Source organism: Salinimicrobium tongyeongense (genome assembly GCF_026109735.1).
Taxonomy (GTDB): Bacteria; Bacteroidota; Bacteroidia; order Flavobacteriales; family Flavobacteriaceae; genus Salinimicrobium; species Salinimicrobium tongyeongense.
The window spans coordinates 2,246,666-2,304,336 of the sequence record NZ_CP069620.1 but is presented as its reverse complement, the minus strand read 5'-3'; the positions used below and the strand labels follow the sequence as shown (position 1 = coordinate 2,304,336).

61 protein-coding genes (2 of these 61 running past the window's edge) are annotated in these 57,671 nt (G+C 41.6%); 14 read left to right on the top strand and 47 right to left on the bottom strand.

Annotated features, from left to right (window positions below; translation table 11 throughout):
• The 36 genes from JRG66_RS10250 to rpsL form a co-directional block, all read right to left on the bottom strand.
• Positions 1-692: the 5' portion of a dimethylarginine dimethylaminohydrolase family protein gene (locus tag JRG66_RS10250; protein WP_265162672.1), read on the bottom strand. The gene continues 223 nt to the left of window position 1, outside the view; the window shows 692 of its 915 coding nt (coding positions 1-692); the start codon lies at positions 690-692; its stop codon lies off the left edge, out of view.
• Positions 693-883: 191 nt separating this feature from the next.
• Positions 884-2,173 carry a citrate synthase gene (locus tag JRG66_RS10245; RefSeq protein WP_265162671.1) on the bottom strand — a complete coding sequence of 430 codons (1,290 nt, stop codon included), beginning with the start codon at positions 2,171-2,173 and terminating at the stop codon, positions 884-886.
• Between the two features lie 277 nt (positions 2,174-2,450).
• Positions 2,451-3,743 carry a phosphopyruvate hydratase gene (gene eno / locus JRG66_RS10240; protein ID WP_265162670.1) on the bottom strand — a complete coding sequence of 431 codons (1,293 nt, stop codon included), beginning with the start codon at positions 3,741-3,743 and terminating at the stop codon, positions 2,451-2,453.
• Between the two features lie 397 nt (positions 3,744-4,140).
• Positions 4,141-5,262: a glutamine-hydrolyzing carbamoyl-phosphate synthase small subunit gene (gene carA, locus JRG66_RS10235; protein WP_265162669.1), complete on the bottom strand. Its 1,122-nt coding sequence runs from the start codon at positions 5,260-5,262 to the stop codon at positions 4,141-4,143.
• A gap of 167 nt (positions 5,263-5,429) precedes the next feature.
• On the bottom strand, positions 5,430-5,924 hold the full coding sequence (rplQ, locus tag JRG66_RS10230; RefSeq protein ID WP_265162668.1) for a 50S ribosomal protein L17: 495 nt from the start codon (positions 5,922-5,924) through the stop codon (positions 5,430-5,432).
• A 95-nt stretch (positions 5,925-6,019) separates the two neighbouring features.
• Positions 6,020-7,012: a DNA-directed RNA polymerase subunit alpha gene (locus JRG66_RS10225; protein WP_265162667.1), complete on the bottom strand. Its 993-nt coding sequence runs from the start codon at positions 7,010-7,012 to the stop codon at positions 6,020-6,022.
• 20 nt (positions 7,013-7,032) lie between these two features.
• A complete protein-coding gene (gene rpsD / locus JRG66_RS10220) occupies positions 7,033-7,638 on the bottom strand; it encodes a 30S ribosomal protein S4 (protein ID WP_265162666.1) in 606 nt (201 codons plus the stop codon).
• Positions 7,639-7,726: 88 nt separating this feature from the next.
• Entirely contained in the window at positions 7,727-8,116 is a 390-nt protein-coding gene (gene rpsK, locus JRG66_RS10215; protein ID WP_265162665.1) for a 30S ribosomal protein S11, read from the bottom strand.
• A gap of 8 nt (positions 8,117-8,124) precedes the next feature.
• Positions 8,125-8,499 carry a 30S ribosomal protein S13 gene (gene rpsM, locus JRG66_RS10210; RefSeq protein ID WP_265162664.1) on the bottom strand — a complete coding sequence of 125 codons (375 nt, stop codon included), beginning with the start codon at positions 8,497-8,499 and terminating at the stop codon, positions 8,125-8,127.
• Between the two features lie 2 nt (positions 8,500-8,501).
• The gene (gene ykgO, locus JRG66_RS10205) at positions 8,502-8,618 is read right to left on the bottom strand and encodes a type B 50S ribosomal protein L36 (protein ID WP_037325435.1); all 117 of its coding nucleotides are present in this window, start codon (positions 8,616-8,618) and stop codon (positions 8,502-8,504) included.
• Between the two features lie 5 nt (positions 8,619-8,623).
• A complete protein-coding gene (gene infA, locus JRG66_RS10200; RefSeq protein ID WP_006988529.1) occupies positions 8,624-8,839 on the bottom strand; it encodes a translation initiation factor IF-1 in 216 nt (71 codons plus the stop codon).
• Positions 8,839-10,176 (bottom strand): preprotein translocase subunit SecY, encoded by a 1,338-nt coding sequence (gene secY / locus JRG66_RS10195; protein WP_265162663.1) that lies wholly within the window; start codon positions 10,174-10,176, stop codon positions 8,839-8,841. The genes infA and secY overlap by 1 nt, the downstream gene beginning before the upstream one ends.
• 9 nt (positions 10,177-10,185) lie before the next feature.
• Positions 10,186-10,638, bottom strand: coding sequence for a 50S ribosomal protein L15 (gene rplO / locus JRG66_RS10190; RefSeq protein ID WP_265162662.1), 453 nt, complete (start codon positions 10,636-10,638; stop codon positions 10,186-10,188).
• A 9-nt stretch (positions 10,639-10,647) separates the two neighbouring features.
• Positions 10,648-10,830, bottom strand: a complete 183-nt coding sequence (gene rpmD, locus JRG66_RS10185) for a 50S ribosomal protein L30 (protein ID WP_029037145.1) — start codon at positions 10,828-10,830, stop codon at positions 10,648-10,650.
• Between the two features lie 12 nt (positions 10,831-10,842).
• Entirely contained in the window at positions 10,843-11,367 is a 525-nt protein-coding gene (rpsE, locus tag JRG66_RS10180; RefSeq protein ID WP_265162661.1) for a 30S ribosomal protein S5, read from the bottom strand.
• A gap of 4 nt (positions 11,368-11,371) precedes the next feature.
• Entirely contained in the window at positions 11,372-11,731 is a 360-nt protein-coding gene (rplR, locus tag JRG66_RS10175; protein ID WP_265162660.1) for a 50S ribosomal protein L18, read from the bottom strand.
• Between the two features lie 11 nt (positions 11,732-11,742).
• Positions 11,743-12,285 carry a 50S ribosomal protein L6 gene (gene rplF / locus JRG66_RS10170; protein ID WP_265162659.1) on the bottom strand — a complete coding sequence of 181 codons (543 nt, stop codon included), beginning with the start codon at positions 12,283-12,285 and terminating at the stop codon, positions 11,743-11,745.
• A 19-nt stretch (positions 12,286-12,304) separates the two neighbouring features.
• On the bottom strand, positions 12,305-12,703 hold the full coding sequence (rpsH, locus tag JRG66_RS10165; RefSeq protein ID WP_265162658.1) for a 30S ribosomal protein S8: 399 nt from the start codon (positions 12,701-12,703) through the stop codon (positions 12,305-12,307).
• Positions 12,704-12,768: 65 nt separating this feature from the next.
• Complete coding sequence (gene rpsN, locus JRG66_RS10160) at positions 12,769-13,038, bottom strand: 30S ribosomal protein S14 (RefSeq protein WP_265162657.1); 270 nt, start codon at positions 13,036-13,038, stop codon at positions 12,769-12,771.
• 2 nt (positions 13,039-13,040) lie between these two features.
• Positions 13,041-13,592 carry a 50S ribosomal protein L5 gene (gene rplE, locus JRG66_RS10155; protein ID WP_265162656.1) on the bottom strand — a complete coding sequence of 184 codons (552 nt, stop codon included), beginning with the start codon at positions 13,590-13,592 and terminating at the stop codon, positions 13,041-13,043.
• Positions 13,593-13,594: 2 nt separating this feature from the next.
• Positions 13,595-13,906 (bottom strand): 50S ribosomal protein L24, encoded by a 312-nt coding sequence (gene rplX / locus JRG66_RS10150; protein WP_265162655.1) that lies wholly within the window; start codon positions 13,904-13,906, stop codon positions 13,595-13,597.
• 12 nt (positions 13,907-13,918) lie between these two features.
• Positions 13,919-14,287 (bottom strand): 50S ribosomal protein L14, encoded by a 369-nt coding sequence (gene rplN / locus JRG66_RS10145; protein ID WP_265162654.1) that lies wholly within the window; start codon positions 14,285-14,287, stop codon positions 13,919-13,921.
• Positions 14,288-14,289: 2 nt separating this feature from the next.
• Complete coding sequence (rpsQ, locus tag JRG66_RS10140; RefSeq protein WP_093113468.1) at positions 14,290-14,547, bottom strand: 30S ribosomal protein S17; 258 nt, start codon at positions 14,545-14,547, stop codon at positions 14,290-14,292.
• Positions 14,548-14,564: 17 nt separating this feature from the next.
• Positions 14,565-14,756, bottom strand: coding sequence for a 50S ribosomal protein L29 (rpmC, locus tag JRG66_RS10135; RefSeq protein ID WP_097056535.1), 192 nt, complete (start codon positions 14,754-14,756; stop codon positions 14,565-14,567).
• 11 nt (positions 14,757-14,767) lie between these two features.
• Positions 14,768-15,187, bottom strand: coding sequence for a 50S ribosomal protein L16 (gene rplP, locus JRG66_RS10130; protein ID WP_029035471.1), 420 nt, complete (start codon positions 15,185-15,187; stop codon positions 14,768-14,770).
• Between the two features lie 19 nt (positions 15,188-15,206).
• Complete coding sequence (gene rpsC, locus JRG66_RS10125; RefSeq protein WP_265162653.1) at positions 15,207-15,929, bottom strand: 30S ribosomal protein S3; 723 nt, start codon at positions 15,927-15,929, stop codon at positions 15,207-15,209.
• Between the two features lie 8 nt (positions 15,930-15,937).
• On the bottom strand, positions 15,938-16,345 hold the full coding sequence (rplV, locus tag JRG66_RS10120) for a 50S ribosomal protein L22 (RefSeq protein WP_265162652.1): 408 nt from the start codon (positions 16,343-16,345) through the stop codon (positions 15,938-15,940).
• An 8-nt stretch (positions 16,346-16,353) separates the two neighbouring features.
• A complete protein-coding gene (gene rpsS / locus JRG66_RS10115; protein WP_029035468.1) occupies positions 16,354-16,632 on the bottom strand; it encodes a 30S ribosomal protein S19 in 279 nt (92 codons plus the stop codon).
• Between the two features lie 6 nt (positions 16,633-16,638).
• Positions 16,639-17,466: a 50S ribosomal protein L2 gene (gene rplB, locus JRG66_RS10110; RefSeq protein WP_265162651.1), complete on the bottom strand. Its 828-nt coding sequence runs from the start codon at positions 17,464-17,466 to the stop codon at positions 16,639-16,641.
• A gap of 9 nt (positions 17,467-17,475) precedes the next feature.
• Entirely contained in the window at positions 17,476-17,766 is a 291-nt protein-coding gene (rplW, locus tag JRG66_RS10105; RefSeq protein ID WP_265162650.1) for a 50S ribosomal protein L23, read from the bottom strand.
• A gap of 5 nt (positions 17,767-17,771) precedes the next feature.
• Entirely contained in the window at positions 17,772-18,401 is a 630-nt protein-coding gene (gene rplD, locus JRG66_RS10100; protein WP_265162649.1) for a 50S ribosomal protein L4, read from the bottom strand.
• On the bottom strand, positions 18,401-19,012 hold the full coding sequence (rplC, locus tag JRG66_RS10095; RefSeq protein WP_265162648.1) for a 50S ribosomal protein L3: 612 nt from the start codon (positions 19,010-19,012) through the stop codon (positions 18,401-18,403). The genes rplD and rplC overlap by 1 nt, the downstream gene beginning before the upstream one ends.
• Positions 19,013-19,169: 157 nt before the next feature.
• The gene (gene rpsJ, locus JRG66_RS10090; protein ID WP_010181931.1) at positions 19,170-19,475 is read right to left on the bottom strand and encodes a 30S ribosomal protein S10; all 306 of its coding nucleotides are present in this window, start codon (positions 19,473-19,475) and stop codon (positions 19,170-19,172) included.
• Between the two features lie 12 nt (positions 19,476-19,487).
• A complete protein-coding gene (fusA, locus tag JRG66_RS10085; RefSeq protein WP_265162644.1) occupies positions 19,488-21,599 on the bottom strand; it encodes an elongation factor G in 2,112 nt (703 codons plus the stop codon).
• Between the two features lie 3 nt (positions 21,600-21,602).
• Positions 21,603-22,079, bottom strand: a complete 477-nt coding sequence (rpsG, locus tag JRG66_RS10080; protein ID WP_265162643.1) for a 30S ribosomal protein S7 — start codon at positions 22,077-22,079, stop codon at positions 21,603-21,605.
• A 45-nt stretch (positions 22,080-22,124) separates the two neighbouring features.
• On the bottom strand, positions 22,125-22,499 hold the full coding sequence (rpsL, locus tag JRG66_RS10075) for a 30S ribosomal protein S12 (protein WP_029037125.1): 375 nt from the start codon (positions 22,497-22,499) through the stop codon (positions 22,125-22,127).
• Positions 22,500-22,960: 461 nt separating this feature from the next.
• On the opposite strand from rpsL, the gene JRG66_RS10070 reads away from it, so the two are divergent.
• The 7 genes from JRG66_RS10070 (at position 22,961) to rlmB (ending at position 35,173) form a co-directional block, all read left to right on the top strand.
• Entirely contained in the window at positions 22,961-26,188 is a 3,228-nt protein-coding gene (locus tag JRG66_RS10070; protein WP_265162642.1) for a SusC/RagA family TonB-linked outer membrane protein, read from the top strand.
• A 10-nt stretch (positions 26,189-26,198) separates the two neighbouring features.
• Positions 26,199-27,629, top strand: coding sequence for a SusD/RagB family nutrient-binding outer membrane lipoprotein (locus JRG66_RS10065; protein WP_265162641.1), 1,431 nt, complete (start codon positions 26,199-26,201; stop codon positions 27,627-27,629).
• Between the two features lie 305 nt (positions 27,630-27,934).
• Positions 27,935-28,660 carry a hypothetical protein gene (locus JRG66_RS10060; protein ID WP_265162640.1) on the top strand — a complete coding sequence of 242 codons (726 nt, stop codon included), beginning with the start codon at positions 27,935-27,937 and terminating at the stop codon, positions 28,658-28,660.
• A 1-nt stretch (position 28,661) separates the two neighbouring features.
• Positions 28,662-31,424: a TonB-dependent receptor gene (locus tag JRG66_RS10055; RefSeq protein ID WP_265162639.1), complete on the top strand. Its 2,763-nt coding sequence runs from the start codon at positions 28,662-28,664 to the stop codon at positions 31,422-31,424.
• Positions 31,425-31,436: 12 nt separating this feature from the next.
• Positions 31,437-32,633 carry a DUF4249 domain-containing protein gene (locus JRG66_RS10050; RefSeq protein WP_265162638.1) on the top strand — a complete coding sequence of 399 codons (1,197 nt, stop codon included), beginning with the start codon at positions 31,437-31,439 and terminating at the stop codon, positions 32,631-32,633.
• A gap of 7 nt (positions 32,634-32,640) precedes the next feature.
• Complete coding sequence (locus tag JRG66_RS10045; protein WP_265162637.1) at positions 32,641-34,383, top strand: hypothetical protein; 1,743 nt, start codon at positions 32,641-32,643, stop codon at positions 34,381-34,383.
• Positions 34,384-34,435: 52 nt separating this feature from the next.
• The gene (gene rlmB / locus JRG66_RS10040; RefSeq protein ID WP_265162636.1) at positions 34,436-35,173 is read left to right on the top strand and encodes a 23S rRNA (guanosine(2251)-2'-O)-methyltransferase RlmB; all 738 of its coding nucleotides are present in this window, start codon (positions 34,436-34,438) and stop codon (positions 35,171-35,173) included.
• A 6-nt stretch (positions 35,174-35,179) separates the two neighbouring features.
• On the opposite strand, the gene JRG66_RS10035 is transcribed toward rlmB, so the two are convergent.
• A complete protein-coding gene (locus JRG66_RS10035) occupies positions 35,180-35,929 on the bottom strand; it encodes a rhomboid family intramembrane serine protease (RefSeq protein WP_265162635.1) in 750 nt (249 codons plus the stop codon).
• A gap of 175 nt (positions 35,930-36,104) precedes the next feature.
• Between JRG66_RS10035 and JRG66_RS10030 the strand changes: the two genes are divergently transcribed.
• A complete protein-coding gene (locus JRG66_RS10030; protein ID WP_265162634.1) occupies positions 36,105-37,382 on the top strand; it encodes a replication-associated recombination protein A in 1,278 nt (425 codons plus the stop codon).
• Here JRG66_RS10030 and JRG66_RS10025 read toward each other — a convergent pair.
• The 7 genes from JRG66_RS10025 to JRG66_RS09995 form a co-directional block, all read right to left on the bottom strand.
• On the bottom strand, positions 37,376-38,251 hold the full coding sequence (locus JRG66_RS10025; protein WP_265162633.1) for a hypothetical protein: 876 nt from the start codon (positions 38,249-38,251) through the stop codon (positions 37,376-37,378). The two genes, JRG66_RS10030 and JRG66_RS10025, sit on opposite strands and share 7 nt — an antisense overlap.
• Positions 38,248-39,642 (bottom strand): DUF5723 family protein, encoded by a 1,395-nt coding sequence (locus JRG66_RS10020; protein ID WP_265162632.1) that lies wholly within the window; start codon positions 39,640-39,642, stop codon positions 38,248-38,250. Before JRG66_RS10020 ends, JRG66_RS10025 begins: the two co-directional genes overlap by 4 nt.
• Positions 39,639-40,154 (bottom strand): hypothetical protein, encoded by a 516-nt coding sequence (locus tag JRG66_RS10015; RefSeq protein WP_265162631.1) that lies wholly within the window; start codon positions 40,152-40,154, stop codon positions 39,639-39,641. Before JRG66_RS10015 ends, JRG66_RS10020 begins: the two co-directional genes overlap by 4 nt.
• A gap of 68 nt (positions 40,155-40,222) precedes the next feature.
• On the bottom strand, positions 40,223-40,912 hold the full coding sequence (locus tag JRG66_RS10010; protein WP_265162630.1) for a YjjG family noncanonical pyrimidine nucleotidase: 690 nt from the start codon (positions 40,910-40,912) through the stop codon (positions 40,223-40,225).
• A complete protein-coding gene (locus JRG66_RS10005) occupies positions 40,899-42,188 on the bottom strand; it encodes a polysaccharide deacetylase family protein (protein ID WP_265162629.1) in 1,290 nt (429 codons plus the stop codon). The genes JRG66_RS10010 and JRG66_RS10005 overlap by 14 nt, the downstream gene beginning before the upstream one ends.
• 9 nt (positions 42,189-42,197) lie before the next feature.
• The gene (gene radC, locus JRG66_RS10000) at positions 42,198-42,899 is read right to left on the bottom strand and encodes a RadC family protein (protein WP_265162628.1); all 702 of its coding nucleotides are present in this window, start codon (positions 42,897-42,899) and stop codon (positions 42,198-42,200) included.
• Positions 42,900-42,951: 52 nt separating this feature from the next.
• Entirely contained in the window at positions 42,952-44,307 is a 1,356-nt protein-coding gene (locus tag JRG66_RS09995) for a UDP-N-acetylmuramate--L-alanine ligase (RefSeq protein ID WP_265162627.1), read from the bottom strand.
• Positions 44,308-44,662: 355 nt separating this feature from the next.
• Here JRG66_RS09995 and JRG66_RS09990 point away from each other — a divergent pair, with 355 nt between their 5' ends.
• The 3 genes from JRG66_RS09990 to JRG66_RS09980 are packed head-to-tail and all read left to right on the top strand — an operon-like array spanning position 44,663 to position 52,011.
• Positions 44,663-49,348 (top strand): T9SS type B sorting domain-containing protein, encoded by a 4,686-nt coding sequence (locus JRG66_RS09990; RefSeq protein WP_265162626.1) that lies wholly within the window; start codon positions 44,663-44,665, stop codon positions 49,346-49,348.
• A gap of 20 nt (positions 49,349-49,368) precedes the next feature.
• Positions 49,369-50,310 carry a PorP/SprF family type IX secretion system membrane protein gene (locus JRG66_RS09985; protein ID WP_265162625.1) on the top strand — a complete coding sequence of 314 codons (942 nt, stop codon included), beginning with the start codon at positions 49,369-49,371 and terminating at the stop codon, positions 50,308-50,310.
• A gap of 12 nt (positions 50,311-50,322) precedes the next feature.
• Positions 50,323-52,011, top strand: a complete 1,689-nt coding sequence (locus tag JRG66_RS09980) for an OmpA family protein (protein ID WP_265162624.1) — start codon at positions 50,323-50,325, stop codon at positions 52,009-52,011.
• Positions 52,012-52,092: 81 nt separating this feature from the next.
• Here JRG66_RS09980 and JRG66_RS09975 read toward each other — a convergent pair whose 3' ends face one another.
• From JRG66_RS09975 to JRG66_RS09965, 3 genes are read right to left on the bottom strand one after another with little or no spacing between them, the layout of a single operon-like run.
• Positions 52,093-52,614 carry a DUF4136 domain-containing protein gene (locus JRG66_RS09975; protein ID WP_265162623.1) on the bottom strand — a complete coding sequence of 174 codons (522 nt, stop codon included), beginning with the start codon at positions 52,612-52,614 and terminating at the stop codon, positions 52,093-52,095.
• 59 nt (positions 52,615-52,673) lie between these two features.
• Positions 52,674-53,684, bottom strand: a complete 1,011-nt coding sequence (gene obgE, locus JRG66_RS09970) for a GTPase ObgE (RefSeq protein WP_265162622.1) — start codon at positions 53,682-53,684, stop codon at positions 52,674-52,676.
• A gap of 29 nt (positions 53,685-53,713) precedes the next feature.
• On the bottom strand, positions 53,714-54,823 hold the full coding sequence (locus tag JRG66_RS09965) for an adenylate kinase (RefSeq protein WP_265162621.1): 1,110 nt from the start codon (positions 54,821-54,823) through the stop codon (positions 53,714-53,716).
• Positions 54,824-54,952: 129 nt separating this feature from the next.
• Here JRG66_RS09965 and JRG66_RS09960 point away from each other — a divergent pair, with 129 nt between their 5' ends.
• The 3 genes from JRG66_RS09960 to JRG66_RS09950 all read left to right on the top strand — a co-directional run.
• Positions 54,953-56,110, top strand: a complete 1,158-nt coding sequence (locus tag JRG66_RS09960) for a 5-(carboxyamino)imidazole ribonucleotide synthase (protein WP_265162620.1) — start codon at positions 54,953-54,955, stop codon at positions 56,108-56,110.
• 57 nt (positions 56,111-56,167) lie between these two features.
• Positions 56,168-56,653, top strand: a complete 486-nt coding sequence (gene purE, locus JRG66_RS09955) for a 5-(carboxyamino)imidazole ribonucleotide mutase (protein WP_265162618.1) — start codon at positions 56,168-56,170, stop codon at positions 56,651-56,653.
• 222 nt (positions 56,654-56,875) lie between these two features.
• Positions 56,876-57,671 carry the start of a M3 family metallopeptidase gene (locus JRG66_RS09950; protein ID WP_265162617.1) on the top strand. The gene runs 1,241 nt beyond the window's last position, so 796 of the gene's 2,037 nt are visible here — the first part of the coding sequence; its start codon is at positions 56,876-56,878; its stop codon lies off the right edge, out of view.

The following is a 57,671-nucleotide window of genomic DNA, read 5'->3' as shown; positions in this document are numbered from 1 at the left end:
AAGAAATTTACCAGCCATTGATATTCATCCTGATTTAAAAATCCGGCGGGATATAATATTGCTTTGCCCCTTCCTACCGGCTGAAAACAGCAATCAAGGTGCAGCGCATTATCCCTTGCCTCGGTATTGGATTTTCTCAGGTTAAAAGACCGCACCTTTTTATTAGGGAACATATTTTTGAGGTGCTCCACCCCCTTGAGATTGGTTCGCGCAGTGATGTACTGGGAATAATCTTCGCCGTAGTAAGCGCCCACAAACAGGTAATCTTCATAGAGCATCACATCGCCACCTTCCACGTGCACATCTTCGGGCAGCTCTATGACCTTTTTGGGATCCATTTGATCGATAACATACTGAATGGCTTCAATCTCTTCTTCCCGGTCGGGCAATATATTGGCCTTTATGAATTTATCATCGATCACAAAAGCTATGTCGCGGGTAAAGATCTGGTTCAGGTCTTTTACCAGGTTGGGCCTGTAAACCTTTACCTCGTATTTCTCAAGTACCTCCCGCACGGCTTCCATTTCCTTCACCATGTCTTCCTCAACGGGGTAGGTCCCGGCCTTGATATGCTCGGCCGACTTCGGGTCGTAGGCATGTTCATACTCAGGTGTTGGACCGGGGCTTTCGGCCGTTCCAAGGATTACAGCTCTAAGACGGGAAGTCTCATTTTTTATATTCAGTTTCATCATAAACCCCCAATTTTGCTGCAAATATAAGAAAAGGAATAATCCTCATAAATACATAAAACCTTTAATTACAGCTCATTTTTTAAATGTTTTTTCCTGCGGAAAATTTAAAGCTCCGCATTAAATAGTCATTTCCTGAAACAAAAAAACTCCACGAAATGTGGAGTTTTTAAGACAATAACTAATTAAGCATACTATCTTTTACTGATATCTTTAAAAGAACGTTTAGTCTCCCCAATATATACCTGTCTTGGACGACCAATTGGTTCTTTTCTAAGTCTCATTTCCCTCCATTGGGCGATCCATCCCGGAAGACGACCAACTGCAAACATTACGGTGAACATTTCGGTTGGGATGCCCATAGCACGATAAATGATACCCGAATAGAAATCTACGTTTGGATAAAGTTTTCTTTCAACAAAGTACGGATCTTCCAAAGCTGCTTTTTCAAGACCTTTGGCGATTTCTAAGATTGGATCTTCTACCCCAAGCTGGCCCAGTACTTCATCGGCTGCTTTTTTGATGATCCTGGCTCTTGGATCAAAGTTCTTATAAACCCTGTGACCAAAGCCCATTAGCCTGAAGGGGTCATCTTTATCTTTGGCTTTTGCGATGAATTTTGAAGTATCTCCACCGTCGGCTTTGATCTCTTCAAGCATTTCGATCACCGCCTGGTTGGCCCCACCGTGAAGTGGCCCCCATAGCGCAGAAACTCCTGCTGAAATTGAAGCAAATAACCCGGCATGGGAAGAACCCACAATTCTCACAGTTGATGTAGAACAGTTTTGCTCGTGATCTGCATGAAGGATAAGCAACTTATCAAGTGCGTTTACCACTACTTTGTTCTGCTTGTAGTTTTTCTTGGGATTATCATCCTGGAACATCATTTTCAGGAAGCTCTCAACATACCCAATGTTGGTATCCTTATTGTAAAGCAACTGGTCTTTCTTCTTGCGAAGGGTCCATGCAGCAAGCACAGGGAATTTTGCAAGGATCTTCACAATGGCCCGGTACATATCTTCTTCAGACTCCACGTTAACCGACTTTGGGTTGAAAGCGGTAAGGGCACTGGTAAGCGAAGCCAGCACTCCCATTGGGTGTGCCGATTGAGGAAAACCTTTAAGCACAGTTTTCATATCCTCATTCACAATGCTTTGATCGAGAATATCGGTATTGAACTTCTGCAACTGACTTTCGGTTGGTAATTCCCCAAAAATTAAAAGATAAGCTACTTCTAGAAAATCGGCTTTTTCAGCCAGTTCTTCTATGGAATATCCCCGGTACCTTAAGATCCCCTCTTCGCCATCAAGAAAAGTAATTGCACTCTCGCAGGCCCCGGTATTCTTGTACCCGGGATCTAAGGTTATTGCTCCACTCTGCCCTCGCAACTGCGTAATATCCAGGGCAACTTCTTTCTCTGTGCCTACAACCATTGGCAGGTCATAGGTCTTTCCATCTATTTTTAAAGTAGCTACTTTTGACATATTTGTTATGGATTTTCTTATGATTTATTTTCAGGATTGCTAATTTACAAAATTCTACCTTAATTTATGGCTGAGCGCGGCTTTTCCTCAATCTATTAAACGCTGAAAACAAGCCTGAAAGAAACTACAAACAGGGGAAAGAGCAGTTATCTCTCTAATTTTGAACTCTCTTAAAAATAGGAAGACCAAAATTTAAAAGGCATGACGAATGTCATGTTATAAAAGAAAAAGCCTTTCCGAGATCCGGAAAGGCTTATAAAAACAGCTTTAGCAGCTATTATTTCTTAACCTTGAAAGCTTTTTCCTGCGGAAAATAAGCTACACTTCCAAGTTCTTCTTCAATACGCAGAAGCTGATTGTATTTTGCCATACGATCACTACGCGAAGCAGAACCGGTTTTGATCTGACCCGTGTTAAGCGCCACAGCCAGGTCGGCTATCGTATTGTCTTCAGTCTCTCCAGAGCGGTGCGACATTACAGAAGTATAACCTGCATTGTGAGCCATGTTCACAGCCGAAATCGTTTCGGTTAAAGTACCAATCTGGTTCACTTTAATAAGAATAGAATTCGCAATTTTGTTTTCAATTCCTTTAGAAAGGCGCTCCACGTTAGTCACGAACAGGTCGTCTCCTACCAGCTGAACTTTGTCACCTACTTTTTCTGTAAGTGCTTTCCAGCCATCCCAGTCATTTTCGTCCATTCCGTCTTCGATGGAAATGATAGGATATTTTGAAGCAAGTTCAGCAAGGTACTCTGCCTGCTCTTCACTTGTTCTTACTTTTCCGCTTTCTCCTTCGAATTTGGTGTAGTCATATTTTCCGTTTTCGTAGAATTCAGCCGAAGCACAGTCCAGTGCGATCATAACTTCTTCTCCCGGCTTATAACCGGCATTTTTGATAGACTGTAAAATAGTGTCTAAAGCATCTTCTGTACCGTCTAAAGTTGGCGCAAAACCACCTTCATCCCCCACAGCAGTGCTAAGACCTCTTTTGTGAAGCACTTTTTTTAGGTTGTGGAAAATTTCGGTGCCCATTTTTAGAGCTTCTGAAAAATTCTTGGCCTTTACCGGCATTACCATAAATTCCTGAAAAGCAATAGGTGCATCACTGTGAGAACCACCGTTAATGATGTTCATCATGGGAACCGGAAGCGTATTTGCGCTAACGCCACCCACGTAACGGTACAATGGCATGTTAAGCTCGTTTGCCGCAGCTTTGGCTACCGCGAGGGAAACCCCCAAAATGGCGTTTGCACCAAGCTTTGATTTATTTTTTGTGCCGTCAAGCTCGATCATGGCCTGATCGATCACATTTTGATCAAAAACAGAATATCCAAGCAGCTCTTCAGCAATAACTTCGTTAACGTTTTTTATAGCCTGAAGCACCCCTTTTCCCATGTAATCGCTGCCACCGTCGCGCAGCTCAACGGCTTCATGTTCTCCGGTAGAAGCTCCAGAAGGAACTGCAGCTCTTCCAACAATACCGTTTTCAGTTTCAACATCAACTTCAACAGTTGGATTTCCGCGGGAATCAAAAATCTGGCGGGCATGTATATTTATTATAACGCTCATATTAATAAATTTTAATTAATTATCTTTTTTTGCCCCTGCAAGATACGAATACTTCAAAAGAATAGTAAAAATCAAAGCCTTTACTTCAAAGGAATTAAGAGAAATTTATTAACGAGAACGATGTAGATAACTCCCTAACAAATCAAATGGCCGCCAGGAATTCTTCGGAATTGAAAACTCCTGAATTTCTTCGGAAATTACCCGAAAAAAACTAAGATAGTTATCCTTACCTGCTTCCGGAAAAAGTTGGGGAATAAAGCTCAAAATTTATTCGGGATCTGCTTTCGAAGGAAATTTTTATCGACTGAAAACTACTTCAGAAATAAAGAGACAAAAAAATTACCCTTCAAAAATGGCATTTTTAAAGGGTAATTTTTATACATAGATCTACTGAAAATTATTCAGCTGTGATTTCTTCGCCTATCAGGTTGTGAATAAACTCATCGAACAGATAATGAGCATCGTTTGGCCCTGGACTGGCCTCGGGGTGGTATTGAACCGAGAAGCAATTCTTATTTTTCATCCTTATTCCCGCCACGGTCTGGTCATTGAGGTGAGTGTGGGTAATAACTACATCGGGATGACTTTCAGTTTCTTCTTTACTTACCGAAAAACCATGATTTTGAGAGGTAATTTCCCCTTTCCCGGTCTCCAGGTTAAGAATTGGATGGTTTATCCCCCTGTGGCCATGGTGCATTTTATAGGTAGAAATGCCGTTTGCCAGGGCGATGATCTGGTGACCAAGGCAAATCCCGAAAAGCGGTTTATCTTCAGCAATAATATCTTTAGCGACCTGAATGGCATTTTTGAGAGGCTGGGGATCACCGGGGCCGTTGGAAAGCAGGTAGCCGTGAGGTTCCCAAGCCTTCATTTCGGCATAAGTGGTATCGTAAGGAAAGACCTTGCAGTATACATCTCGCGAGGCAAGGTGCTTTAAAATGCTCTTTTTGACCCCCACATCGAGTACGGCGACTTTAAAACGAGCAGATTCACTTCCGAAGAAATAAGGTTCTTTGGTCGACACTTTTGAAGCCAGTTCGAGACCATTCATATCGGGCACATTGGCAAGTTCCTGTTTCAGGGCGTCTAAGTCTTCAAACTGAGTGGTCAAGACGGCGTTCATGGCGCCATTTTCCCTAATGTAAGTTACCAGCGCACGGGTATCGATATCGGAAATGGCAAAAAGCTCACTTCGGTCAAGGAATTGCTTGAGGGTTTCATCGGCTGCGGGACGGGATTGGTGATAACTGAAATTTTTGCACACCAAACCTGAGATTTGTGCCTTTTCGGCTTCCTTTTCATCTTCGTTAGCACCGTAATTCCCAATATGGGCATTGGTGGTGACCATAATTTGTCCGAAGTAAGACGGATCGGTAAAAATTTCCTGGTACCCGGTCATTCCCGTATTGAAACAGACCTCGCCAAAGGCTTTTCCGTCTTTATCCCCCACTGCTTTGCCGTGAAAGATGGTACCGTCTTCGAGTAGTAAAATGGCTTTTTTTCTAGTTTGGTATTTCATGATTGCTCGTCTTTATCCTCTACAAAAATATTGTTTTTTGAGAGGATTTGTTGATTTTAAAATTCGGTTTCAAAGTAACTTTTTTGGCACCCTGGGGTTTGGGTATAAAAAAAGGATAAGCTTTAACGGCTTATCCTTTTTAAGAATTTAAGAATCAAGAATCATATTTATTCCTTGTTTCCTTCGTCTTTTTTATCTTCAGCAGAAGCCTCGGGTTTTGCCTGTGCAGCATCAGAAGATTTTTTACTTCTACCAGCTCTACGGGTAGATTTCTTCTTCTCTGGCTTGTTGACGTTGTAGGTTTCGTTGTAATCTACAAGTTCAATAAGTGCCATATCTGCATTATCACCTAACCTGTTTCCAAGTTTAATGATCCTGGTGTATCCTCCCGGACGATCACCTACTTTAGGAGCTACTTCACGGAACAATTCTGAAATTGCATTCTTATCGCGAAGTTTGCTGAATACCAGTCTCCTGTTGTGGGTAGTATCTTCTTTAGACTTGGTTACCAAAGGCTCAACAAATTGCTTCAAAGCTTTTGCTTTTGCCACAGTAGTGTTAATACGTTTGTGCTCGATTAGAGAACAAGCCATATTTGCAAGCATCGCCTTACGATGGGCAGTTTGTCTTCCGAGGTGATTTGTCTTTTTTCCGTGTCTCATGACGTTTTTTGTTTCATCATCTTGCTGCGACCCATTTTGAGGAGCAAATTATGATGGTTATTGTTATTGTTTTGACCGTTGCGCAGTATACGCTACTAGTCTTTATCTAATTTGTATTTTGATAGATCCATCCCAAAGTTCAAACCTTTGTTGTTTACCAACTCTTCAAGTTCGGTAAGCGATTTTTTACCAAAGTTTCTGAACTTCATAAGATCGTTCTTGTTGTAAGATACTAGGTCTCCAAGGGTGTCAACTTCTGCAGCTTTAAGACAGTTCAATGCCCTAACTGAAAGGTCCATATCTACCAACTTGGTTTTTAGTAACTGACGCATATGAAGTGACTCTTCATCGTAAGTTTCAGTCTGTGCAATCTCATCGGCCTCCAAAGTAATGCGCTCATCAGAGAACAGCATAAAGTGGTGGATCAAGGTTTTGGCAGCTTCGGTAAGTGCCTCTTTAGGATGAATAGAACCATCTGTAGAGATTTCAAAAACCAATTTTTCATAATCGGTTTTTTGCTCAACCCTATAGTTTTCGATGCTGTATTTTACATTCTTTACAGGAGTGTAAATAGAATCTGTATAGATGGTACCGATGGGTGCGTTTGGCTTTTTATTCTCTTCAGCAGGAACGTATCCTCTACCCTTTTCTACAGTAACCTCCATGTTAAGGTTAACTTTCTTATCCATATTGCAGATCACCAGCTCCGGGTTAAGGATTTGGAAACCTGAGATGAATTTTTGGAAGTGTCCTGCAGTTAATTGCTCCTGACCGGATACAGAAATGGTAACGGCTTCATTGTCTATTTCATCAATTTGCCTTTTAAACCTGATCTGTTTAAGATTCAAGATTATTTCGGTTACGTCTTCCACTACCCCGGGGATAGTTGAGAATTCGTGCTCTACTCCTTCGATGCGAACCGAAGTAATAGCGAACCCTTCAAGTGAAGATAAGAGAACTCTTCTTAGAGCGTTACCAACAGTCAATCCATAACCTGGTTCCAAAGGGCGAAATTCAAATTTCCCTTCGAAATCGGTTGAATCAATCATTATAACTTTATCGGGCTTCTGAAAATTTAATATTGCCATATTACGACTTCTGTGAATTATTATTTCGAATATAATTCGACGATGAATTGTTCATTTATATTTTCGGGAATTTGTACTCTTCCCGGAACAGAAACATAAGTTCCCTGTTTGGTCTGATTATTAAATGTGATCCATTCGTAAACACTGCTGGAATTAGCTAATGAATCCTGGATGGCAGTTAAGGATTTGGATTTCTCTCTTACTCCTACAACATCTCCTGCTTTTAACTGGTAAGATGGAATGTTTACTAACTCTCCATTTACAGTGATATGCCTGTGAGAAACCAATTGTCTTGCAGCACGTCTTGATGGGGCAATACCCATTCTATAAACCACGTTATCTAAACGAGACTCACATAATTGCAAAAGCACCTCCCCGGTAATTCCCTGGGCGCGGGTAGCTTTTTCAAACATGTTCCTGAATTGACGCTCAAGAATACCATAGGTATACTTTGCTTTTTGCTTCTCCATTAACTGGACAGCATATTCAGATTTTTTACCGCGACGACGGTTGTTACCGTGTTGTCCCGGAGGATAATTCCTTTTTTCGAATGATTTGTCATCTCCGAAAATAGCTTCCCCGAATTTACGGGCGATTTTAGTCTTTGGACCAGTATATCTTGCCATTGAAAATTTGATTATAAAGCAAGCGATCGTGGAATTAAGGTCACTGTCCTTCGCAGATCTCTTTGCTTACTTTTGTTATACTTGTTAATTAAACTCTACGTCTTTTTGGAGGACGACATCCGTTGTGTGGAAGTGGAGTAACATCAATGATCTCGGTTACTTCAATCCCTGCATTGTGAAGGGAACGAATCGCAGATTCTCTACCGTTACCCGGTCCTTTCACAAATACTTTCACTTTACGAAGACCTGCCTCGTGAGCTACTTTTGATGCGTCTTCTGCTGCCAATTGTGCAGCATAAGGAGTGTTTTTCTTAGATCCTCTAAAGCCCATTTTACCGGCAGACGACCAGGAAATCACATCTCCTTTTTTATTAGTCAAAGAAATGATAATGTTGTTAAAAGAAGCAGTAACATGCGCCTCTCCAATAGACTCAACATTTACTTTACGTTTCTTTTGAGTTGCTTTTGCTTTTGCCATCCTACTTATTATTTAGTTGCTTTCTTTTTGTTGGCAACTGTTTTTCTTCTTCCTTTTCTGGTTCTGGAGTTATTCTTGGTTCTTTGTCCTCTTAACGGAAGTCCCGCTCTGTGACGAATTCCTCTATAACTTCCAATATCCATTAAGCGTTTGATGCTCAACTGGATTTCTGAACGCAATTCACCTTCAATTTTAAAAGATCCAACGGCCTCACGAATTCTTCCGATTTCGTCATCATTCCAATCGGAAACTTTTTTACTTTCATCTACGTTGGCCTCTTTGAGAATTTCCTGAGCTCTGCTCTTTCCAATTCCGAAGATATAGGTCAATGCTATAACGCCTCGCTTTTGTTTTGGTATATCAACACCTGCAATTCTAGCCATAACTACCCTTGTCTTTGTTTAAATTTTGGATTCTTTTTGTTAATCACGTATAGTCTGCCTTTTCTTCGCACAATCTTGCACTCGGCACTTCTTTTTTTAATTGATGCTCTAACTTTCATAGTTATTAGTATCTGTAAGTTATTCGAGCCTTAGATAAATCGTACGGGCTCATTTCTAATTTCACTTTGTCACCAGGCAATAATTTGATGTAATGCATTCGCATTTTACCTGAAATATGCGCGGTCACAACATGACCGTTCTCTAACTCCACCCGGAACATTGCATTTGACAATGCTTCAATGATCGTTCCGTCTTGTTCTATCGCCGATTGTTTTGCCATTATGCTACTGCTTTTCTGTTTTTACCGGTTTTCATAAGACCATCATAGTGCCTGTTCAACAAGTATGAATTTACCTGCTGCATGGTATCAATTGCAACTCCTACCATAATTAACAATGATGTTCCTCCAAAGAACAATGCCCATCCGGCCTGAACTCCCAAAAGGGAAACGATAATTGCAGGGAACACTGCGATAAGCGCTAAGAAAACAGAACCCGGCAGGGTGATTTGCGACATGATGCGATCTAAAAATTCTGCAGTTTCTGTTCCAGGTCTTATCCCCGGTATGAAACCACCACTTCTTTTAAGATCGTCTGCCATTTTATTGGTAGGTACCGTAATCGCGGTGTAAAAGTACGTAAAAATTATAATTAACAACGCGAACACAAGATTGTACCAAAAGCCAAAGATATCGCTAAATGCGGCTGTCACTCCCTGGGCGGTTTCAGACTGTGAAAGTCCGGCAACAGCTGCAGGAATGAACATAATTGCCTGAGCGAAGATAATTGGCATAACCCCAGAAGCATTAAGCTTCAATGGAATGTATTGTCTAGAACCAAAAACATTTTTCTCGTATCCTCCGGTAGCAGTTCTTCTTGCATACTGCACGGGGATTTGTCTAACAGCCATCACCAACATTACACTGGCAAGAATAATCACGAACCATATTACAAGTTCAATAAGGATCATAACCATTCCTCCATTGGATTCGAATACTCTGGAAGCGAATTCCTGGATAAAAGCCTGTGGCAATGTAGCGATAATACCCACCATAATAAGAAGGGAGATACCGTTACCAATACCTTTATCTGTGATCTTCTCTCCAAGCCACATTGCAAAAATAGTTCCTGTAGTAAGGATAATTACCGAAGAAGCAACAAAGGTCACTGTACTTCCAAGCAAAAAGGCACCTGAAGGCAAGGTGGCAAAAAGGTTATAAATATAACCTGGTCCCTGAACAAGGGTAATAGCAATGGTTAACCATCTTGTGATCTGGTTGATCCTTCTACGACCACTTTCTCCTTCCTTCTGAAGTTTTTGAAGATAAGGAACAGCAATTCCCATCAATTGCACTACAATAGATGCCGATATATAGGGCATAATACCTAAAGCAAATACAGAAGCATTAGAAAATGCACCACCTGTAAAGGCGTTAAGCAGCCCTAATAGACCACCATCAGTTTGAGTAGCGAGGTTCGCTAATTGAGACGCATCAATTCCAGGAAGCACCACCTGTGCTCCAAAGCGATACACCAGCAACAAACCGAGGGTCACTAAAATTCTGTTTTTTAGCTCCTCGATTTTCCAGATATTCTTTAATGTATTGATGAATTTCATTGTTATCTATTATAAAGTAACAGCTTCACCACCAGCAGCTTCAATAGCCTGCTTTGCTGAGGCAGTAAATTTATGAACAGATATTTTCAACTTAGCTTTTAATTCACCTCTTCCTAATATCTTAACCAACTCGTTTTTTCCAGCCAATCCGTTCTCAATAAGAACATTCATATCCACTGTATCGGTGATTCTTCCTTCGTCAACCAAAGTTTGAAGTGTATCAAGATTGATCCCCAGATAATCTTTACGGTTAATGTTGGTAAAACCGAATTTTGGAACACGTCTTTGAAGTGGCATCTGCCCTCCTTCAAATCCTATTTTCCTAGAGTAACCAGAACGAGATTTGGCACCTTTGTGACCACGGGTAGCAGTACCGCCTTTCCCTGATCCTTCACCACGCCCAACTCGCTTTGCGTTACTTTGAACTGAACCTTTCGCAGGTTTTAAGTTACTTAAATCCATGTGAGTTTCTTATTTGGTCTCCTCTACAGAGACTAAGTGATTTACTTTATTTACCATACCAAGGATGTTTGGCGTATTCTCGTGCTCCACAACCTGACCAAGTTTTCTTAGCCCAAGTGCTTCCAAAGTACGTTTTTGGTTTTGAGTGCGCTTAATAGCACTTTTTACCTGAGTAACTTTTATTTTTCCCATTATTCCTTGTTATTATCCTTTAAAAACTTTTTCAAGAGAAATACCGCGTTGACGGGCAACAGTCTCAGCACTTCTTAATTGAAGCAAAGCATCAAAAGTAGCTTTCACCACGTTGTGCGGGTTTGAAGACCCCTGGTTCTTAGAAAGCACGTCATGAACCCCAACAGATTCAAGTACCGCACGAATAGCACCACCAGCAATAACTCCGGTACCCGGTGCTGCAGGCAATAACATTACCCTGGCTCCACCATATTTACCTTTTTGCTCGTGAGGAAGCGTTCCTTTATTAAGAGGAATACGCACCAGGTTTTTCTTAGCGTCTTCAACCGCTTTAGCGATAGCATCGGCTACTTCTTTAGATTTACCTAAACCCTGGCCTACAACCCCATTCTCGTCACCTACAACCACAATAGCAGAAAAGCCAAAAGCCCTACCACCTTTTGTAACTTTGGTAACACGTTGTACACCAACCAAGCGGTCTTTTAATTCAAGTCCACCCGGTTTTACAAGTTCTACATTTTTATAATCCTGATACATACTTTTAGAATTTTAGTCCTCCTTCGCGAGCACCTTCTGCTAATGATTTTACTCTTCCGTGGTACAAATAACCTCCTCTATCAAAAGAGATGGTCTCAATCCCGGCTTTTAAAGCTTTTTCAGCAATAGCTTTTCCAACTAGAGCTGCCTGCTCAATTTTATTCTCTACAGTTGCTGATGCAACTTCTTTATCTCTTGAAGAAGCTGATACCAAAGTTTTTCCATCCACATCATTCACTATTTGAGCATAAATTTCTTTATTGCTCCTAAATACTGAAAGTCTTGGACGAGCCTGAGTACCGCTAATATCTCTTCTGATCCTTTTCTTGATCTTAGTTCTTCTATCTTGTTTTGAAACTGCCATAATCTTAGTTATTAAGCTGATTTACCTGCTTTTCTACGTAACTGTTCACCTTTGAACTTAATACCTTTACCTTTATAAGGTTCAGGCGCACGGAAAGATCTGATCTTTGCAGCTACCTGGCCAACTAATTGCTTGTCATGTGAAGTCAATTTCACAATAGGGTTCTTACCTTTATCTGAAATTGTTTCCACTTTTACTTCGGGGGCCAAATCTAAGACAATGTTATGAGAGTACCCAACTGCCAGGTCCAATTTTTGACCCTGGTTAGACGCACGGTACCCAACACCTACTAATTCAAGTTCATGAGTGAAACCCTTAGAAACACCTTCGATCATGTTATTGATCAAAGCACGGTAAAGACCGTGTTTTGCTTTGTGATCTTTCTTTTCTGAAGGACGTTCAAATGTGATTACTCCATCTTCAATAGTGATATCAATCTCAGAAAACTCCTGAGTTAGTTCACCTAATTTTCCTTTTACCGTAACAACTCCGTCCTTAATGTCTACTGTAACACCTTGTGGAATTGTGATTGGACTTTTACCTATTCTGGACATTTCTTTTCGTCTTTAAATATTAGTAAACGTAGCACAATACCTCACCACCAACTTTTTCCTGCTGAGCCTGCTTCCCGGTCATTACACCATGAGAAGTAGACACAATAGCAATTCCAAGTCCATTAAGGATACGAGGAAGTTCATTGGCACCGGCATACTTACGTAAACCAGGTTTACTTATGCGTTGAATTTTCTTGATAATAGGCTCTTTAGTTACCTTGTCATACTTAAGTGCAATTTTGATGCTGCCCTGGGCAGTAGAATCATCAAATTTGTAACTAAGGATATACCCCTGATCAAAAAGTATTTTGGTGATCTCCTTTTTAAGATTAGAAGCAGGGATCTCAACCACTCTGTGGTTTGCAGCTACTGCGTTTCTAATTCTTGTTAAATAATCTGCAATAGGATCTGTATTCATCTATTTTAATTTGCGGAAGTGGTTTTCTACACAATACTGCAAGAACCTTCTCCCAATTTATATTCTTACCAACTAGCCTTTTTAACTCCGGGAATTAATCCGTTGTTCGCCATCTCCCTGAAAGTTACTCGAGAAATACCGAACTGTCTCATATACCCTCTGGGTCTTCCTGTTAACTTACAACGGTTGTGTAAACGCACAGGAGAGGAGTTCTTTGGTAATTTCTGTAATGCCTCATAATCGCCCGCCTCTTTAAGAGCCTTGCGTTTTTCGGCATACTTTTCTACCAATTCCTGTCTCTTCACCTCACGGGCTTTCATTGATTCTTTAGCCATAATTAATTCTTTTTAAAAGGGAGTCCCAGTTCAGTTAACAATGATTTAGCTTCCTTATCGGTATTGGCACTGGTTACAAATGTAATATCCATACCATTGATCCTATTCACCTTGTCGATATCGATCTCAGGGAAAATGATCTGCTCGGTAACTCCAAGGTTATAATTTCCCCTTCCGTCGAAACCAGTTGCATTGATACCGTTAAAATCACGTACACGTGGAAGTGCAGAAGTGATCAAACGATCTAAAAATTCATACATTCTTTCCCCGCGCAAAGTAACTTTAGCACCAATTGGCATCCCTTTACGCAATTTAAATGAAGCAACGTCTTTTTTAGAAATGGTCGCAACAGCTTTTTGACCTGTGATAGCTGTTAATTCATCTACCGCATGATCAATAAGTTTCTTGTCTGCAACAGCAGCACCAACGCCACGGCTCACCACTATCTTCTGTAGTTTTGGAACCTCCATTACGTTGGAGTAGCTGAATTCTTCTGTAAGAGAGGAGATAACTCTCTCTTTATACTCTTGTTTAAGTCTTGGTACGTACGCCATAACTAAATTACTTCATTAGATTTTTTGGAAAACCTTACTTTCTTATCATTCTCCGTTCTATATCCAACCCTGGTAGTTTCACCATTTTTGTCTATCAAAGAAAGATTGGAAATATGAATAGGTGCTTCCTTCTTTTTAATTCCACCCTGAGGATTTGATGCACTTGGCTTCTCATGCTTAGAAACCATATTCACACCTTCCACAATGGCTTTATTCTTATCCAGAAATACTTGTTGTACTTTACCTTCCTGACCTTTGTGGTCTCCGGCAGTTACACGAACATTATCTCCGGTTTTTATTTTAAGCTTTTTCATCTTATATATGTATTAAAGCACTTCTGGTGCTAATGATACAATCTTCATGAATTGCTTATCACGAAGTTCACGTGCTACAGGCCCAAAAACACGTGTACCCCTCATTTCCCCTGCAGGGTTGAGAAGAACACATGCGTTATCATCAAAACGGATATAAGATCCGTCTGGTCTGCGCACTTCTTTTTTGGTACGAACAACAACTGCTGTTGAAACTGCACCCTTTTTTACGTTTCCATTAGGTGTAGCTTCTTTAACACTGACAACGACCTTGTCCCCAACAGAAGCGTATCTTCTATTTGTACCGCCCAATACGCGAATAACTAAAACTTCTTTAGCTCCGGTATTGTCTGCAACTCTTAATCTAGACTCTTGTTGTACCATAATTACTTCGCTCTTTCAATTATTTCTACTAATCTCCAGCATTTAGACTTACTTAAAGGACGAGTTTCCATGATCCTTACAGTATCTCCAATGTTGCAGTCGTTTGTTTCGTCGTGCGCCACATATTTTTTCGTTTTTAAAACGAATTTTCCATACATGGGGTGCTTTACTTTTTTAGTTTCAGAAACCACAATAGATTTCATCATCTTATTACTGGTAACAACACCTATACGTTCTTTTCTTAAGTTTCTTTTTTCCATTTTCAGCAGAATAACACTTATTGTTGTTCTCTTTTAGTTAACTCTGTAGCAATACGCGCTATAGATCTTCTTACAGTTCTTAACTGTATTGGGTTCTCTAATGGCGATACTGCGTGAGCCATTTTAAGATCGGAATATGCTTTCCTTGACTTACCAAGTTCTTCCTGTAATTCTGCTACAGACAATTCTCTAACTTCTGATTGTTTCATAACGTGTCTTATTAAGCTTGATAATCTCTAGCTACAATGAACTTAGTTTTTACAGGAAGTTTTTGCGCTGCCAGGCGAAGAGCCTCTTTAGCAACATCAAAAGGCACACCTCCTACTTCAAAAAGTATTCTTCCGGGTTTCACAACTGCAGCCCAATATTCAACGGCTCCTTTACCTTTACCCATACGTACTTCAAGAGGTTTCTTGGTAATAGGCTTGTCTGGAAATATTTTGATCCAAAGCGAACCTTCCCTCTTCATATAACGGGTAGCAGCAATACGCGCAGCTTCTATTTGTCGTGCAGTCACAAAATTTGAGTCTAATGACTTGATTCCAAAAGTTCCGTTTGAAAGTCTATGCCCTCTTTGAGACACACCCTTCATACGGCCCTTCTGCATTTTGCGATATTTTGTTCTTTTAGGCTGTAACATTTTTCTTTACTTTAAAAAATTACTTTCTACGACGCGATTTTGGTGCACCGCTTCGTCCGGTTCCGGTTTTTCCTCCTTGTTTTTTGGCCATGCCAACAAGTGGAGAAAGTTCTCTTTTACCGTATACCTCACCTTTCATGATCCACACTTTTACACCCAATCTACCATAAGTAGTATGAGCTTCAACTAAAGCATAGTCAATATCGGCTCTAAATGTTGACAATGGAATTCTTCCATCCTTGTAGGATTCTGAACGAGCCATTTCTGCCCCGTTCAAACGCCCGGAGATCTCAACTTTGATCCCTTCAGCATTCATCCTCATTGCAGCCGCAATAGCCATTTTAATTGCACGACGATATGAGATACGATTCTCAATTTGTCTGGCAACACTAGAAGCCACTAAGTGAGCATCAAGTTCAGGCCTTTTAATCTCAAAGATGTTAATTTGAACTTCCTTGTCGGTAATCTTCTTAAGCTCTTCTTTAAGCTTGTCTACCTCCTGGCCGCCTTTACCAATAATGATACCAGGACGGGCTGTGGTGATAGTAACGGTTACAAGCTTAAGAGTACGCTCAATAATCACTCTTGATACACTCGCTTTTGAAAGACGAGCATGGATGTATTTTCTAATCTTATCGTCTTCGGCCAATTTATCGCCGTAGTCATTTCCTCCGTACCAGTTGGACTCCCATCCTCTAATGATACCAAGACGATTCCCGATTGGATTTGTTTTCTGTCCCATACTCTTAACTAGCTTTGTGTATTATTGTTTGCTCCAAGAACCAAAGTAACATGGTTGGAACGTTTTCTAATTCTATGTGCGCGACCCTGTGGTGCAGGACGAAGTCTCTTCAACATACTACCTCCGTCAACGCGAATCTCTTTTACAAACAATTCTGCATCTTCAATGCTTGCATCTTCATTCTTAGACTGCCAGTTGGCAATTGCAGATAAAAGCAATTTCTCAAGACTCTTAGACGCATCTTTAGAATTGAATTTCAAAATTTGAAGCGCTCTTTCTACTTTTTCACCACGAACAAGATCTGCTACCAGACGCATTTTCCTTGGCGAAGTAGGGCAGTTATTTAGTTTAGCAAAAGCTATTTGCTTCTTAGCTTCTTTAGTTTGCTCTGCTCTTTCTCTTTTACGAACTCCCATAGCTTCAATTATCTTTTACCTTTATTCTTAGCACCAGCATGACCCCTAAAAGATCTTGTTGGTGAAAATTCACCTAATTTATGACCTACCATGTTCTCGGTAATGTACACAGGAACAAATTGACGCCCGTTGTGCACAGCAATAGTTTGCCCTACAAAATCTGGAGTGATCATAGAAGCCCTAGACCAGGTCTTTATAACCGCCTTCTTGCCAGACTCAGTATTCTGAGCAACTTTTTGCTCCAATTTATAGTGAACGTAAGGTCCTTTTTTTAATGAACGTGCCATATCTTATTATTTCTTTCTACGTTCTACAATATATTTATTACTCGCTTTCGTTTTAGAACGGGTTCTGTAACCTTTTGCAGGTAATCCCTTTCTAGAACGTGGGTGACCTCCTGAAGCACGCCCTTCACCACCACCCATTGGGTGATCTACAGGGTTCATAACAACAGGTCTTGTTCTAGGTCTTCTACCCAACCATCTATGCCTACCAGCTTTACCTGAAATTAACAACTGATGATCACTGTTTGAAACAGCTCCAATAGTTGCAACACAGCTAGCCAATACCCTTCGGATCTCTCCTGAAGGCAATTTAATGGTTGCATATTTCCCTTCTCTTGCCATTAACTGAGCAAAAGCACCGGCACTACGAGCCATTACAGCTCCCTGACCCGGCCTAAGCTCAATACAAGAAATAATTGTACCCAAAGGAACAATAGATAATGGCATAGCATTACCAATTTCAGGCGCTACATCCTGCACACCAGAAACAATGTTCTGACCTACCTGAAGTCCATTTTGAGCAATAATATATCGTTTCTCACCATCCTGATAATTCAATAGGGCGATAAAGGCTGTTCTGTTTGGATCATACTCGATAGAAGCAACAGTTGCAGGAATCCCCTGCTTATCTCTTTTAAAATCGATGATCCTGTAACGCCTTTTGTGACCACCACCAATATAGCGCATGGTCATCTTTCCTTGACTGTTCCTACCACCTGATTTTTTGTTCGGAGCCAATAAACTTTTCTCCGGCTTATCAGTAGTGATCGCGTCAAATCCGTTCACTACTCTAAAACGCTGACCAGGGGTAACTGGTTTTAATTTTCTAACTGACATTCTTTAATCTTAAAGATTACTATACAAATCAATAGTTTCACCTTCCGCCACCTGTACTAATGCTTTCTTATAAGCACTGGTTTTACCAGTGACAACACCCGTCTTTGTGTAACGGGTTTTTCTGTCTGGACGGACATTAATAGTACGAACTTTAGTAACTGAAACACCATAAGCAGACTCAACTGCGTCTTTAATTTCAATCTTATTCGCCTTATTATCAACTACAAAAGCGTACTTATTGTTAAGCTCGCTATCTGATGTAGCTTTCTCTGTAATAATAGGTTTTATTAAGATACTCATAATGCTTATTTACTTAAATTCGACTCAATTCCTTCTAGAGACCCCTCTAAAAACACAAGATTATTTGCGTTTAATATTTTATAAGTGCTTAATTCTGAAGCACTTATAACTTCGGAGGCCTTTAAATTGCGTGACGACAAATATACGTTTTTATTCGAGTCACCCAACACTATCAAAGATTTTTTACCTTCCAACCCTAAAGCCTTTAAAACATCAATAAAGTTTTTAGTCTTTGGAGTATCAAAAGAAAAATCTTCTACTACTATAATGGAGTTATCATTTGCCTTCATAGACAAAGCAGATTTTCTCGCCAGTCTTTTCAAGCCTTTATTCAATTTAAAAGAATAGTTTCTTGGTCTTGGACCAAAAACTCTACCTCCACCTTTAAATACAGGAGATTTTATACTTCCTGCACGAGCAGTACCAGTTCCTTTTTGTTTCTTGATTTTACGGGTAGAACCTGCAATTTCCGCACGCTCTTTTGCCTTATGAGTACCCTGGCGTTGGTTGGCCAAATACTGCTTCACATCAAGATATACAGCATGGTTGTTAGGCTCTACTGCAAAAACAGCATCAGAAAGGTTTGCCTTTCTTCCTGTTTCTTTTCCTTTTATATCTAAAACTGCTACTTCCATTACTTCTCAATGATTACGTAAGAGTTCTTATGTCCAGGAACAGCTCCACTCACAACAAGCAAGTTTTTATCGGCTATAACTTTCAAAACTCTCAGGTTTTCTACTTTTACTTTTTCACCACCCATTCTTCCGGCCATTCTCATTCCTTTGAATACTCTCGCAGGGTATGATGCAGCACCAATAGAACCGGGAGCTCTTAGTCTGTTATGTTGACCGTGAGTAGATTGTCCAACCCCACCAAAACCGTGACGCTTTACAACCCCTTGAAAACCCTTTCCTTTAGAAACACCGGAAACGTCCACAAATTCTCCTTCAACAAATTGTTCTACAGTGATAGTATCACCTAATTTGTGCTCTCCTTCAAATCCCTTGAATTCAACGACTTTGCGCATTGCTGCGGTTCCGGCTTTTTTAGCGTGCCCTTCGGCAGCCTTATTAGCAGTCTTTTTGTCATCGAAACCAAGCTGAAGAGCCTCGTACCCGTCAACCTCTTTGGTTCTGACTTGGGTAATCACACATGGCCCAGCCTCAATAACGGTACATGGAATGTTTTTTCCATTCTCGTCAAAAATGCTGGTCATGCCAATCTTTTTTCCTATTAACCCAGACATAATTAATTATTAGTTATTAATATTTATTTATTTAAAAATATTCAGGATTGAAAAACACTTCCAATCCTGAATGTATTTTTCACCGTTTTTCCCTCGCCTACAGCTCGGGACATGTTGCGTCTAATTGTTGAGACAAAGCAGGCTTTGTCTCCTACCATCAAACTTTGATCTCTACCTCTACTCCACTTGGCAATTCAAGCTTCATCAAGGCGTCAATCGTTTTTGAAGAAGAGCTGTAAATATCCAGCAACCTCTTATAAGAACTCAATTGAAATTGCTCTCTCGACTTTTTATTTACGTGTGGAGATCGCAACACTGTAAAGATCTTTTTGTGAGTTGGCAACGGAATTGGCCCTGTTACCACAGCTCCCGTACTTTTTACGGTTTTCACGATCTTTTCGGCAGATTTGTCTACCAGGTTGTGATCGTAAGATTTTAATTTTATTCTGATTTTTTGACTCATTTTCCTGATAAATTAATCGTTAGCGGATCCCTTAGCTGCTTTAATTACCTCTTCTGAAACATTAGAAGGAGTTTCAGCATAATGAGAGAATTCCATTGTAGAAGTTGCACGACCCGAAGAAAGGGTACGAAGTGTGGTTACATATCCAAACATTTCAGAAAGCGGAACTTCTGCTTTGATAACTTTAGCTCCCGAACGATCTGACATATTATTAACCTGCCCTCTACGCCTGTTCAAATCTCCCACGATATCCCCCATATTCTCTTCAGGAGTCACCACTTCAACTTTCATAATTGGCTCAAGGATCACAGCACCTGCTTTCTTGGCAGCATCTTTATATCCCATTTTCGCAGCCAACTCAAACGAAAGCTGGTCAGAATCCACAGGGTGGAAAGAACCATCTACTAAGTTCACTTTTAGAGTATCCATATTGAATCCTGCTAAAGGACCATTTTTCATAGCCTCTCTAAATCCTTTTTCTACGGAAGGAATGAATTCTTTTGGAATACGTCCACCTTTGATCTCATCAACAAACTGAAGTCCGGGTCCTTTGAAATCTTCATCTGCAGGCCCAAGCTTAAAGACAATATCACCAAACTTACCACGTCCACCAGATTGTTTCTTATAAACCTCTCTGTGATCTGTAGATCTGGTTACAGCTTCTTTATACTCAACCTGAGGCTGTCCCTGGTTAACTTCAACTTTAAATTCTCTTTTTAGACGATCTACAAGAATTTCAAGGTGAAGTTCTCCCATTCCTGAAATAATTGTTTGACCTGAAGCCTCATCAGTCTTCACCTGGAAAGTTGGATCCTCTTCAGCAAGTTTAGCCAAAGCCATACCCATCTTATCAACATCAGCCTTTGTTTTAGGCTCAACAGAAATACCAATTACCGGCTCAGGGAAAGACATAGATTCAAGCACGATTGGGTGCTTCTCATCTGTCATGGTATCCCCTGTCTTAATATCTTTAAAACCAACCGCAGCTCCAATATCCCCAGCCTCGATCCTGTCAATTGGCTGTTGCTTGTTAGCATGCATTTGATAGATACGGGAAATACGTTCTTTCTTACCTGAACGTGTATTCAAAATATACGATCCGGCATCAAGTGTACCTGAATAAACTCTAAAGAATGCCAAACGACCAACAAATGGATCTGTAGCAATCTTAAATGCGAGCGCAGAGAAAGGAGAATCAACGTTAGGCTTACGGCTTTCTTCTTTTTCTGTATCAGGGTTAACACCAACAATAGCCTCAACATCTACAGGAGAAGGAAGGTAACGCATTACCGCGTCAAGCATAGCCTGAACTCCTTTGTTCTTAAATGAAGAACCACACATCATTGGGATGATAGACATATCTATTGTAGCAGCTCTAAGCGCAGCAATGATCTCGTCTTCAGTAATAGAATCTTCATCTTCAAAGAATTTCTCCATAAGAGCCTCATCATATTCAGCAACCGCCTCTACAAGTTGAGCTCTGTATTTATTTACGTCCTCCATCAATTCCTCCGGAATTTCGATGGTTTCGTATGTCATTCCGTAGTCTTCCTCATTCCAGATGATGGCTTTCTTAGCAATAAGATCTACCACACCTTTGAAATCTACTTCCTCTCCAATTGGCACCTGAAGCGGAACAGGATTCCCTCCAAGCATTTCCCTAACCTGGTTACAAACATTAAAGAAGTCTGCACCCTGACGGTCCATCTTGTTAACAAAACCAAGTCTTGGTACGCGATATTTATCGGCTTGTCTCCAAACAGTTTCAGATTGAGGCTCCACACCATCAACCGCACTGAAAAGAGCAACCATCCCATCAAGAACACGAAGTGAACGCTCTACCTCTACAGTAAAGTCAACGTGCCCGGGAGTATCAATAATATTAACAGTGTATTCCTGGTCGCGGTAGTTCCACTTACAGTGCGTGGCAGCTGAAGTAATTGTAATACCACGCTCCTGCTCCTGCTCCATCCAGTCCATAGTAGCAGCACCATCATGTACTTCTCCTATTTTGTGACTGATTCCGGTATAGAAAAGAATACGCTCTGTAGTTGTGGTCTTACCCGCATCAATGTGCGCAGCAATACCAATATTTCTTGTAAATTTTAAATCTCTTTGTGCCATTTTTTAGAATCTAAAGTGAGAGAATGCTTTGTTAGCTTCAGCCATTTTGTGAGTATCCACTCTTTTCTTAACAGCCGCACCTTCTTCTTTAGCTGCAGCAAGAATCTCAGCCGCTAGTCTTTGCGCCATAGATTTCTCGTTACGCTTTCTCGAATAAGAGATCAACCACTTCATAGCAGTTGAAACCTTACGATCTGGTCTAATTTGCATTGGGATTTGAAAAGTTGCACCACCCACTCTACGGCTACGCACCTCTACGTGGGGCATAACATTAGATAGAGCATCTTTCCAAAGTTCAAGTGCAGTTTTTTCTTCGTCCTGTTTTTTCTCCTCTACAATGGCGATGGCATCATAGAAAACTTTAAAGGCAACAGATTTTTTACCATCCCACATCATCATGTTAACAAAACGAGTTACTAACTGATCATTAAACTTTGGATCTGGTAAAAGTGGCCTTTTTTTCGCCTGTCTTTTTCTCATTTCTTCTTTGTAATAAGTTAATTGTTACTTGCCTTTGAAATAAAATTATTTCTTAGGCTTTTTAGCACCATATTTTGAACGCCTCTGGGTTCTTCCTGCAACACCGGCAGTATCCAGAGCACCACGTACAATATGATACCTAACTCCAGGCAAATCTTTAACTCTTCCGCCTCTAACCAATACTATCGAGTGCTCCTGGAGGTTGTGACCCTCACCAGGGATGTACGCATTCACCTCTTTACCATTCGTTAACCTTACCCTTGCCACTTTACGCATTGCAGAGTTTGGTTTTTTAGGTGTAGTGGTGTAAACACGAGTACATACTCCCCGTCTTTGAGGGCACGAATCCAAAGCAGCCGATTTACTCTTCTTGGTAATTGTGGCTCTTCCTTTTCGTACTAATTGTGAAATTGTTGGCATAATTTCTTTTACACTAATTATTTATTTGATATAAGCCCTTTTCTAAAAAGGTCTGCAAAGGTAGAAATAAAACCCAATAATTCAAATCTTAAGCAATTAATTTTCAGAGGCATTATAAGCAACAAAAAAACACGTTTGTTTTTTGCCATTTTTGACACCCCAGAAATACTTTCGGCTTTTATCTGAAAAAATTTATTATCCCAGATTTCTCTCCAGGATAAAAATTTTTTTATCAATTTATTTGACCCTTCAAATGATATTGATCATGCTTTTATATAGAGCACACACCAACCTGAAAATGAATCCACTACATTAAATGCATAAAACGACTTTAAAACGTTAACGAAAGCTTAAATAATGAGTAGTTTTTAAGATTAAACTAAAGTTTTAAAGAAAAAAAGTTGTCAGGATGACAATTTATCTTCAAATTTGGCACTGGCTAATTCAAACAAATCATTAAAATGAAAACAAAATTAAGTGGAATGCTAACGCTATTATTGGCGTTAGTTGTGCAAGTTACCTTTGCACAACAAGACCTCACAGTATCGGGTACTGTGACTGATGCTAATGGGATGCCTCTCCCGGGGGTGAACGTACTTGTTAAAGGTACTACCAAGGGAGTACAGACAGATTTTGACGGGAATTACTCCCTCGAAGTAAGTCAGGGCGAAGTACTGGTATTTTCCTATCTGGGAATGCAAACCGCAGAATATCCTGTTACGAACGTAGACACAATTGATGTGATCTTAAAACCAGATGCCGCTCAACTTGAAGAGGTTGTAGTGACCGCTCTCGGGATTTCGCGTGAAAAAAGATCTTTAGGTTATGCTACCGAAGAAGTTAGCGGTGCCGAAGTAAACACGGCAAAAGAAGGTAACTTCATTAACTCTTTATCTGGTAAAGTATCAGGTTTGGATATCAAAAAGAGTAGTACTCTTGGTGGTTCTTCAAACGTGATCATCCGTGGTTATACTTCATTGACTGGTAACAACCAGCCTTTATTCGTAGTAGACGGAGTGCCAATTAGCAATGAAAACACTAACACCTCTACTCAACAGCGAGGTGGAGGCGGGTACGATTACGGTAACGCAGCCATGGATATCAATCCAGATGACGTTGCGTCTGTAAACGTTCTTAAAGGGGCTGCAGCATCTGCACTATATGGGTCTCGTGCCGCGAATGGGGTAATCATTATAACTACAAAATCAGGACAAAAGAACGATGATATTGGAGTTACCATTTCCAGTGGAGTAACTTTTTCTGAAATGGATGATGATACTTTTGTTGAATATCAGAAAGAGTATGGTGCCGGATACGGAGCTTTTTATGGCCCAAACGAGGATGCTTACTTTAACGAATGGGATGTTGATGGTGACGGAACAGACGATTTGGTAGTTCCATTTACAGAAGATGCTTCTTTTGGTGGAAGATTTGACCCCAGCCTGATGGTTTTCCAATGGGATGCATTTTATCCTGAATCTCCAAACTATCTACAGGCTACCCCATGGACAGCCGCTGAAAATGGACCCGAATCTATCTTTAGAACAGGGGTTTCATACAACCACAGCATCTCTCTTGATGGAGGAACAGACCGAAGTACTTATAGATTGGGTTATACCCTTTATGACCAGGAAGGTATTCTTCCAAACAGTAACATTAAGAGAAACACAGTAGATGTAAAAGCTACTCACGATTTCACCGAAAAACTTACTGCAGGAGTAACTGCAACTTATACCAACACTGATGGTAAAGGACGTTACGGAACAGGTTATAGTGGAACAAACATTTTCCAGTCTATGCGCCAGTGGAACCAGGCAAACGTAGATTTTGAAGCTCAAAAAGATGCTTATTTCTCTACCGGAAGAAACATCACCTGGAATTATGCAAATGCAGAAGGTGGCAACTTTAGTCCTATCTATACTGATAACCCATACTGGCAGCTTTATGAGAATTATCAAACAGATGTTAGAGATAGGGTGTATGGAAATTTCAACCTAAACTACGAATTTACTGACTGGTTTACTGCTACAGGACGGGTGTCTATGGATACTTATAATGACTTAAGAGAAGAGAGGAGAAACGTTGGAAGTAACGGAGTTTCACACTACCGTAGATATGATGCCAGCTATACCGAGCTCAACTACGATTTACTTTTAAACTTTGATTATGACCTTACAGAAGACCTTAACCTTTCAGGTCTATTTGGTGCCACGGCTAGAAGACAGACATTCCGTCAAATGAGAGCCAGCACTACCGGTGGTTTGGTAATTCCTGGTCTTTTCGCTTTATCAAATTCACAGAACCTTTTAGAGCCACCAACAGAAAGCTTTGAAGAACTACATACTAACGGTTATTTCGCCAGCGCATCATTTGGTTATAGAAACTTACTTTTCCTTGATGCAACTGCAAGGGTTGACGAATCTTCCTCACTACCAGAAGAAAACAACTCTTACTTCTATCCGTCTGTTTCTACAAGTGTTGTATTTTCAGAATTCCTGAATAATGACTGGTTGTCATTTGGTAAGCTTCGTGCCAACTATGCAGAAGTAGGTAACTATGCACCACCATTATCTGTTCAGAATGTATATGCCAACCCTACAAACTTTAGGACTCCGCTTTACTCTGTGAGCAGCACTGCCAATAATCCAGACCTTAAAAATGAAACTACCAAGAGCTGGGAAGTTGGTTTGGAAATGGAATTCTTTGACAGACGTTTAGGTTTTGACGTGGCTGCTTATCAGTCCAACTCACAAGATCAATTAATGCCTGTGACCATCACAGCTGCTACTGGTTATACCTCAAGATGGGTTAATGCCGGTGAAATCGAGAACAGAGGTCTTGAAGCCAGCTTACATGTAAGCCCAATTAGGACTGATGATTTTGAATGGAGGATCAACGGTAACTGGTTTACCAATGAAAGTGAAGTTATCTCACTTTACGGAGACAACAAGAACCTCGAGCTGGCATCACTCCAGGGAGGAGTTTCTATTAACGCTACAGTAGGAAAACCTTACGGTACAATTTGGGGAACTAACTACACTTATTTAGAAGATGGAAGTGGTCCTGTTATTAATCCAGACAACGGAAGGTTTGTTGTAGATGGAACTCCACAGCCACTTGGGGATATTAACCCAGACTGGAAAGCGGGGATAAGCAATACTTTCTCATATAAAGATATTGCCTTCAGCTTCCTAATCGATATCCAGGAAGGTGGAAGTGTGTTCTCTCTTGACACATGGTACGGTTATGCTACAGGTGTACCTGTAAACACTGCAGGACTTAATGAATTAGGCAACCCAAAGAGAGATCCTGTATCAGAAGGCGGAGGTATCTTATTGGAAGGAGTTAATCCTGATGGAACTCCGAATACAACCAGAACCTCTATGAGTAACTACGCCAATGCTATAGGTTATGGTTATGCACCTAATGCTTATCATGTTTATGACGCAAGTTATGTTAAATTAAGAGAAGCTACTTTATCTTATTCTTTACCAAACTCTATCGCTGAAAAAATCTCTATGACAGACGTAACCCTGTCTGCAGTAGGAAGAAACTTGTGGATCATTGACAAAAACATTCCTTACTCAGATCCTGAAGCAGGTTTAAGTTCTGGAAATATCCAGGGATATCAGTCTGGAGCAATTCCAACTGCCAGAGAGTACGGGTTTAACGTAAGACTACAATTCTAAAAAAAATATCATGAAGAAACTATTTTTAATCATATTACTGGCTACTGGGGTGGTAGCATGTTCTGACGACCTGTCAGACGTAAATGTCGATACAAAAGCCCCTACAGAAGTTGCGGCCGATGTATTATTCTCAAATGCAACTAAGAATTTGGTTGATCAAATGGTCAGCACAAATGTTAACAGGGGAATTTTTAAACTTGTGGCCCAATATTGGACTGAAACCACATATACCGATGAAGCGAACTATAATCTCGTGGAAAGAGATATAAATGGTGCCCAATGGATAATTCTTTATCGAGATGTTCTTAAAGATCTGGATGAAGCAGCCATGATTATAAATGAAAATCCAGACTCTTCTCTGTCTGAAGCCCAAATTCAAAACCAATTGGCTATGATTGAAGTACTGCAGGTCTTCACATGGCATGTTCTTGTAGACACTTTTGGTGATATTCCTTACACAGAAGCTCTGGATCTTGAAAACAGTACTCCTGTTTATGATGATGACGCTGCAATTTATGCAGATATCGTAACTCGATTAGATGCTGCAATTGCTCAACTTACTGATGGAGCCGGTGGATTTGGTCAGGCCGATTACCTTTATAATGGGGATGCCGGCCAATGGGCAAAATTTGCGAATTCCTTAAAACTTCGTTTAGCTTTAAGATATGCTAATGTTGATGACGCCAAAGCTGCTCAAATGGCAACTGAAGCTATTCAGGCCGGAGTATTTGAATCACTTGCCGATAATGCAGCTATGGATTATGAAGCATCAGCTCCAAACACCAACCCTATCTGGGAAGACCTTGTACAATCTGGTCGTGCCGATTTCGTTGCAGCTAACACAATAGTTGATAAAATGAATGAACTTGATGACCCAAGAAGAGATGATTATTTTGCTCAAAATCTTGGAGAGGGTGTTTATGATGGGGGAACTTACGGTGCCAACGGAAACACTCAAGGTAACAGCACAATTTATAGCGAGCGTTTTGAAGACCCGACTTTAGAAGGTGTACTTTTAGATTATACTGAAGTGGAATTCCTAATCGCCGAAGCTGCCGCAAGAGGTTATATTAGCGAAGATGCAGAAACTCATTATAACGAAGCCATTACTTCATCTATTCTTTATTGGGACGGAACTGAAGCTGAAGCCGATGCCTACATTGCACAACCAGCAGTTGCCTACAGCCAGGAAAACTGGATAGAAAAAATTGGTGTTCAAAAATGGATCGCTTTATACAACCGCGGTTTTGAAGCCTGGTCTACCTGGAGAAAATTAGATGTACCTGAATTACCTAATGCAGCACAGTCTGGTCTTCCGGTACCATTAAGATTCACTTATCCTGTAAGCGAAGCTACTTTAAACAGTGCAAACTGGGAAGCCGCTTCCAGTGCTATAGGTGGAGACGAGCAACAAACTAGAATTTTCTGGGATCAGGATTAACCCAAAAGTACTTACAATCGTTGATTAAGAAAAAGGCTGTCCAATTGGGCAGCCTTTTTTGATTAAGGGTAAATAATCAAATATTACTACGTCACTTGTAGGATTAAACTTCTATTCGGGTTGAATTAAAACCGAAAAAAGTAACTCCTCAAAGTTGTTTTAGTATATCCAGCTTATAGATTCTATAGTATTTCCATAAAAGAACAATACAAAACAAAAAAATATAGAAAAACCTTAAAAACACTTCTCATTATGTTATAAAAATGCTAATTTCCCCTCTTATACTTCACCAACCTATTTTTTAAATGAAAAAAAACTTTAGACAGTTTCTATCTCTGCTTCTCCTGTATCCTGCAGCAAGCTTTTCTCAAACAGCAGTAGAGCCTGTTTATGAACTCTTTGATTCTGCAATCCACATTCAAAATACAGATCTAGCAAATGGCACAGAGTACGTGGAACAGCATATAATACAAAGTAATGATCACAAGTATTTTCAAACCATGGTATACTTAAATGGCAACGTGGTGTATAATGGTCAGCCTTATTACAAGCTAGATCTACAATACAACGTTTACGACGATCTTCTTCTTACTCGAATTCCTACCGCCGGTGGTGCTACACTCATCCAATTGCACAAAGAAAATGTACAGGCTTTTAATATTGATGGGCACAGCTTTATTGCCCTGAAAAGAACTTCAGATGAAAAACCTCAGTTCTATGAAATTCTACTGGAGGGCAACAATACTCTCTTGCTGAAGAAACATCGAAAGAAGATTAAAAAACATTTAGATCAGAATTTCACCTACTTCGAGTTCAAGGAAGACACCCCTGAATATTTTGTTGCGGTAAATGATATTCCCGAAGAAATTGAATCCCAAAGATCTGTTAGTAAGCTGTTCCCTAACAAGGAAGAGCAAATTCAAAATTTTTACAGGTCTAATTCCCCTCTAAAAAGGGCAAATCCTGACAAATTTTTTACTCAGCTGTTTCAAAGCCTCATTCCATCAACTTCAGAATTAAACCACAACTAATTTGAAGAATTTTGTTACCCTGCTAATACTTTTCTCTCTGCAGTACCTCACGGCTCAGGAGAAAGCTCCTAAAGTATCCCTCTCTTTAGAACAAACTACCTTAGAACAGGTTCTTGGCGAAATAGAACAGCAAACAGGCTTACACTTTTTTTATGTTGAAGACTGGGTAAAAGGCACACAGGTAACGGCCAACTACAACGAAATCACCGTATCTGAAGTCTTAGAAAAGCTACTTGAACAGACTCTTCTCAATTACTATTTTTTAGACAATAACAGAGTGGTCATTACAAAAAGTAACATCATATATGATCAGTTACCTCAGGGGTTCTTCCCCGACACCTCAAAAATAGCTGCTGAAAGGCCAAAAGAGACGAAAGAATATAATCCTGTTTTCTACACTCAAAACAAGAGTCCCAAGGCAACAAGTAAGACAATATTTATAGGTAAAGAAACCCAGACTTCAGGCACCGGGTTTTTCAATTTGACTGGGCAGGCAACAAATCAGCAGACTGGAGAACCTATTTCCAATCTATCTATCATTGTTCAGGGAACGACTATAGGAACCGTAACCGATATCAATGGTAATTATAACCTGAGATTGCCCGCAGGAGAGCATCTTTTGGAAACCAGATCTTTGGGAAATGAAGACGTGGTGACCCGGCTGGTCATCTTTAGCGACGGCACGTACAATTTAAACCTTAAGGAAGATTATGAGCTGCTGGGAGAAGTACTGGTAGATTCTAACCAGGCCGAGAATGTAGAAGATGCCATTGGCGGGACAGAAGATATTGACATAAGTGAAATCAAAAATATTCCCCTGGTACTGGGAGAAAGGGATGTTATGAAAGTAGCTGTTACTCTTCCGGGAATTTCCACTACGGGTGAGGGGTCTGCCGGCTTTAATGTGCGAGGCGGCAAAACCGATCAAAACCTCATCCTGATTGATGATGCAGTGCTTTACAATCCTGCACATTTCTTCGGAATCTTTTCTGCCGTAAATCCTTTTACCACTGGAGATATGACCATCTACAAAGGAAACATTCCGGCACGGTTTGGTGGCAGACTTTCTTCTGTGTTCGACATCACCTCGAAAGATGCTAATACCCAGAAATTCGCGGGGGAGGTTTCGGTGGGGCCCGTAACCAGCAATGTAGCTCTCGAAATCCCAGTGATTAAAGAGAAATCGGGACTTCTCCTTGGCGGAAGAAGTACCTATTCAGACTGGATTTTAAAGAACCTGGATGACGAATCTTTGAAAGACAGCGAAGCTTCCTTTTATGATGTCATAGCAAAGTACAATCATAAATTTAGTGACAAAACTAATTTTAAAGCCACTGGCTACTTTAGCCGTGATAACTATAGCATCACTTCTGATTCGCTCTTTAACTATCAGAATTTACTGTTCTCCATGAAGCTCAATCATAAGTTTAATGACAAAAATGACGGCAGCCTTATTCTTACCAACAGCCACTATAACTTTGATATAGATTACGAAAGCGAATACAACAATAACTTTACATCAGGCTATAAAATAAATGAAACTGAAGTTAAGCTCAACATGAGGTACCTTCATAATGCTGCTCATAAATTTGATTATGGAATTTCAACCAAACTCTATAATGTGCACCCTGGTAAAATAGAGCCTGTGGGAAGTGGGTCTATTATTGAACCTTTTGAAATTCCGAAGGAAAAAGGCCTGGAATCGGCTATTTATCTGGCCGATAACTTCACGGTTAATAACAAACTGCTTCTTAGCGGCGGCCTTCGCTATTCTCATTATGCCGCACTTGGTGAAAAGAACCAGAAAGTATATGAAGAAGGCCTGCCAAAATCTGAAGCTACAGTAATAGATACCATTCACTACGGAAAAAATGAAGTAATGGAAACTTACGGCGGACCCGAAGTACGCCTCTCGGCAAGATACCTTCTGCTTCCCGATCTCTCTTTAAAGCTTAGCTACAACAATGCTTACCAGTATATTCATACCCTTTCCAACAACACGACGGTTTCGCCTACAGATACTTACAAGCTCACCGATAAAAACATAAAACCCCAACGTGCCAACCAATATTCTTTAGGGCTTTACAAGAACTTCAACAACAATATGTATGAAGTGAGTGTGGAAGGCTACTACAAAGAATCTGATAATATCCTGGATTACAAAGTAGGAGCGCAGCTTTTTCTGAATGAAAACATTGAAACTGAAGTTTTACAGGGAGAAGGCCGCTCTTTTGGAGCCGAATTTCTTCTGAAAAAAACCGAAGGCCGTTTGAACGGATGGCTGGGCTACACCTACTCTAAATCTGAACTAAAACTCGATGGAGCTTTTAATGAACAGCAGGTAAATAATGGTGAGTATTTTCCGGCCAATTACGATAAACCCCATGATCTAAGCCTGGTAGCTAATTATAAATTGACCCATCGCTTCAGTTTCTCAGCCAATTTTGTATATCAAACCGGGCGCCCCGTCACCTTCCCCACCGGGAAATACTATCAAAATGGAATTGAATACGTGCTTTACAGCGACCGCAACAAATTCCGGATTCCAGATTACTACCGCCTTGACCTCAGTTTTAACGTAGAAGGAAATCACAAGATCAAGAAATTTGCTCACAGTTTCTGGAATATTTCAGTTTACAACGTCCTGGGAAGAAATAATCCGTATTCAGTATTTTTTGTGACTGAAGAAGGAGAAGTCAAAGCTTACAAAAGCTCCATTTTTTCAATTCCTGTACCTACCATCACCTATAATTTCAGATTTTAAAGCGGAGAGAATATGAACTGTATCAACATTAAATCTGTCATTCGCCAACTTCTTTTGCTCGTTTCTGCAATGGTCATAAACAGCTGTGTGGAGCCTTATGAATTTGAAACGGAAACTTTCGAGAACCTTCTCGTGGTAGAAGCTTTGATCACCGATGAAGTCAAAACCCAGGAAGTCAGGCTCACACGCACCTACGAACTCGAAAAGCAAATACCTGCTGCAGAAACAAATGCAGTTGTTACCATAACCGATGATACAGGTACTCAATTCCGGTTCTACGAATCAGATACTCCGGGAATCTATCTTTCCAGTACCCAATTTGCTGCCCGGCCACAACACACTTACCAGCTGCAAATTGAAACCCGTGACGGAAACTCTTATATTTCAGATTCCGCCGCTTTGATCCCGGGAGCTCAAATCGATAATCTTTATGCCGAACGCGGCTTTTACCAGGGAGAAGATGGAGTTGCATTAATGGTAGACAGTGAGTATTCCTCATCAGCCTCCAGGTACGCGTTATACGAGTATGAAGAAACTTATAAAATTGTCTCTCCATATACGGTGCGCAACACCATAAAGTTTGAAGGAAACAACTGGAGCGTTGTTCCAAATACCCGCCAGGAAACCGTATGTTACAACACGGTGCCATCAAATGACATCATTCTCTCAAACACTAGCTCCCTTAGCGACAATGAGCTCAAATCATTTGTGGTGCGCTTTATAGATGCAAAAAACCCTGTACTGGCCCAGCGTTACAGCATTTTGGTGAAACAGTATTCTTTAACCCCCGAGGCTTTTTCTTATTATTCCACACTTAAAAAAATCTCGGGTTCAGGAAGTGTTTTAAGCCCCACCCAGCCGGGTTTTGTAAGTGGTAATATTCGGGCTGCTAATGAAAACGAGAAAGTTATAGGCTTCTTCACCCTCTCCTCTACCTCTTCAAAAAGGGTATATTTCAACTACCATGATTTCTTTGCATTTGATGAACGCCGACCACAATTTCCAGAATCTTGTTTAATATTTAGGCCGGGAGAGAACTTTGACACCCCAATTGGTATGATCAAAGGCGGAACAGTTCGATATTACAGCATGGCCGGAGCACCTGTTCCGGGGGAATTAGGCGAAGGCCCCATGAGAGTTATTTCCACCGAATGTGTAGACTGCACCGTTTATGGCACCAACCAGGCACCCGATTTTTGGACTGAATAAAATGAACATGAAATACCTTTTTTTCACACTTACCTGTTTCTTTCTCCCGCTGCATTTTTCTGCGCAGGCAGTAGATAGTTCAGCCGGAGCTGCACTGCTCGAAAAAGTTCCGCAGGAAAAGATCTTTGTCCATTACAATTCTTCGTTGCTTTTTCCGGGAGAATATCTGTACTACAAGCTCTACACTCTTGAAAAGGATACAGAAGAATTCAGCGAAATAAGCAAAGTTGCTTATGTAGAATTAATAAGCGAAGATGGAAATAGCATTTTTAAGCATAAACTTTTGCTGAAAAATGGCCAGGCACAGGGAGATTTCTTTATTCCCACCACGGTACCTTCCGGAAATTACAAATTATTGAGCTATTCAAACTGGATGAGGAATTACAAGTCGTATTTTGCCGGGGATATTGCGATAATTAACCCTTACCGTGGCGATTCTTCGGCTATTTTGTCAACTTCTGAAGGAAATCTGCCCATTTTTCAAAATTTTGAATCAACTGAAACTCCTGTTACAGACAGCAAGAATCCTGTGAAAATCATACTGAAAAATGCCATTTTTGACAGGAGAGAGAAAGTAGCTCTAAAGCTCGAAGGAGTTGCCGGTGAGTATTCTCTTTCCGTTAGAAAAAGAGACAGCATTTCTATTCCGAAGAAATTTACTGCTGAAGATTTTGACCTTTCCTTTCCTGCCGCACGTCAAAATACAGATTCGGTCTTTCTTCCTGAAGCCCGTGGAAACCTCATCTCTGGCCGAATTGTGGCAAATACGCCGGATGCAGCCCGCAATTTAGCCGGTAAGAAACTGGCTTTCTCCCTTCCGGGTAAAGATTACATTCTCAAGATCGCAACTACAAACAAGCAGGGAAAATTCTATCTCAATTTAGATGAAGCCTACGACACCCCCGAAGCTTTGATGCAGATTTTGGGAGGTGAAGCCGAAAATTACGAGATACGGCTCGACCCCTTACCTCAAATCAATGCTCCTGAACTGGAGTTCGCAAACTTCAGGATAACCCCTGCCATGAAAGAGAATATTCTTGACCGCAGCGTACAGGTTCAGATTGAAAATGCCTATTACAGCGTTAAACCCGACACATTAAAAATTCTAGCTGAAAAAGAACCTTTTTACTCTCAGGAACCAACTGTTTATAATCTCGATGATTACACCCGGTTTCCCACTATAAAAGAAACCATGGTTGAAATTGTCATGTTTGCCCACCTGGCAAAGGGCAAAGACGGATCTGAGTTCGTCATCAACCAGACAGACGGCGCAACAAATTTTTATCTTCCGGCTTTGCTTATAGTAGACGGCGCTATGGTGCAAGATCACGATCTCTTGATCAACTACCCGGCTAAATACGTGAAAAGCATAAAGATCCTGAGGGATAACTTCTTTTTGGGCTCTCATATTTTCTCCGGAATTGTTGATGTTGAAACTATTGAGGGAAATTTTTCTGAATCTTTAAACCAGGATTACATCAAAAGAGTGGCAATGAAACTTCCTGAAGCCGGCAAGAATTACTTTAAGCAATCTTATGCCGCTTCTTCAGGTAACCCGCTGTCAAGGATTCCAGATCTAAGGACTCAACTTCTGTGGAAACCTTCAGTAGAAATAGATGCTTCCGAAGAAGTTATTGAATTCTTCACTTCCGATGTTCCCGGGAACTATGAAATTCACCTGGAAGGTTTTACAAATTCGGGAGAACCTGTTTCTGTAAAAAAGGTTTTTTCAGTTCAGGCTCGGGAATGAAGTAATTTTTAAGAGTCCGCCGCAGCCATTCAATTATCTCTATCTTTGCAGTATGAAAGATACAACCACCATTTTTGGAATTAGGGCCGTTATTGAAGCCATTCAGAATAATGAGACCATAGATAAGATCTTTGTTCAAAAAGGCCTTAGCGGACAGTTATTCCAGGAGTTACAGCAAAAGACCAAATCTGGCGACTACAATATTTCTTACGTGCCGGTAGAAAAATTAAACCGACTGGTAAAAGGAAACCACCAGGGTGTTGTGGCAAAGATCTCTCCCGTGCAATTCGCCGATTTGGCTTCTGAAGTTGAAAAAGCACTTCAGCAGGAGGCTGCTCCCCTCTTCCTCCTACTCGACCAGGTTGATGATGTGCGCAATTTTGGTGCGATTATAAGAACTGCCGAATGTTGCGGTGTGAACGCGATCATAATTCAGAAAAAAGGGGGTGCTCCGGTTACAGCCGATACGGTGAAAACCTCTGCCGGGGCGATCTTTAAGATTCCGCTTATAAAGGTAGACCATATCAAAGATGCCATTTTCTACATGCAGGGCTCGGGTATTAAAGTGGTGGCTGCCACAGAAAAGACAGATAAACTGCTGTATTCTGTAGATTTTAAAGAACCAACCGCCCTGGTAATGGGAAATGAAGGTAAGGGTATTTCTGAATCTGTGCTCAAGCTGGTTGACGACAAAGCCAAACTCCCCATGCAGGGCAGTATTGGCAGTTTAAATGTATCTGTAGCCTGCGGTGCTTTTCTTTATGAGGTGATGCGGCAGAGACTGGATTAGCGAAGTCTATTCTTCCTTTGGCCGGTCTTTTTCTTCCCGTTTGTAGTGGTAAACATAAAGTGGATCGTCTTCCACATCAGGGTTTTCAATGAAGTTTCCGTTTTCATCAAAATGCCGCATAAAAGGGTCTTCCTCTTCCCTGTAAGTTTCCTTTTCCCACTCGTATTTTGGGGCACGGGCAATATTCTGCCTGTAAATGAGCGCAAAGATCAATCCTGAAAGAAGTCCTGCCAGGTGACCTTCCCAGGAAATTTTGGGATCAATGGGTGTAATGTACCACAACAATCCGCCGTAAAGAAAAACCACGATCAGGGAAAGCGCTACCAGTCTGAAATATCTCGAAAAAATTCCTTTAAAGAATAAAAATCCTGCCAATACATAGATCATTCCTGAAGCCCCGATGTGAAAGGCCGGCCTCCCAATGAGCCAGGTAAGGAACCCCGACAGCAGGAGCCCTAAAAAAAGGATTTTCCAGCTTAATTTCCGGTAAAAATAAAAGAGGGAAAGACTAAGCACGAACAGCGGAACTGTATTGTGAAACAAATGTTTTATCCCACTGTGTATAAAAGGTGAAAAAACTATGCCTCTTAGCCCTTCAAGGCTCCGGGGATAGATCCCGAAGCTGGTGAAGTCCCAGCCAAAGCGTATTTCCATCCAAAACACGATCCAGATAGCCAGCACAAACAACAAAGGGTAACCTACCACCCCTGTAGTAAATATAAAAGGATCTGTATTTCCCGATTTTTCCGCCTTCATGGCTTAGCACATTACAAAAAGCTGACCATTAAAAACGAGGCTTGTAAAACCTCCCAAAAATGACATTTTTGACGCCTCATTCTTGCACACCTTCTTCCTTCTGCCAGTTCGTCATTAAGAAAACTTAAAGCTCTTCCGTTTTCTGCAAGAGTAGTCAATTTACTATTTTTACCTCATGAATAAACCATTGGCCGAAAGATTACGTCCGCTTTCATTAGACGATTATTTATCACAGCAACACCTGGTGGGTCCCGAAGCTGCCCTGCGCAAGCAAATTAAAAGGGACATTATACCCAGTATGATCTTTTGGGGGCCTCCCGGCGTGGGCAAAACTACCCTGGCAAATATCATTGCGAACGAATCTGGCCGCCCCTTCTTCACCCTTAGTGCCATTAGCAGCGGTGTTAAAGATGTAAGGGAAGTTATTGAAAAAGCAAAAAAGAGCGACGGACTTTTCACCACCAAAAATCCCATCCTGTTCATTGACGAGATCCACAGGTTTAGCAAGTCTCAACAGGATTCCCTTTTAGGTGCAGTTGAAAAGGGCTGGATCACCTTAATTGGTGCCACCACCGAAAATCCCAGTTTTGAAGTGATTCCCGCCTTGCTGTCGCGAAGCCAGGTTTATGTGCTCAACTCTTTCTCAAAAGACGATCTTATCGCCCTGCTGAAAAGAGCCATTGCTGAAGATGAGCTCATCTCCAAAAAACAAATTGAATTACAGGAAACCGAAGCTCTGTTAAGGCTTAGCGGCGGTGATGCCCGAAAGCTCCTCAACATTTTTGAGCTCGTGGTGACTTCTGAAGAAGAAGACAAGGTAGTGATCACCAACGACATGGTGATGAACAAAGTTCAGCAAAACACGGTGCTTTATGACAAGACCGGGGAGCAGCATTACGACATCATTTCGGCATTTATCAAATCCATCCGCGGCAGCGATCCAAATGCGGCCGTGTACTGGCTGGCAAGAATGATAGAAGGGGGTGAAGATGTGAAATTCATTGCCCGCCGTTTACTCATTTTAGCTTCCGAAGACATTGGCAATGCAAACCCCACGGCTTTGATCCTGGCCAATAATACCTTCCAGGCGGTTTCTACCATTGGCCACCCCGAATCGAGGATCATATTGAGCCAGTGCTGTATTTACCTGGCCACTTCCCCAAAATCAAACGCCTCATATATGGCGATCAATGAAGCCCAGGCGATGGTAAAAAAGACCGGGAACCTTCCTGTGCCGCTGGCCATAAGAAATGCCCCTACCAAACTCATGAAAGACCTTGGTTACGGCGAAGATTATAAATACGCCCATAATTACGAAGGGAATTTTGCCGCAGCCGAATTTCTTCCGAAGGAAGTAAGCAACCACACCTTTTTTCGCCCCGGAAACAATCAGCGGGAGCAGGCACAAAGGGATTTTCTGCAAAAACGCTGGAAAGGCAAATACGGTTATTGAGCTTTCGCCGTATATTTTACGCTAATGAGTTGCTGGGAATTAGGTTCAAGGTATTCAACAACCAGGTTTCCACGGGTGTCAAAAAAGGCATTTCCGGAGATGTTTTTTGAAGAGTACAAATAGTTGTCTCCGCCTCCCGACTTCAGCAAAGTTCCGAATTTACCCGGCTCGCCTTCCCTGAAAAGCTCGTAACCTGTAGGTGTTTTCACCAGCTTATAGGTAATGGCGCCGTTCACGAACTGCAAATTTTTGTTTTTCTGAACTGCTTCAGGAACTGCCGGGGATGCTTTAGCAGCTTTTTCCATTTCTTCGGAAGTAACCACAGGGTCTACAATGACTTCTGAAGGTTTTTCCTGAAGATCTCTGGCCGCAGGCACAGGATCTATCACCACTTCAGCAGGATCATTTTCCGAAGAATTTTCAGCAACAGTAACCCCGCTTTTTATAAGTTCTGTGCCTTCTTTTAGGCCTTCAAAAGAAGTAAAGGCTTCCCTCAAAGCCTCATGATATGATTTTTTGAAATTCTTTTCCCTGCTCGTGCCGGTTTTTGAAGTAAACAACACCTCTCCCTGGCAGTTTTCGAGGGTCACATAGAGTTTTGAACGAAATATCCCCGAGTCATTGTGAACATTGGCTTTGAGCACGTCGCAAAGCCCCACATTTGCCGGAGTCTTCTCCCCGTAAAGGGCCTCAAAACCGTACTTTTCGAGAAGAAAGGCGGTGAGGGCGTTTAACTGGTACTGGTTTGGGTGCTTCAGGAATTCAAATTCCTGTGGTACAAGCACATAGTGATACTTATTGGCATCCTGCCCAAAAATGTTCCCGGTGATGCCGATCAAAAAAACAAAAAAGAAAAAAAAGGTTCTCATTCCCTGCTAAACATTAGCTGGACCCCAAGCTGCACCGAGGCATTTTGCGCCTTTGCAAGATTTGTATAATCCAGCAGATTATCTGCAGCAAGATAAACATTAAAATTGGAAAGTCTGGCAGAAAACAGGAGCCCTATATTTGAAAACGAGTAGGAATCGGCAGTGTAGGTGATCTTCCCCCTGAAATTGTCGTTAAAGGTTTTATCAAAATAAAGCGTGGTGGCATAATTGAGGCCCCTAGGCCGTTTTACGGCAAAAAACTGGGCTCCAAGATGGTTAAAATACCTTCTTCGGCCCATGGGGCGGTAGCAGTTACAGGGTTCGGCATTTTCAGCAAACCCAAAATCTATTGAGGCATTGAACTTTACCGGGCGCCAGGTGGTGTAAGAATTGGTTAGGGTTTCATCTTTCAGGTTTTTGTCCAAGTTGTCTTCCCATTCATCCCAGTACTCGCGCGTACCAGGGAAAAGCAGCTCGATCCCGTCGGTTTGGTAATCTCCGTAGTACCTGTAGTTTTCAACATTTTTGGTTTGGCGCATAAAACCTATATCCAGCAGGCTGGCTGTCACCCTGTATTGATCTGAAGGGTACCAGGTGAAGCCGGCATCGAGGCCCAGCCCAATATTACCTCCCAAAAATGCCTTTTTTAAGAAGCTCGCCATCAGCTGCCTGTCGGTAGCATCAGAATCTGTGAGTTCGTCCCACCCGGCGGTGTTTATCAAGATATCGACCTGCGACATATAATGCCGGTAAAGGTTGGGGCCTTCAGGGGAAAGCTCGGTTCTAAAAATCCCGGTATTATCAACACTGTGGGCATTAAAAATTCCGGAATAAATTTTTCCGCGGAAGCCGTAGTTAAAATCTTCAGAATAATAATTGGTAAAACCCAGGTGGAAAACGTTGAGTACCTCGGCAGTGAAAGCAGCATCCGAAAAATCGAAATTTCGCCCTATGTAATTTTTATTCCCTTCATAAGCCAGCACTGCAGGGTCTTTGGGAAAGTACACAAAGGCATCAAATTCCTGGTAAATCCCGGCCGTATAATACCTTCTTTGCCTGTCGCGCCATCCAATTGAAAAGATCTCAAGCTGCTGGTTCACGGTAAAAAAATCTTTTCGGGTAAGCTTGTGCAGCGAATTTCTAATCCTGTCATTTACTGAACCCTCACCTTCCCTGAAAATATCGTACATATTCACCCCCGAAGAGCCTGCCGACAAATGGATTTGAGACAGAAATGGAAGCCCAATATGCATGTCAAAATTGGTTTCGGCACCGGGGTTTAACAGGAGGCTTTGCGGCAAATCGTCAAAATTGTACAGCAGCTGTTTGTTTTGGGCCATTATACCCGAAGAAAAAGTCAATATGAAGAGGACAAACAATATTCTCATCATTGGAATTCAAAGTAGAAAAACCCTTTTGAGGCCAGCTGCAAAGAACCTGCAACCGCCGAAGGGTCATGCCTGGTGACTTCAACAGACATTTTTATACTCCTTCTTATTCGTGTTATTTGTGCTTCGTTAATGATTTCGGTGTAATCTACCACCGCCGGTTCTTCTAAACTTCCCTGCGGAATAGGAACTACCACGGTATGCTGCACCCCGTTTCCCGGCGAAAGGAACCTGATGATGGCATTTAAAGGACTCTCGAAGGTGTTGGTGAACCTGAAGTTGAAATCGGCCCGCACCAGGTCATTTTGTATATAATCATCATCGAGAAAATCGAGGCGAGTCTCATCTTTTGCCGTTACGCCACTGCCAGACACAGTGGTAAATTCACTGGCAACAAGGTCAAAAAAGATAAGGTCTACGGCTGCTTCGGGAGACAGCACTATCTCGTTTGCCTGGTCAAGATCAACATCTTTAACACAGGAAAAACAGGCCACGAGGAGTGTCAAAAAGGCCATTTTAGAACAACATTTTCTCCAGGACATCTTCATACAGTTCTTAGTCTAACGAAATTTGCTCCCGCTTATTACAAAAAGCGGGTTAATTCCTTCATTTCCATCACCTGGTGGTGATCTGTAGAGAATTCGGTTTTGTAGTAATTGTACAGTATAGCCTGCATTCCGAAGTCTTTGGCACCCAAGATATCGGCTTCAAGATTATCGCCTATCATGATGCTTTCGTCAACCTTAGCACTGGCACTGTTTAGGGCCACCTCAAAGATCTTGCGGTTGGGTTTTTTCACCCCCACATCTTCGGAAGTGGTAATTGTTGTAAAATATTTGAGGATCCCAGAGCTTTCCAGTTTTTTATGCTGAACTTCTTTGAAGCCGTTGGTAATGATGTGCAGTTTATAAAGCGGCTGAAGGTATTCAAGGATTTCAACAGCGCCCGAAAGCAGGTAATTGTTCTGCGGCAAATGCTCTATGTAATCTATGCTCAACTGCTTTATCTGGGCATCGGAAACATTCACTTTCATCCCTTTAAAAGAATCTTTAAGCCTGCCGTAACGCAGGTCTTCCTGGGTCACCCTGTCTTCGCGGTAAAGCTTCCAGTAATTGGCATTTATGGGAGCATAAATGGCCAGAAACTCCTCCAGCCTCACCTTGATCTTATGTTTTTCAAAAATGGAATTAAAGGCAAGACCAGAATTGCGGTCAAAATCCCACAAGGTATGGTCAAGGTCAAAAAATATGTGACGGATATTACTGAATTTCATTAAGTATTTTTAAAATTGAAAAATTCCTTCTTGCATTGGCGTATTCAGAAAAATCTTTATTTGTAAATACGGAAATCAACCTTCCTTCCACCATGGAAATTTGTCGTTTTATTTCGAGAACCTTATACTCAATTTCATTTTCTTTTAATTTTCCGAAGGCTTCAGAATTGATCGCGTAAGGTTGAACCAGCAAAGGCGTGGTAATTTCAAAGTTGAGATCGTAGAACAGAAAGGGCGTACAGGTGCCGGCGCGCAAGCCAAGAGCTTCGGGGTAACCCATAGAAAAATCTTTCTGAAATTCAAGTTCTACCATGTGGTTGTAGGTATCGGGCAGCAACAAATTGTAGTGATTGTTGATGGCACTTTTCACCGGTCTTTTAATAATGTCTTCCAGCCGCTTTTTTTCCTCTTTTAGTACTGCAAATTTCTGATTGGCATAGAAACCCGGCTGCAACCCGACTTCGGCATAATCGGCGACCGACTTAATAAGGCTTTGCAACTCCAGCCTATTGTGGTTGATGTTCCTGTCGTAAGTAGAAAAATCGCTTACCTGGAACATGAATTTCATGGGAACACGGTACTTCTTCAAAAACTGGATCACCTTGGTGTAAATATCGTAGGGATCCTTCTTCATCCTGGTCATTACCTGCAAGCGGTGCAAAACGTATTTCGGCTTAAACCTGATAAGGTCGAGCAGCAACCCAAGAACCACTCTAACAATCCCCTTTTTCTTATAACAATAAGCTTCAGTGACAGCAACGATAGTTTGGGTGGTGAATTTTCTCTTCGGAAATTTTTGATTTGGAAATTTGTTACTAAGAACCTGCCTGAACTTCTGCGCCCAAATATCAATGACCGGCTTCTCAAGAAAACCTTCCTGATATGCCAGGCTTTCACTTGCCTGAAACCTCCCTTCTTTGTCTTTCACATGCGGAAGGTATTCTTCATACCTGCTAAGCAGGTAAAAAGAAGCTGCAAAAATGTCAAAAGGAATCGAGCTGGTCTCCCCAACAGCAAAGAAACAAGGCACCCCATCCCAGTCGTGCACCTTAACTTCGAGATCATTCATTCCCTGCTCCAGCAGAAGGTCTACATTCTGAATAAAGACCTCGTTTGCCAGGCTTTGTTTTCCGTAGGAAAGTTTCATGCCTTCATGGGCCACAAATTCTTCGATCTTCGAGGTAAAACCCACAGGCAAACCTAAGATTTGCGTACACACATGTTTGAACACGTAGGTAATTCTGGGAGTGATCTTTTGGGTGTATACCAGCAGCATAAATACTTCTTACAACATACCTTCATCAGCAAAGCTGAAGTAGGAATTTTCGGTTATTATTAAATGATCCAGAACTTTAATGTCGAGTGATTCCCCGGCTGTTTTAAATTTTTGGGTCAGTTGCTTATCGGCCGCACTTGGGTTGAGATTTCCTGAAGGATGGTTATGCACCAGAATGGTAGCCGTAGCGCCAAGATTTAAAGCCTGCTTATAGGCCAGCCGTACATCAACCAGGGTTCCCGTTATGCCACCTTTGCTCAAAGGCAATTCCTGGATGACTTTATTGGAATTGTTTAGATAGAGCATCCAGAATTCCTCGTGGGGCAATTCTCCTATTTTTGGCTGCATAAGTTCAAATACCGAAGCACTTGAAGATATTGTTTTCTTTTCGAGAGCTTCAGAAGATCTCCTTCTTCTCCCCAACTCCAGTGCGGCTACTATGGTTAAAGCTTTGGCTTCGCCAATGCCTTTTACTTCCATGAGCTGTTTTACGGTAAACCTTCCCAGTTCATTTAAGTTGTCTCCGGCCCTGAACAAAACCTTTTTACAGACTTCAACTGCCGATTCGTTTCTACTCCCCGAACCAATGAGGATGGCCAGCAACTCGGCATCACTTAAAAACTCCCTGCCTTTTTGAAGGAGCTTCTCCCGGGGCCGGTCTCCTTCTGCCCAGTGTTTAATAGTAAAAGCTTTTGCCTTCTCAGAATCCATTGGCTCAGTTTCTCTAAAGATAACAAAATGAAGCTATTCCAAAAATGCCATTTTAGGAGATCCAGTTTTTGATCTCGTCAAAATCCAGACCTCCGTAATTACCACTGCTCATTAACAACAGCACTTTTTGAGCATAAGGTTGTTCCTGTAAATACGCCTTAAACTCGAGCGGATTGGTGTAAACCCTAAGGTCTTTTCGGGCAAAGGCATCAAAGATCTGCTCTTTTGAAATAGGTTCAAGCCTCTTATGCTCTACTGCTTCGGGCGAAAAGAAAACCACGGCTTCATCGGCTGCATCCAGAGAAGATTTGTATTGCTTAAGAAAATCGGCATTTAAGCTGCTATAAGTATGCAGTTCAAGGCATGCGACCACCTGCCTTCCCGGATACTGTTCCTTCACGGCCTTAGTAGTTGCCATCACCTTTGAGGGACTATGGGCAAAATCTTTAAATACTACGGTATTTTTGGTTTCCACAATTTTTTCAAGTCGCTTGGAAGCACCTTTAAAAGAGCCTATAGCTTCGTAAAAATCTTCTTCGTCGATACCCATATGCTGACAAACCCATTTTGCGCCTGCTAAGTTTTGCAGGTTGTGTTCACCGAAAACTGAAACGGGCATGTCCCCTTCAGGAGTTTGCAGAAGCGTCATTTCCTCTTCAACCCTGTAATGGGGAGTTTTGTACGGATGTTTTCTAATAGGATTTGTGGATTCTTCAACTAGCCTTTTCAGGTGTTCATCCTCTTCATTATACACCAGAATGCCACCTTTAACTATGGAGTCTATGAAAATCCTGAATTGCTCCAGATATTCTTCAAAAGTGGGAAAAACATTGATATGATCCCAGGCGATCCCGCTAAGTAAAGCGATGTTAGGTTTATAAAGATGAAACTTTGGACGCCTGTCTACAGGAGAGGATAAATATTCATCCCCCTCAAGCACAATAAAATCATTTTCCTGGGTTAAGTGTACCATATTCTCAAATCCTTCCAATTGAGCACCTACCATAAAATCCACATTCTTGTGATGGTAATTCATCACGTGTAGAATCATTGAGGTTATTGTAGTTTTGCCATGAGAACCGCCAATAACCACTCTAGTCTTTTCTTTAGATTGTTCGAATAAAAATTCGGGATAAGAATATATAGGAAGTTCCAGTTCTTTTGCTCTTGCCAATTCGGGATTATCTTCCCGGGCATGCATCCCAAGGATAACAGCATCGAGGTCTTTAGTGATTTTTTCGGGAAACCACCCAAATTGCTTTGGCAGCAGGCCTTTGTTGTTTAATCGGGTTTTGGAAGGTTCATAAATGACATCATCACTACCTGTGATTTTATATCCTTTTTCGTGAAGAGCAAGGGCAAGGTTATGCATGGCACTTCCCCCAATTGCTATAAAATGTAGCCGCATTATTAATTTTTGAGTAAATATAAAAGAATAGAAAGAAAGACTGCCTGTGAAGTATTGCAAAAAAAACTTCTGAAAATCTGTAACAAAAAGTGAATTCTTATGTCCAACTGTGAGTTAATTTATATGGACGAAAAACACTTTTAACTTATTAGATGTAAAAAAACTCCTAAAAAAATTTTATTAACGAAAAAGTCGTACTTTTAACCTCCCCTACCTCAGCAATATATAGTAGTTTCGGCTACATTCTCTTTAGACTTTTCCCTTAACAGGAGTTTAAGTTTTAAAATGAATGTTTACTTTATATTTGAACTATAAATCCTAAAATGCAATTGATTAAATTTAACACTTAAAGCCTATGCAAATTTTTACTCTGGGTAAAATGAGAATACCACTATTCTTTTTTGCCTTATTACTATTTAGCGGAACCTTGTCTTCTTATGGGCAAGAAGAATGTCCCGAGCTAAGTGATTCAAATCCTGCGGATTTTTGTTACTTAGATGACATTACTGACCTTTCAGAAAGAACCGGCGCAACAAATGATGTAGTTTGGTATCGTGATTCTGCATTGACACAGCGGATTCCTTCTAATGAATTTTTAGAAGATGATACAACTTACTACGCAGGAAATGCTGACGGGAATTGCCTTAGCCCTACCCCTGTGACAGTTACAGTAGGTACAATTCCAGCTCCAGACTCTTCTTACGGATCGGTTTTTTCCCCGTATTTAGCTTCGGAAAACGATGATCGTACAATAGAAGATCTTATCGAGATAATATCTCCTAATGCTGGAGGTGAAATTATAGTTTACCAAACTGAATTCGGAACAGCAACTTATGCTGAATCAGATGAATTAGTTGATGGAAATTCATATTTCGTGGGTCAAACATCGTCGACTAGTTCATGCGACTATTCATTTAGACTAGCAATTAGATATAGCCCAGATGTTGCACCTGCCCCTATAGCAGAAGATCAAGAATTGTGTCAAGGAGCTACTGTAAGCGATTTGCAAGCTACTGGAACCAGCGAAGATACCCAGGCATTTAGATGGTACAGTACTGCTACAAGCAATCCGGCCTTGGCAGATAATGAGTTATTAGTACCAGGCACTTATTACGTTAGTCAAATTGTTAATGATGAAGGAAATCCTTCCCCTCCGGTAGAAAGCCAAGCCCGGACTGCTGTTAATGTAACACTTACTACAGGTGACGCAGGAAGCCCTAATACAGGAGTTGTTTGTGAGACTGATGTTCAGGAAACCTTCCCCAGCATTGACGCTATCAATAATTACCTATTAGGACTGTTAAGTGACGGAGTTTCCGGCAATGGAACTTTTAACCCAACTCCTGCTCAACTTGCACAGCAATATCAGAATGATGAAGATGGACTTGGAGACTTCACCACCACCTATACTTTGGGTGAAGATGAATGTGAAGCCTCAGTTCAATTAACCATTTCGGTAGTTGCAACAGAAGAAGCAAATGCAGGACAGGATGTCACTTTGGAATTCGCTATTGATGATGAAACACAGGATTTGTATTCTTTCCTTACCTCCGAAGCACAAACTTCCGGTACATTTGAAGGTTACCCTGACGGGCTTTTCGACCCATCACAGACAGGTGCTGGAGTTTACACCGTCACATACACTGTAGATGAAACTAACGGTTGTATTACCGGGACGGATTCTGCAATATTCACTATTACAGTAGCCCCTTGTGAGGCTAATGCAGGTGAAGACGTGAATGAAACCTTCTGCCGTACTGAAATTGAAGCTCTTGTTCAGCAAATTATAAATGCTCAAGATCCAGAGTCACAAGATCCAGATCCAACAGCAGGTATGGAAGTACTTGCAGAATGGCTTGGAGATAGAGATCTTGATGGAACATTTGAAGGAGATTTTAGTGGACTAGAGAGGTTCTTATTTCCTGGCATACCACTTACTGAACCAGTTACTGTAATAGGTACTTACATTGTAGGTGAAGGAGAATGTGAAGATACAGCTGCAATATCTATTACCGTTATTGAGGATGCAAATGCAGGAAATGATAACACTATTACGTTAAGCCCTGATGATGCTCCGGTAGATCTATTTACCTTACTTGGGGAAGATGCACAAGAAGGAGGGACATGGAGCTCTGGCAATGGCACTTTTAATCCTGCCACAGATGCAGCTGGCACTTACACTTATACTGTAGGCACAGGCGGTTGTACAGATTCTGCTTCTGTAGTTGTTACCCTAACTACAGACCCAACCGATCCAGGGGTTGGTTTTGGTGTGGTGTGTCTTGCCGATGTTCAAACAATTTTCCCCAGCATTGATGCAATTAAAAATTATTATTTCAGTCTTCTACCTGCGGAAGTAACCTCTGCTAACGGATCATTCAACCCGACTCCCGCTCAAATGGCTGCTAAATATCAGGCAGATGAAGATGGTTTGGGAGAGTTCACATCGGTGTACACGGTAAACGGAAAATCTTACGAACTTACCATTAATGTAGTTACTGAAGCTGAAGCAGGTGATGACGTCACAGTTGCTTTAACTACAGAAGATGACGTCGTGAATCTATTCGAATACCTTGGAGAAAATGCTCAACAAGGTGGAACCTGGAGTAAAGGAAATGGATTCTTTGATCCTTCTACAGACGAGTCTGGTAGTTTTACTTACACTATAGGATATGAAGGATGTATGGATTCTGCAGTAGTTACAGTTGTGGTGACAGATACCCCCGACCCTTCAAATCCAAGCGTTAGTTCTGGTATAGTGTGTCTTGCCGATGTTCAAACAATTTTCCCTAGCATTGATGCAATTAAAAATTATTATTTCAGTCTTCTACCTGCGGAAGTAACCTCTGCTAATGGATCATTCAACCCTACTCCCGCTCAAATGGCTGCTAAATATCAGGCAGATGAAGATGGTTTGGGAGAGTTCACATCGGTGTACACAGTAAACGGAAAATCTTACGAACTTACAATTAATGTAGTCGCTGAAGCTTTTGCCGGTGATGACGCTACTGTTACTTTAACTACAGAAGACGATGAAGTTACCCTATTTGAATATTTAGGGGAAAACGCACAGCAAGGTGGAACCTGGAGTAACGGAGACGGAACTTTTGATCCAGCTACGGACGAACCAGGAACTTTTACTTACACTGTAGGTTATGAAGGCTGTATGGATTCAGCTACTGTTACTGTTACAGTATCAACTGATCCTTGCACAGGTATTGTAGATGCCGGAACAGACAGTTCAGCAGATGTTTGTGAAACGGATGTACAAACTACTTTCCCAAGTATTGACGAAATAAGGAAATTCTATTTCGAACTTTTGGATGCAGGAGTATCTAGAGAGGGAACATTTAGCCCAACTCCAGCTGAGATTTCAGCTATGTACCAGGCTGATGAAGATGGCTTTGGTGATTTCACAACAACCTATACGCTAACCAATGGAGAGTGTACCGACTCAGTAGAACTAACGGTAACAATAGTACCTACTGAACCTGCAAGCACAGGTGACATTAGTGATATTACAACCTGTACTGCAGAAGGAACCCTTAACCTGTTTGATTTCCTTAATAATGACAACACTTTAGGCGGAACTTTCTCTGATGCTTCAGGAGTAATTACTGATGGTATGTTGGACGTATCTGAAGAAGGTGCTTTCACCATCACTTACACCGTTGAAGAAGGTGATACTGAAAGTTGTATAGAAGGAAGTGCTTCTACTACCTTTACTGTTAATGTAACTGCTAACACTGCCAATGCAGGAGCAGACAACTCAGTAGAAGTTTGTAATTCTGAAGTAGAAAATCTCTCCAATGCAGGTGTTAGAAATCTTTATATAAGCCTTCTTGAATCAGGAGTGGCTACAAATGGAAGCTTTAACCCAAGCATTCAGGAAATTATTGACGACTACAACATCAATAGCAAATTTGGAGACTTCACTACTACTTACACAGTAGGAACTGGTCAGTGTACAGATTCTGCCGTACTTACTGTTACTGTTCTTGAAAACCCTAATGCCGGAGAAAATGCTACTGTAAATCTCGAAGAAGATGCAACAGAAACAGTAGACCTTTTCGCCGAACTTGGCGGATCTCCAGAGACAGGCGGGACATGGACTTTTGAAGGTGACGAAGTTGATGCAACTTTCGACCCTGCAACCGATGCCGAAGGTGTTTACACTTACACTGTGACAAGCGACAACGGATGTTCAGATTCAGCTACAGTTACTGTAATTGTTGGAACAGAGGAGCCAGAGTGCAACGAAGAAAACACTCCCGCCGCTCCAACAGTGACCCCATTTGATGGTTGTGCTGCCAGCGCGACTGTGGCCGATCTTGTGATCTCTGGTGAAGACGGTGCCGTATTCTCAGTATATGCTGAAGAAACACTTGATACAGAACTTGATGCTACACAAGGGCTTACTGCTGGAACCTACTATGTAACACAAACAAATACCACTGGTTGTGTATCTGATGCTACAGCTGTCACGGTAACACTTAATGACGTAGACGCACCAGCTTTGTTAACTGAACCCGAACAATTATGTGCCGGCCAGCAGTTGACCGTAGCTAATCTTGAAGGAAGCGTTATTGCTAACGGAGATCTTGTATGGTACACTACCGCTACAGGTTCAGAAACTGTATCTCCATCCACTCCGCTGCAAAATGGCACAACTTTATTCGCCGCTGCCGTTGATGCTACTTCTGGATGTGAAAGTTCTACCAGAACTCGTGTAGATGTTACCTTAGAAAACTGTGAAGTTGTTATTCCTGAAATATTCTCACCAAACGGCGATAGCATCAATGATAAGTTTGTCATTGAGAACATTTCTTCAGAATATCCAAATCACATGATGGAGATCTACAATAGATGGGGTGAAGCTGTCTATAAAGGTCAGGTAGGAAGATCTCAGGGATGGGATGGAACTTCTTCGGAAGGATCATTCGGTAACGGTGTGCTTCCTGTAGGAGTTTACTTCTACATCCTTAACTATAACGACGGACAGACCGCTCCTATTCAAGGTAGAGTATACTTAAGCAGATAATTTTGAAATATTCGAAACAAATGAGAAATTCTTTTATAAAAATTTTTACAGTTGTTTGCATTGCCCTTTTTTCACTAAAGGGTAATGCACAACAAGATCCCATGTATACTCAGTATATGTATAACATGAGCGTAATTAACCCCGCTTATGCAATAGATGACCTGGGAATACTAAACGTTGGTGGTATATATAGAAACCAATGGGCCGGGATGGAAGGAGCTCCTGAAACTGCTAATTTCTTTGCCCATACAGGGTTAAGCGAAAGGCTTGAAGCTGGGATCTCTATAGTTCACGACGAAATTGGTGATATTGTTAAAGAAAATAACCTGTATGCCGATGTGGCTTATGTACTACCGGTATCCGAAACTTCAAAATTATCTTTTGGGGTAAAGGCAGGGGTTACTTTCTTTGATGCAAACCTCACTGCCCTTGAGACAGGCAACAATCAGGTTGATCCTGCTGCTCAAAACCTTAGTGAAGTATTTCCAAATTTTGGAGTTGGTGCTTACTGGTTTGGTGATAAATACTATGTAGGTCTTTCGGCACCAAACCTTTTCACATCAAAACATCTTGAAAACAAAACTGGACTGGCTCGTTTGGGAGAGGAAAATATTCACTACTTCCTTACCGGGGGGTATGTGTTTGACCTAAACCCAAATTTAAAGCTTAAACCAGCCTTCATGGCCCGTGCGGTAGAAGGAGCCCCTCTTTCTGTTGACATTACAGCAAACGTGCTTCTTTACAACCGTTTTGAAGCAGGTGTGGCTTATAGATTTGATGAAACAGTAAGCGGACTTGTGAACTTTAGAGTTACTCCTGAACTAAGAATAGGGTACGCCTACGATTATACCACAGGAAACCTAAGTGACTTTAATGATGGTACTCATGAGATCATGGTACTGTTTGACCTTGATCTTCTTGGCCTTTCAAAAGGTTACAACGTATCCCCAAGATTCTTCTAAAACCTAAGAAACATGAAAAAACTTTATACAACACTTTTAGCTATCCTTATTGGATTCTCGGCCGTGGCCCAGAGTTCGCAGGTAAAGAAAGCTAACCGTTTATTCAACCAGAGAGCCTATATGGACGCTTCTGAAGAGTACCGGTTAGTTCAGGATAAGGATCAGGAAGTCCTTCAGAAATTAGGAGACTCCTATTTCTTTACAAACAGAATGGGCAATGCGGCAGAAACCTACCGCAGCCTTTTTCTGAAATACAATGACGGCAGCGTTGCACCCGAATATTCTTTCAGGTTTGCTCATGCCCTTCGTGCTACAGGACAGGACGAAGAAGCCGACAAATATTTTAGCCAGTACTACAACGAAACTGTAGATTTTGAAGAGTGGACTTCAAAGCTTGATACCGCTGTATCTCACACTTACACTACCAACCAGGTAATGCAGAACGCAGCGTCTTCAGACTTCGGAATTACTTTTATGGGTGACCGCATCGTTTTTGCCTCTACCCGCAATCAATCCCGGCCAATTTACGCATGGAACAAGAAACCTTATCTTGACCTTTACGTAGCCGATATTGATGATGAAGGTAAACTAAGCAACATCGCTTTGTTCAACGACAAGATCAACACCGATACTCACGAAAGTTCAGCGGCTTTTTCTACCGATGGAAAAACTATGTACTTTGACCGTACTAACTCTAGAAGGGTTAAAGTTGACTGGGCCGAAGTACCTGTAGCTACCATTAGAATTTACCGCGCCGAGCTTGTTGATGGAGAATGGACAAACATTGAAGCCTTGCCTTTCACCAGCGACCAGTATTCCGTAGAGCACCCAACCTTAAGTGAAGACGGTTCTACTCTTTACTTCGCCAGTGATATGCCAGGATCTATGGGGTCATTTGACATCTACAGCGTGGCTGTTAACGAAGACGGAACCTTTGGTGAACCCGTAAACCTCGGGCCAAATGTAAACACTGCTCACCGCGAGCAGTTCCCTTACATTGCTAATGACGGAACGCTTTATTTCACTTCCGATGGCCACATGGGTTACGGTAACCTTGATGTATTTAAAAGTGAGCAAACAAATGGAACTTTTGGAGAGGCTCAAAACCTTGGAAACTCTCTAAACAGTGAATTTGATGACTTTGCTTTTGTACTTAAAGAAGGAGAAGAAAAAGGATATCTTGCTTCCAACAGAAGAGGATCTGATAACCTTTACGCTTTCACCAGAGAAGACTACACACCTCCAATCCTTCCTAAAGAAGAAATGGAGATCAATCCTGAAACCGGTAGAAGACAAATCGCAGGAGTTGGAAACATTTACTTCGATTTCGACAAAGCAACCATCAAACCTGAATCTGAACCTACCCTTAACCGTGTAGCTGAGATCATGAAGAACTATCCAATGCTTAAAATCGAAATTGGATCTCACGCCGATGCCCGTGGGTCAGATAAATACAATATGGACCTTTCTCAGCGTCGTGCCGAGTCTACTCTCGAGTATCTAGTGTCTCAGGGAATAAGCCGTGACAGGCTGGTTCCAAAAGGATATGGTGAAGAAGTGCCATTGAATGACTGTACAAGACCTAATATGTGTACTGCTGCTGAATATGCCCGCAACAGAAGAAGTGAATTCACTGAAATTACAGGAAGCACTCCTTACCTGCAAGATCAGCCTGAAGCAGCCGATGATGACCAAAACTAGGCTACAATTTAACTAACCAGCCAAAAAGAAGGCCCCGAGAAATCGGGGCTTTTTTTATGAGTTTAAAAAATAATCCTAAAATCACCTTTTTGGAGGGTAACCTTCCAGAGCTTCATTTACAATTTTATCAAACTGTTGTTGTCTTTTCGAAGGGCTCCAGTTGAAGTCAAATTTACTGTTCACAACCGCCTGCCATACCAGTTCGTCTCTTTGAACATCTATCAGGTCAAAAGTAAGCTGAAGAAAGCTCTCCGGTCCTCCTAAGGGAATCCCACCGCTCACCCCTACTCCCACATTCCCTCCGGTACCGCCTATTCCCACTCCCAAACGGTTGCGGCTGGGTTCCTGGTACTGTTCCGAATAAATATTGAGGTAAAGATTGGGAGTTGTAGAGGCAGATAAACCCCTCTCCTTAATGGCATTTTTGACACTGTTAAGCAGCCGGTTTTCATCGAGCTCACTCAGCCCGGTACGCATTTCAGGATAAATGCCTATAGAATTATAGTTGGAAAAATTAATTTGGTCATCGTAGTCGTAAGCTGCCCTTGGTCCTCCACAGGCGCTTATCATGGCACACAAACAGAATATTTTTAAAAATCTCATACTGGTGTTTTCCTTAAATTTACAGAAAACACCACTGAAAATTAAGAGATTAACAGGAATTAAACAGACTCCTCTTTATTCAGCATTTCCCAAAGCTTATCTTTAAGCTGGGTCAAGCCCTGCTGCGCTACAGATGAAATAAATAAGTATGGAGCATTAAGTTCCCCATCGAGTTGCGCCTTCATTTCAGCTTTTAACTCCTCATCGAGCATATCGCTTTTTGAAATAGCCACCAGCCTGTCTTTATCAAGAAGTTCGGGGTTATAACGCCTTAGTTCATCTACCAGGATCTCATACTGCTTTACAATATCCTTTGCATCGGCAGGTATAAGAAAGAGAAGGGTCGAGTTGCGTTCAATGTGCCTCAAAAACCTGTGACCAATACCTCTCCCTTCAGCCGCACCTTCAATAATCCCGGGAATATCGGCTACTACAAAAGTTTTGAAGTCACGGTATTCCACTATTCCCAAATTAGGTTTTAGGGTAGTGAATTCATAATCGGCTATTTTGGGTTTAGCCGCTGTAATTACTGAAAGTAAAGTAGATTTTCCGGCATTTGGAAATCCTACGAGACCAACATCGGCCAGAATTTTAAGCTCAAGGGTAATATCTTCTTCCTCCCCCGGAATACCCGGCTGTGCGTACCTGGGCGTCTGATTGGTTGACGATTTGAAATGCCAGTTGCCCAGCCCGCCTTTTCCACCTTCAGCAACAATTATTTCCTGCCCGTCTTCGGTGATCTCGTGCAGAATATTTTGAGTTTCGGTATCCCGAATCACGGTACCCAGGGGCACTTCAATGATCTCATCCTGCCCGTCGGCACCGGTGCTGCGCTGTTTGCTGCCATGCTCGCCGTGCCCGGCTTTGATATGCCTTTTAAATTTGAGGTGAAAAAGCGTCCAAAGGTTTTTGTTCCCTTTTATGATCACATGCCCTCCACGGCCTCCATCTCCTCCATCGGGCCCGCCCTTTGCAATGTATTTTTCACGGTGCAAATGAGCCGATCCTTTACCTCCGTTACCCGAGGCTACGTGTATCTTAACGTAATCAACAAAATTCCCTTCAGTCATCCTATATCATCTTTACCCAACGGTAGTTCTTATACCAGCTGGTCAATAGCTTCTTTTAAACGCGCAGTGATCTCTTCAATAGAACCCACCCCGTTTATTCCAAAATACTTATTCTGTTTTAAATAAAACTGCTTTAAAATAGCGGTTTCTTCATAATATACCTTTATTCTCTTGCGAATAACAAGCTCATTGGCATCATCTGGCCGGCCCGATGTTTTGCCACGCTCCAGCAAACGCTCTACAAGAATTTCGTCATCAACCTCAAGGGCGATCATGGCGCTAACCTGGGTGCCCTCTTCCTGAAGGAATTCTTCAAGTGCTTCGGCCTGTGCCACTGTGCGAGGAAATCCGTCAAAAATAAACCCGTTCCCTTCACTTGACTGGCGTACTTCTGCCTTCAGCATATCAATGGTAATGCTATCGGGCACCAGCTGGCCTTTATCCATGTATGCTTTCGCAAGTTTCCCAAGTTCAGTTTCATTCTTGATATTGTACCTAAAGACATCTCCTGTAGAAATGTGTTTCAGGTTGTAATGATTTTTCAGAATAGACGCCTGGGTTCCTTTTCCTGCGCCAGGAGGCCCAAACAAAACAATGTTTGTCATTTTACTGTTTTTAAGTTTATAGACCTGGGTGAGATTTCTGCCCAGCCCGTTATAATCAAGGCCATATCCTACTATAAAATCATTGGGGATCTCCATTCCCACATAATCTATGGGAAGGCTCTTTTTGTAAGATGCCGGCTTGTAAAATAAAGTTGCAATTTTATATTGGTTCACTTCTTCCCTTTTAAGGATCTTATCGATACTTTCCAGGGTGTTCCCAGTGTCAACAATATCTTCAATAACCACTACATTACGACCCTTAAGCGGACTTGTAATACCCATTAGGGATTCCACATTGCCTGTGGTTCCCGTACCTTCATAAGAACTAAGCTTCACAAAGTTCACTTCACAGTCTCCCTTAAATCTCTTAATAACTTCAGACGCAAAAAGAAAAGCGCCGTTTAAAACCCCAAGAAAGACGGGCGTTTTGTCTCCAAAATCGGCATTTATCTGTGCAGCCACTTTTTCTATGCCTGCATTGATTTCGGCTTCAGAAATAAAAGGAGTAAATTTTAGATCGTGTAGTTGTACCAAAACAAAAATATTTTTGGGAAGCAAAGATACATATTCCAATCAACTCATAGCGCCAAACCCTGCGCATTTATAACTGAATCTTGCGGCATTTCAGATTTTTAAAATTATTTTTGCTGAAACACCTCATTGATGATCAACTATTTTTCTTCAGATTTCACCCTAGGGATACTTGGTGGTGGCCAGCTGGGCAAAATGCTCCTCTACGAAACCCGAAAGTTTGACATTCGCACTATTGTGCTCGATCCCAGTGCCGAAGCGCCCTGCAGGATTGCCTGCGACGAATTTACCCGGGGCGATCTCATGGATTTTGACACGGTGGTGAACTTCGGAAGAAAAGCCGATGTGCTCACCTTTGAGATTGAGGCCGTTAATGTTGAAGCTCTTGAAAAATTAGAATCTGAAGGAAAAAAAGTCTATCCTTCCTCCAAAACCCTGAAGAAGATACAGGACAAAGCTGTACAAAAAGATTTCTTCAGGAGCCACGAAATCCCCACGGCAAACTTTCAGAAATACCCTTCAAAAATGGCATTTTTGGAAGCTCTTCAAAAAGGGGAAATTTCCCTGCCTCTTGTGTGGAAAAGCACAACGGGAGGTTACGATGGCAAAGGAGTTGCAGTTGTAAAAGACCTTCAAACCGCCGAAGATTTACCCGAAACTGCCTGTATTGCCGAAGATCTCATCCCTTTTAAGAATGAACTGGCGGTAATCGTGGCCCGCAACCCGTCTGGAGAAGTAAAAACCTACCCTGTGGTTGAAATGGAGTTTCATCCTGAAGCCAACCAGGTAGAATACGTGATTTGTCCGGCGCGCATTGATGCTGCCGTAGCCGAAAAGGCCAGAAAAGTGGCCGAAAATGTATCCCGCGCCTACGAGCATATCGGGCTTTTGGCTGTTGAAATGTTCCAGACGCAGGAAGATGAGATCTTAGTGAACGAAGTTGCTCCCAGGCCACACAACAGCGGGCATTACAGCATAGAAGCCGCCTTTACCAACCAGTTTGAACAGCATTTAAGGGCCATTCTTGACCTTCCTTTAGGTGAGACCGAGAGCAAGGCCGGCGGTGTGATGGTGAATTTGGTGGGCGAAGAAGGCTTTTCAGGGAACGTGGTTTACGAGAACATTTCAAAGATCATGAAACTCAAAGGCGTCACCCCCCATATCTACGGAAAAAAGATCACCCGGCCTTTCAGAAAAATGGGCCACGTGACCATAGTAAACGCCAATCTTTCTGAAGCCAGGAAAATTGCGGAAGCAGTAAAAAAGACGATTAGAGTAATAAGTGAATAAAACCATTCATTCAAACCTGACAGACTTTAAAAACCTGTTAGGTTTAAAAGATTAAATATGAGCAAAATAGGGATCATCATGGGCAGCACCAGCGATATGCCGGTAATGCAGGAAGCAATAGATATTTTAAGGTCTTTTGAAATAGAAGTTGAAGTAGATATAGTTTCTGCTCACCGCACCCCCGAAAAACTTTTCGACTACGGGCAAAACGCCCATACCCGCGGCATTAAAGTGGTTATTGCAGGGGCCGGTGGCGCCGCGCACCTGCCGGGAATGATTGCCTCCCTTTCCCCCCTGCCGGTCATTGGAGTGCCGGTAAAATCGAGCAACTCTATTGATGGCTGGGACTCTGTGCTGTCTATACTTCAAATGCCCGGCGGGGTTCCCGTGGCCACCGTGGCATTGAACGGCGCCAAAAACGCCGGAATACTCGCAGCTCAAATCATTGGCAGTTCCAACCCCCATGTACTTCAAAAGATCGTTGATTACAAAAAAAGCCTCAGGCAAAAAGTGATTGAAGGAGCAAAAAGCATCAGAAAGTAAGAGTATAAAAAATAAAAGCCACGTTTTCACGTGGCTTTCTAGTAGCATTTTGCTGTTTTAATAGTATTTATTAACCATTCTAAATATATTAATCAAAAACCTAAAAGCTACTGTCTTAAATTTTTTGGAAATGTGAAGTAAAGAATTATTTCAGAACTTTCCGAGCTTTTTCTAAAAATTTCGTTAAAAGGCATCCTTTTTAGCCAAAAATAATTCAAGACTATGACAGAAAGAAATCCATTACTGCAAGAATTCAATACTGCCCCATTTATGAAAATAAAGACCGGGCATTACAAACCGGCCATAGAAGAAGCTATTGGGCGGGCACAAAAAGACATCAAAAAAATCACAGCTTCAGCAGCAGCCCCAACTTTTGAAAATACCGTGGAAGCCCTTGAATTTGCAGGAGAACAGCTGGATAGGATCACCAGTATTTTCTTCAACATCAATTCAGCCGAAACCAATGATGAAATCCAGAAACTAGCACAGGAAATATCCCCGGTGCTTACCGATTTCAAAAACGACATTATCCAGGACCCGGTACTTTTTCAGAAGGTGAAAGCTGTGTATAAAAATAGAGACAGCCTTAACCTCAACGTGGAACAAAGCACCCTGCTGGACAAGAAATACAAAATGTTTAAGCGCAATGGGGCCAGCCTTGATCCTGCCAAAAAGCAGGAATTGCGGGAACTCGATAAAAAACTGGCTGCCCTAAGCCTCAACTTTGGAGAAAATGTACTGGCCGAAACGAACAGGTACGAACTTCACATCACCAGGAAAGAAGATCTAGAAGGCCTGCCAAAAGGGGCCCGCACTGCGGCAAAAATGCTGGCAAAAGAAAAGAAGAACAAAGAAGGCTGGATCTTCAACCTTCATTATCCAAGCTACATCCCGTTTATGAAATATGCCAAAAACCGGGAGCTGCGCAAAGAGCTTGCCATTGCTTTTGGCGCCAAAGGTTTTCATGGGGACGAGCTTGACAACAGGGAGAATGTGCTGCAAATTGTCAAGCTGCGAC

Bases quoted from the DNA above. Each gene is read 5' to 3' on its own strand.
- rlmB (WP_265162636.1), top strand. From the start codon at position 34,436: ATGAAAGATACAACCACCATTTTTGGAATTAGGGCCGTTATTGAAGCC.
- JRG66_RS10060 (WP_265162640.1), top strand. From the start codon at position 27,935: ATGAAAAAAAACTTTAGACAGTTTCTATCTCTGCTTCTCCTGTATCCT.
- rplP (WP_029035471.1), bottom strand. From the start codon at position 15,187: ATGTTACAGCCTAAAAGAACAAAATATCGCAAAATGCAGAAGGGCCGT.
- JRG66_RS10045 (WP_265162637.1), top strand. From the start codon at position 32,641: ATGAAATACCTTTTTTTCACACTTACCTGTTTCTTTCTCCCGCTGCAT.
- JRG66_RS10020 (WP_265162632.1), bottom strand. From the start codon at position 39,642: ATGATGAGAATATTGTTTGTCCTCTTCATATTGACTTTTTCTTCGGGT.
- carA (WP_265162669.1), bottom strand. From the start codon at position 5,262: ATGAAATACCAAACTAGAAAAAAAGCCATTTTACTACTCGAAGACGGT.
- rpsD (WP_265162666.1), bottom strand. From the start codon at position 7,638: ATGGCAAGATATACTGGTCCAAAGACTAAAATCGCCCGTAAATTCGGG.
- JRG66_RS09975 (WP_265162623.1), bottom strand. From the start codon at position 52,614: ATGAGATTTTTAAAAATATTCTGTTTGTGTGCCATGATAAGCGCCTGT.
- rpsH (WP_265162658.1), bottom strand. From the start codon at position 12,703: ATGAATACAGATCCTATTGCAGATTATTTAACAAGAATTAGAAACGCA.
- JRG66_RS10030 (WP_265162634.1), top strand. From the start codon at position 36,105: ATGAATAAACCATTGGCCGAAAGATTACGTCCGCTTTCATTAGACGAT.
- JRG66_RS10025 (WP_265162633.1), bottom strand. From the start codon at position 38,251: ATGAGAACCTTTTTTTTCTTTTTTGTTTTTTTGATCGGCATCACCGGG.
- rplW (WP_265162650.1), bottom strand. From the start codon at position 17,766: ATGAGTATCTTAATAAAACCTATTATTACAGAGAAAGCTACATCAGAT.
- rplQ (WP_265162668.1), bottom strand. From the start codon at position 5,924: ATGAGACACGGAAAAAAGACAAATCACCTCGGAAGACAAACTGCCCAT.
- radC (WP_265162628.1), bottom strand. From the start codon at position 42,899: ATGGATTCTGAGAAGGCAAAAGCTTTTACTATTAAACACTGGGCAGAA.
- rplD (WP_265162649.1), bottom strand. From the start codon at position 18,401: ATGGAAGTAGCAGTTTTAGATATAAAAGGAAAAGAAACAGGAAGAAAG.
- rplX (WP_265162655.1), bottom strand. From the start codon at position 13,906: ATGAAAAAGCTTAAAATAAAAACCGGAGATAATGTTCGTGTAACTGCC.
- infA (WP_006988529.1), bottom strand. From the start codon at position 8,839: ATGGCAAAACAATCGGCGATAGAACAAGACGGAACGATCATTGAAGCA.
- rplB (WP_265162651.1), bottom strand. From the start codon at position 17,466: ATGTCAGTTAGAAAATTAAAACCAGTTACCCCTGGTCAGCGTTTTAGA.
- rpsM (WP_265162664.1), bottom strand. From the start codon at position 8,499: ATGGCTAGAATTGCAGGTGTTGATATACCAAAACAAAAGCGAGGCGTT.
- JRG66_RS09960 (WP_265162620.1), top strand. From the start codon at position 54,953: ATGATCAACTATTTTTCTTCAGATTTCACCCTAGGGATACTTGGTGGT.
- JRG66_RS10245 (WP_265162671.1), bottom strand. From the start codon at position 2,173: ATGTCAAAAGTAGCTACTTTAAAAATAGATGGAAAGACCTATGACCTG.
- rpsL (WP_029037125.1), bottom strand. From the start codon at position 22,499: ATGCCAACAATTTCACAATTAGTACGAAAAGGAAGAGCCACAATTACC.
- fusA (WP_265162644.1), bottom strand. From the start codon at position 21,599: ATGGCACAAAGAGATTTAAAATTTACAAGAAATATTGGTATTGCTGCG.
- rpsG (WP_265162643.1), bottom strand. From the start codon at position 22,079: ATGAGAAAAAGACAGGCGAAAAAAAGGCCACTTTTACCAGATCCAAAG.
- eno (WP_265162670.1), bottom strand. From the start codon at position 3,743: ATGAGCGTTATAATAAATATACATGCCCGCCAGATTTTTGATTCCCGC.
- rpsN (WP_265162657.1), bottom strand. From the start codon at position 13,038: ATGGCTAAAGAATCAATGAAAGCCCGTGAGGTGAAGAGACAGGAATTG.
- JRG66_RS10005 (WP_265162629.1), bottom strand. From the start codon at position 42,188: ATGCTGCTGGTATACACCCAAAAGATCACTCCCAGAATTACCTACGTG.
- JRG66_RS09985 (WP_265162625.1), top strand. From the start codon at position 49,369: ATGAGAAATTCTTTTATAAAAATTTTTACAGTTGTTTGCATTGCCCTT.
- rplV (WP_265162652.1), bottom strand. From the start codon at position 16,345: ATGGGAGTTCGTAAAAGAGAAAGAGCAGAGCAAACTAAAGAAGCTAAG.
- JRG66_RS09995 (WP_265162627.1), bottom strand. From the start codon at position 44,307: ATGCGGCTACATTTTATAGCAATTGGGGGAAGTGCCATGCATAACCTT.
- rplF (WP_265162659.1), bottom strand. From the start codon at position 12,285: ATGTCCAGAATAGGTAAAAGTCCAATCACAATTCCACAAGGTGTTACA.
- rpsK (WP_265162665.1), bottom strand. From the start codon at position 8,116: ATGGCAAAAGCAAAAGCAACTCAAAAGAAACGTAAAGTAAATGTTGAG.
- JRG66_RS10065 (WP_265162641.1), top strand. From the start codon at position 26,199: ATGAAGAAACTATTTTTAATCATATTACTGGCTACTGGGGTGGTAGCA.
- rpmD (WP_029037145.1), bottom strand. From the start codon at position 10,830: ATGGGAAAAATAAAAGTTACTCAGGTAAAAAGTGCTATTAAGCGCACT.
- rpsC (WP_265162653.1), bottom strand. From the start codon at position 15,929: ATGGGACAGAAAACAAATCCAATCGGGAATCGTCTTGGTATCATTAGA.
- rplE (WP_265162656.1), bottom strand. From the start codon at position 13,592: ATGGCGTACGTACCAAGACTTAAACAAGAGTATAAAGAGAGAGTTATC.
- rplR (WP_265162660.1), bottom strand. From the start codon at position 11,731: ATGGCAGTTTCAAAACAAGATAGAAGAACTAAGATCAAGAAAAGGATC.
- rpsJ (WP_010181931.1), bottom strand. From the start codon at position 19,475: ATGAGTCAAAAAATCAGAATAAAATTAAAATCTTACGATCACAACCTG.
- ykgO (WP_037325435.1), bottom strand. From the start codon at position 8,618: ATGAAAGTTAGAGCATCAATTAAAAAAAGAAGTGCCGAGTGCAAGATT.
- rpsE (WP_265162661.1), bottom strand. From the start codon at position 11,367: ATGTATCAGGATTATAAAAATGTAGAACTTGTAAAACCGGGTGGACTT.
- JRG66_RS10015 (WP_265162631.1), bottom strand. From the start codon at position 40,154: ATGGCCTTTTTGACACTCCTCGTGGCCTGTTTTTCCTGTGTTAAAGAT.
- JRG66_RS10070 (WP_265162642.1), top strand. From the start codon at position 22,961: ATGAAAACAAAATTAAGTGGAATGCTAACGCTATTATTGGCGTTAGTT.
- JRG66_RS10225 (WP_265162667.1), bottom strand. From the start codon at position 7,012: ATGGCAATATTAAATTTTCAGAAGCCCGATAAAGTTATAATGATTGAT.
- rplN (WP_265162654.1), bottom strand. From the start codon at position 14,287: ATGGTACAACAAGAGTCTAGATTAAGAGTTGCAGACAATACCGGAGCT.
- JRG66_RS10010 (WP_265162630.1), bottom strand. From the start codon at position 40,912: ATGAAATTCAGTAATATCCGTCACATATTTTTTGACCTTGACCATACC.
- rpsQ (WP_093113468.1), bottom strand. From the start codon at position 14,547: ATGGAAAAAAGAAACTTAAGAAAAGAACGTATAGGTGTTGTTACCAGT.
- obgE (WP_265162622.1), bottom strand. From the start codon at position 53,684: ATGACTGAAGGGAATTTTGTTGATTACGTTAAGATACACGTAGCCTCG.
- rplO (WP_265162662.1), bottom strand. From the start codon at position 10,638: ATGGATTTAAGTAACTTAAAACCTGCGAAAGGTTCAGTTCAAAGTAAC.
- JRG66_RS09990 (WP_265162626.1), top strand. From the start codon at position 44,663: ATGCAAATTTTTACTCTGGGTAAAATGAGAATACCACTATTCTTTTTT.
- secY (WP_265162663.1), bottom strand. From the start codon at position 10,176: ATGAAATTCATCAATACATTAAAGAATATCTGGAAAATCGAGGAGCTA.
- purE (WP_265162618.1), top strand. From the start codon at position 56,168: ATGAGCAAAATAGGGATCATCATGGGCAGCACCAGCGATATGCCGGTA.
- JRG66_RS09980 (WP_265162624.1), top strand. From the start codon at position 50,323: ATGAAAAAACTTTATACAACACTTTTAGCTATCCTTATTGGATTCTCG.
- JRG66_RS10050 (WP_265162638.1), top strand. From the start codon at position 31,437: ATGAACTGTATCAACATTAAATCTGTCATTCGCCAACTTCTTTTGCTC.
- rpsS (WP_029035468.1), bottom strand. From the start codon at position 16,632: ATGGCACGTTCATTAAAAAAAGGACCTTACGTTCACTATAAATTGGAG.
- rpmC (WP_097056535.1), bottom strand. From the start codon at position 14,756: ATGAAACAATCAGAAGTTAGAGAATTGTCTGTAGCAGAATTACAGGAA.
- rplC (WP_265162648.1), bottom strand. From the start codon at position 19,012: ATGTCTGGGTTAATAGGAAAAAAGATTGGCATGACCAGCATTTTTGAC.
- JRG66_RS10035 (WP_265162635.1), bottom strand. From the start codon at position 35,929: ATGAAGGCGGAAAAATCGGGAAATACAGATCCTTTTATATTTACTACA.